Raw genomic sequence first — 56,433 nt, 5'->3', positions numbered from 1 at the left:
CCCGATCGGCATCATGGTGGCGCTGGCCGCGCTCGCCGGCGGCTGCTCGCGCGTCTATGTGTCGGATCTGGTGGCGGAGAAGCTGGACATTGCCGGCCGTTATGACGGCATCATCCCCGTCAATGTTCGCGAGAAGAAGATCGCGGACGTGATCGCCAATGAGACAGAAGGCTGGGGCGTCGACATCGTGTTCGAGGCGTCGGGCTCGCCGCGCGCCTATGAGGGGATCTTCGGCCTGGTGCGGCCGGGCGGCGCGCTTGTGCTGGTTGGCATGCCGGTCGAGCCGGTTCATTTCGACGTGGTCGGCGCGCAGGCCAAGGAAGTTCGCATCGAGACGATCTTCCGCTACGCCAATGTCTTCGATCGGGCGCTGGCGCTGATCGCCTCGGGCAAGGTTGATCTGAAGCCGCTCGTGACCGGCGTCTATCCGTTTGCGGAATCGATTGCCGCCTTCGAGCGCGCCGCCTCTGCCAACCCGAATGACGTCAAGCTGCAGATCCTTATGGAATAGCGCTCAGCGCGAAAGGCGCCGCCGATTGGCGCGCACGCGCTTGCGATAGGATCCGAGAAACGCCGCGGCAACGGATTGGGGGCTGCCATTGCGCATGGCGACGCCAGCGGCCGCCATCCAGGCCTCGCCGATGACGAGCGTCTTCTCCATCACCATCTGCTGGGCTTCAACGGAGGCGGCTGCGTCGCCGCGGCCGATCTTTGTCAGGCGCATAGCAACGACTTCCTGGGCTTCGAACGCCATGCGCGACGTCTCGAAGGCCAGTTGCCACCAATTGAACATGAAAATTCCTTGCGGCGAACCCCCGGCCAAGAATTCGGCCGGGGGAGAACGTTTATAAGGCGGGCAATCAAACCATCCAATAGGGTGGCACGCCGTAATAGTCGTGAACGCTCTTTTCATAGGCGCGGTCCCCCCAGGCGGGATCATCGCCCTCGTCATAGGCAGGCGCGCCTTCGAGCTGCTCCTTCGAAAGGCCGGTGACATAGCCGCCAAGCGAAGTGTCGTATTTCAGCGCGTTCCACGGCAGCGGATGGTACTTCTCGCCGAGGCCGAGAAAGCCGCCGAATGACAGCACGGCATAGGCGACCCGGCCGGAAACCTTGTCGATCATGATATCGTGAATGGTGCCGAGCCGCTCGCCGCTCGGATCGTAGACGGCCGTACCGTCGACCTTGTCGGCGCCAATCAGCGAATTGACGGGCTGGTGGATGGCTTCCATGTCGTCCTCCTTCGATTGCTGGATGAAGGAGAAACGCCTCGGCGAAGCGATCGTTCCGCCCCGTCATTGGCAGCAACACAAAAGAAACCCCGCCGGAGCGGGGTTTCGAAGGCTTGGGAGGAAGTAAGAGGAGAGAGAGAGGAGGATAGAGGGAGAGCTCTCAGTTGCAGCTAGCGGCGTTGCACTGGTCGCCGCCAACGACATCCGGACCCGAGCTGTTGTCGGTGGAGGAACTGTCGCTATTGGATCCGCCGCTCGAGCCGCTCGAGCCGCTCGAACCACTTGAGCCGCCGGAAGAGCCGGCACCGGTGCCGGCGACACTACCGCCAGCTCCCGCACCTGCTCCAGCGCTGCTGCCAGCAGCAGCGCCGGCTGTGGCTGCTGCGCTGATCGCAGATGCCGCCGCGGCCGAAACGCCGGGAGCGCCCGCGACCGCTGCCGCGATCGCCGCCGCCGCAGATGGCGCCGCCGCCGCAACGGCCTGAGCGACCGCCGCTGCCGCCGCCGGATTCGCCGCGGCCGCTGCCGCCGCGATCTTGGCTGCCAAGCCTGGATTTGCGGCTGCGAGTTTCGCTGCCAGCGCCGCCAGCGCCTCAGGATCGTTCGCGACCGCCGCCAGCTGATCGGCAATGTCCTGCGAAATTTCCTGCGCATAGGCTGCGACAGGCGCAAAAGTCATCGGCGCAGCGACCGAAACGCTCAAAGCCAAAGCGAGAAAGAATTTACGTGAAATATTCATAAGGATACCCCGTTCGCGAGCGTCGTGCCGACCGAACCCTAGATTCCTCTGCCCCAAGAATAACAACTGCCAAATGACCCAAAATCATCACAACACATTTTTCCGTATAGCACAATAGATGCTGCACTGCAAAAAAATGAGACGTAAGACGCAGTTCTACAGGCTGGTTACCGTATCGCGACGACGCCAGCTGTAAATTGAATCGACCCGAATTTGCTCGAGGCGACAATGACATATTGTCTTGGTTGTCGAAATCGCCGGCGTTAAGCGGAGATTGTGTCCGCCCGCCGCGCCACGAGATAGATATGCTCGCAGACGAGCGCGGTCTCGCCGGTTTGCTTTGTCACGGTGACCTGCTCGACGACGATCCCATGGCTGGAACGCTTGGGGTGGTCCCGCTTTTCGGTGATCATTGCCTCGACCGTGATCGTGTCGCCGATGAATACGGGCCTGACGAAGCGGACCTTGTCATAGCCATAGGACATGGCGTGCGGGTTGATCGTCGTTGCCGTCATGCCGACGCCGATCGATAGGATCAACGTGCCATGGGCGACACGCTGCTTGAAGTCCTGGGTCGCGCACCATTCGGCGTCCATGTGGTGCGGGAAGAAATCGCCCGTCTGACCGGCATGGATGACGATGTCGGCCTCGGTGATCGTCCGCCCCATCGTCCGGCGGCTGAAGCCGATGGCGTAGTCTTCGAAATATTGCTCGACGATCATGATACGCCCTCTCCGAAAGAAACTCCGCGAACCCTCCCCTTGAGGGAGGGTCAAAAGCGCGGCGCGCTTTTGGGGAGGGGCTAGCTTCGGCAAAGCCGAAGCGTTCTCCGCACATCCTCGTCCGCCACGCTCAAGCGACCCCTCCCCAAATCCGCCAAGGCGGATTTGGCCCTCCCTCAGGGGGAGGGCTGGGCGCTTCCGCGCTCGTTCAGTTCACCCAGCCGCCGTCGATGATGTGCATCTGGCCGGTGGTGTAGGTCGCAGTCGCCAGATAGATGGCGAGGTCGGCGATCTCCTGCGGGGTGCCGATGCGGCCGATCGGCTGGCGGGCGATGAAAGCGGCGCGGGCCGCTTCGTAGTCGCCCTGGGCGCGCAGGCGATCCTGCAGCGAAGGGCTCTCGACCGTGCCGGGGCAGATACCGTTGCAGCGAATGCCCCTGGCGACGAAATCCGCCGCCACTGACTTGGTCAGGCCGACCGTCGCTGCCTTGGTGACGCCATAGGCAAAGCGGTTCGGCACGCCCTTGATCGATCCGGCGACGGAACAGATGTTGACGATTGAGCCGTCGGCCTGCGCCAGCATGCCCGGCAGCACCGCCTTGATCGTGCGCCACATGGACTTGACGTTGAGGTCATAGGCGAAGTCGAGATCGGCTTCCGTTGCCTGCTCGATCGTGCCGGCATGGACAATGCCCGCCGCGTTGAACAGCACGTCAACCGTGCCGATCTCGGCGACGAGAGCGTCGACATCGGCGCCCTTCAGCACATTCAGCAGGCGGGTCGTGATGCCGGGGGCGCCTTCCAGCTCCGCCAGCTTCTCCGCATTGACGTCGGTCGCCCATACGGTGGCACCCTCGGCCGCCGCGCTCTCCGCGATCGCCCGGCCGATACCCTGTGCCGCCGCCGTGACCAGCGCGACCTTGCCTTCGAGCTTCCCGCCCATGAATTCCGTTCCTTCAGTTCGCAATCGTGAATCGCGATCCCTCGACGGTCTGCCGGTCGATCGCGTCGAAATCCCAGGCGATGCCAAGTCCCGGTTCCGCGCTCGGGACCGCATAGCCCTTGTCGATGGTCATGCCCTTCGTGGTCAGGCTGTCCAGTTGCGGGATGTATTCCACCCAGCGCGCATTGGGAACGGCCGAACAGAGCGCGACATGCAGTTCCATGAGGAAATGCGGACAGACGGCGACATTGAAGGTCTCGGCCAGATGCGCGACCTTGAGCCAGGGCGTGATGCCGCCGATGCGCGCGACATCGACCTGCACGACGGAGCAGGCGCGGCGTTGCAGGTAGTCGCGGAAATGCAGCGCGGAATAGAGGCTCTCGCCCACTGCGATCGGGATCGAGGTCGAGGCCGAAAGGCGCACATGGCCGTCGACATCGTCGGCCGTCAACGGCTCCTCGAGCCAGCCGATATCGGCCGCCTCGTAGTGGCGGGCTCGGCGGATGGCCTCGTCGACCGTGAAGGCCTGGTTGGCGTCGGTGAAGATCTCGAAGCCGCCGCCAACCGCCTCGCGCACGGCTATGAGCCGCGCCACATCCTCATGGATCGGCCGTCCGACTTTCATCTTGGCGCCGCCAAAGCCCGATTCCTTTGCGCGCAGCGTGTCGTCGACGATGGCGGAGGTTTCCAGATGCAGCCAGCCACCCTCGGTCGTGTAGAGGCGGATCTTCTCCTGCGCGCCGCCGGCAAGGACATGGATAGGGAGCGAGGCCCTGCGGGCCTTCAAATCCCAAAGTGCGGTATCGATCGCCGCGAGCGCCAGCGAGGTGATCGCACCGACGCTCGTTGCATGTGTCATGAACAGGAGGTCGCGCCAGATCTGCTCGATCATGCCGGCCTCGCGGCCGATCAGAGCCGGGCCGAGCGTCCGCTCGATCAGCGACATGATCGCCGGTCCGCCGGTGCCGATCGTGTAGCTGTAGCCCGTCCCGACGGCGCCGTCGGAATCGGTGATGCGGATGATCGGCGTTTCCTGGCTGACGAAGGACTGGATCGCATCGACCCGTTTCACCTTCGGCTTCAGGTCGACCATCAAGCCTTCGACGCGGACTATTCTTGCCATGAGTGCCTCCCTTCGCCCTGTTGTCCGGGCCTATCCTTTGACGCCGCCGAAGGTCAGTCCGGCGATCAGGTGCTTCTGCACGATGAAGGTCAAGAGCAGCGCCGGCACGATAATGATCACAGCCATGGCGCACATGCCCGTCCAGTCGACCGTGAACTGCGCGGTGAAGTCCATCAGCCCCACCGGCAGCGTCTTCGACGCCGTCGTGCGGGTAAGCTGCGAGGCGAGCGCGAACTCGTTCCACGAGGTCAGGAAGGCGAAGATGCCGGCCGAGGCGACGCCGGATTTCGCCAGCGGGAACTCGATCTTCCAGAAGGCCTGCCAGGGCGAGCAGCCGTCGATCTTGGCCGCTTCCGAGAGTTCCTGCGGGATTTGGCGGAAGAAACCATCGATCAGCCAGATCGTGAACGGGATGTTGAGCGCCAGATAGACCAGGATGACTCCGAAATGGGTGTCGATCAGGCCGATGCGGCTCCAGATGATGAAGACCGGTAGCGACAGCGAGATGCCTGGCACGGTGCGCGACAGCATCAGCGTCAGGAAGGACGCCTTCTTGAAGCGGAAATTGTAGCGCGCGAAGGCATAGCCGCCAGCCATGCCGATCAGCACGGCGAGGATGGTGCTCGTCACCGAGATCACCAGCGAGTTCAGGAAATAGCTCGCGACCGGAATGCCTTGCTGCGTCGCCGATAGGCCGAAGATCGAACGGAAATTGTCGAGCGTCCATTGCTGCGGCAGCCAGACAGGGGGCCGGGCCATCACCTCGACATTGTCGCGGAACGCCGTCATCACCACCCAGAGGCCGGGCAGGCAGATCACCACCATGACGACGAAAACGCCAAGGCGGATCATGAAGCGCTGGAACGAGGTTTCCATCAGGCCATGCTCCCCAGGCTGGCGCGGGCCGATGCCAGCTTCCGGAAGAAATAATAGGTGAAGTAGATGGAGAGCAGGATCGAGGCGTAGGACATGGCGTTGGCGACGCCCATGCGCGCATCCTGGTAGCCGACCCGGGCGATCAGCGTCCAAAGCAGTTCGGTGCGACCGGCGGGCCCGCCATTCGTCATGATCTTGACCATGTCATAGGCGCGCGCGACATCGAGCGAGCGGATCGCCATGGCGATGTAGACGAAGGGCATCAGGAAGGGCAGCGTGATATGGCGGAATACCTGCCATGGATTGCAGCCATCGACCTTTGCCGCCTCGACCGGATCGCGCGGCATCGCCATCAGCCCGGCGAGCAGCAAGATCGCGAAGACCGGCGTCGACATCCACACCTCGGCGACGAGGATGGCGAGGTTCGCCGTCCACGCATTCACCAGCCAGGGGATCGTGACGTCGGTCCAGCCCAGCGACTGGATGGCGTTGTTGATGAGGCCGACATTGTCGTTGAAGATGTATTTGAACTGAAAGCCGACCAGGATCGGCGAGAACATCATCGGGAACATCATGATGGTCCGGATGACGCGCTGTCCGGTGGTGATCTTGTCGATCAGCAGGGCGATGCAAAGGCCGAGCACGAGCTCGAGGTTGAGCGCTACGGTGAGGAACACCAGCGTGCGCCCGAACGCCCACCAGAAGTCCACATCGGAAAAGATGCGTATGTAGTTGCGCAGCCCCACCCACTGCCAGAGCGAGGCCGGCTGGACGAGGCGATAGGCGGTGAAGCTCGTATAGAGCGAGAAGATCAGCGGGATCAGGATGACCGCCGCGATGATCAGGAACGCCGGCAGCAACAGCACGAACGGCGCGGAAAGACGGCTGGTGAAGAAGCGCATCAATGGAGTCCGGTGAGCCACTGGATCAGGGCCGAAAGCGACGCCGCCGTTTCTTCACCTCTTCCTAAGGGAGAGGTCGGCGGCGAAGCCGACGGGGAGAGGGTTTACGGACTATCCGGGGGAGGGCGAAAACCCGCTCCCGGACCTGCGGTCCGACCTCCCCCTTAGGGGGAGGTGAAGGCTGCCTATTTCAGGACGCCGGCATCTTCCATGATCTGCTTGGCCTTCTCGGCCGCCGTGTCGAGCGCGTCCTTCGGCGTCTTCTGGCCGACGATCGCGGCCTGAAGTTCCGGCCAGATCACGTTCGAGACCTCGATCCATTGCGGGACGAGCGGCGGCGTGCGCGCGTCGGCGAGCGACTGCTCCCATGTGGCGAACATGTCAGCCATGTAGGTATTGTTGTCCTTCTTGAACTCATCCACCACATCGGCGAACGCCTTCGTCCGGGTCGGCAGATTGCCGGCGCGCGCTTCCATCATTTCCGACTGGTAGTCGGTCAGGAAAGTAACGAAGGAGACCGCTGCCGGCTTGTTGTCGCAATCCTTCGTCACCGAGAAGGAGTGCGAGCCCGACCAGCCGCCGCGCTTGCCGGCCGTGCCGACCGGAGCGACCGCGAGGCCGATCTTGCCGGCGATCTTCGACGACTTCGGATCATTGAAGAAGGCGGCCCAGCCCGGCCAGTCGAGATCGACGGCGAGCGTGCCGGCGGCCATGGCCTGGCCGATATCGTCCCAGGTGTAGTTCACCGTGCCGGCGGGAACCGCCTTGGCGTTGTAGATGTCGATGAACCATTGCAGCGCGTCGAGGCCGGCCTGCGAGTTGAAGGTCGGGTTCCAGTTGGCATCGAACATGTCGCCGCCATTGGCGCGCACGATCTCCATGAACCGGCCCGTCATGCCCTCGTCCTTGCCGGCGAAGGCGGTGCCGTAGAGGTTCGGCGGATTGGCGAAGAAGATGATCTGCTGCTTGAACTCGTCGAAGGTTTTCGGCGGGGCAAGATCGGTGCCGAACTTCGCCTTGTACTTCGCCTTGTTGTCGGCGTTCTCGTACAATTCCTTCTGGTAGTAGAGGTTCGACACATCGGTGACGCGCGGCAGCTGCACGAGGCGGCCGTCGACCATGGAAGAGGCGAGCGTACCCGGCACGAATTCGGCCAGCGTCGTCTCGGGGATCACTTCCTTCAGGTCGATATAGAGATCGCCATATTGCGGGGCGAATGAGGTGTGGTTCGAGCCGACGCACCAGGTGATCGAGCCGGAAGCGATGTCCTGCTTGATCTCGCGGTCGAGTTCGAAATGGTTCTTGGACGAGACGATCTCGACCTTGGCGCCCGTCGCCTTTTCCCATTCGGCGATGCGCGTATAGAGCTTCTCGTACTGGGTGCCGCCGATGAGCTTCACCTTCAGCGTGTAGCCGGGGAACTTGCCCCAGTCATATTGCGTGTCTTCCGCATGCGCGGGCATGGCGAGCGCGCCCAAGGCGGCGCACGAAAACAGAACGGCCTTGAGGCCGCGAAAAACGGTCATGTGTGATCTCCTCCCGACGGCGCCATCGGATCATCCTCACGATTCCGACCGGCACTTCCTCCACTATTGAATGGAGTATTCGTATATAAGCGAAATTGACGGAACCGAGTCAATGTCTAACTTGGCTCAAAAGAGGCTTGGACCGTGGGCGGAATGGGGACAGGAAATGCTGGACGACGCCAATGACCGCTACCGCGCGCCCGCGCTCGACAAGGGCCTGGACATCCTTGAGCTGCTGGCCTCGACCGATGAGAGCATGACGCAGGCGGAGATCGCCAAGGCGCTCAATCGATCTCCGAACGAGATTTACCGTATGCTCGACCGCCTTGTGCGGCGCTCCTATGTCGCCCGCATCCTGGGTGATCGCTACGAATTGACGCTCCGCCTGTTCTCGCTCGCTCACCAGCATCCGCCGGTGCGAAGGCTGGTGAGCCAGGCGCTGCCGGTGATGCGTGAATTCTGCAAGCGGGCCGAGCAGGCCTGCCATCTCGCGGTCTATGACCGTGGCCGCGTCGTCGTTGTCGGCCAGATGGACGCGCCATCCTATTGGAGCTATTCGATTCGCGTCGGCGCTCGCGTCAGCCTCTACAATACCGGCTCCGGCCATGTCCTTCTCGCCTTCGCGACCTCGCAGGAGCGGGCGATGATGGAGTCGGAGCGCGAGGACCAGGCCGAGGACGCGCACCGTCCCGAGGGACTCGACAGACGGTTGGTCGAAATCCGCCGCCAGGGCTATGAGGTGATGCCGTCGGTCCAGTCGGAGGCGGTCTACAATCTCTCCGCGCCGATCCTCGGCCCCAACGACACGGCGATCGCCGCGCTCACCTGCCCGTTCCTCTCGCGTATCGACCGGCCGAATGTTCCGGGCCGGGATGCGGTACTCGACATCCTGCTGGAGACCGTGCGCGATCTGTCGGCGGCGCTCGGCCGCGGCGGGGACAGCGAGGGTTGAGGCTGCCGCTTGCTCGGCAGTCCATCGTCGTGAATGATATCATCACCCATGAATGAAAACGAGCCGGCCTGAAGCCCGGCAGGGAGGACCGCGTGCGGATCGTCGACACCCATCTCCACCTCGTCTACCAGGAACGCTTTCGCTACCCCTGGCTCGCGGGCGCCCCGTCGCTCAACCGCAACTTTACGCTTGCGGACTACCTTGCCGAAGCGAAGCCGCTCGGTATCGAAGCGATGCTGCATATGGAGGTGGACGTCGCCGAGCCGGATATGGAGGCGGAGACCGCCTTCGTCACGTCGCTGGGCGAGGGCGTTGTCGGCGCCATTGCCGCCTGCCGGCCGGAACACGCCGATTTCCCGGAACTCGCCGAGCGTTATGCGGCCAATCCCAGGGTGAAGGGGCTTCGCCGCATCCTGCACGAATCGCCGGACGAACTCGGTCGCCGTCCGATCTTCCAGGACAACATCCGTCGCCTGGCGCCGCTTGGGCTGACCTTCGACCTCTGCGTGCTGGCGCGGCAGCTTCCGATCGCGGTCGAAATCGCGCGCGCCGCGCCCGATGTCCAGTTCATCCTCGATCATTGCGGCGTGCCCAACGTCAAGGACCAAGCGCTCGATCCCTGGCGCGCCGACATGACCGCGCTCGCCGAACTGCCCAATGTCGCGGCCAAGATCTCCGGCGTCATCGCCTATGGCGATCCGGAGCACTGGAAAGTTGCGGATCTGCGCCCTTTCGTAGAGCACACCATCGAAGCCTTTGGCTGGGATCGCGTCGTCTGGGGGTCTGACTTTCCGGTCTGCACGCTGACGGCCAATCTGACACGCTGGGTCGAGGCGACGCATGAAATCATCGCCGGCGCCAGCGAGCCGGAGAAGGCAAAATTGCTGCACGCCAATGCAGAACGGATCTATAGGCTGGCGGTTTAGCGCCAAAAGGGAGGCAGAAAATGCAGCGAATGGGATTCATCCTCGGCATCAAGCCCGAGGCGATCGCGGAATATAAGCGCCTGCACGCCGCCGTCTGGCCGGGCGTCCTCGAGCGCATCGCGCTCTGCAACATCAAGAACTATTCGATCTATCTCCGCGAACCGGAGAACCTGCTCTTCGCCACTTTCGAATATCACGGCGCGGACTACGCCGCCGACAGCCTGCTGATGGCCGCCGATCCGGTGACGCAGGATTGGTGGAAGATCTGCATGCCGCTGCAGGCCCCGCTCGGAAGTCGAAAAGAGGGCGAGTGGTGGGCGGAGATGGAAGAGGTATTTCATACCGATTGAGGGGGAAGCGACTTTCGGCGCGCACGACTTGATCCCCTCTCCTGCCTTCCGGGAGAGGGCTAGGGTGAGAGACTTTCTCCTTCCCTTCGTCGCCGACACCCCAGCAAGACCCTCACCCCAACCCTCTCCCGCAAACGGGAGAGGGGAGAGCGCAGCGAGACTCTTATGGCCGATTTCGAACCTTCCTCCCTCTCGCAGTCCTGGCCGCGGCCCTCGGCGCCCCGGCCGATCGTCATTATTGGCGCGGGTGGGATCGTCGGCGACGCGCATCTGCCGGCCTATGCGATGGCTGGGTTTCCCGTGGCTGGCATCTATGACCGCGATGTGGTCAAGGCGCGGGCGCTGGCCGAGCGCTGGAGCGTGCCCGCCTTTCGCACGGTCGACGAAACGGTCGCGGTACGCGATGCGGTCTTCGATCTCGCAACGCCGCCCGCCGCCCATCTCGACGTGCTGAAGCGCCTCCCGAAAGGCGCGGCTGTCCTGATCCAGAAGCCGATGGGCCGCGACCTGGCCGAGGCGAGCGCCATTCTGGCGCTGGCCCGCACACGCGGCTTCAAGGCGGCGGTGAACTTCCAGCTCCGCTTCTCGCCGATGATGCTGGCGCTTGCCGATGCGGTCGGTCGCGGGCTGCTCGGGCCGCTGGTCGATGTCGAGGTGCATTTGAACCTCGTGACGCCCTGGCACCTCTTCCCGTTCCTGAAGGGCATGCCGCGCGTCGAGATCGCGGTCCATTCGATCCACTATCTCGACCTGATCCGCGCCTTCCTCGGCAATCCGACCGGAATCCATGCCCGCACGCTCGGCCACCCCTCGACCGATCTGGCGCAGACGCGCACCTCGGCGCTGCTCGATTTCGGCGGCGACCGGCGCTGCACTTTGTCGATCAACCACAATCATGATTTCGGGCGCCGCTTCCAGGATGCGAGCTTCCGTTTCGAGGGCCGCGACGGCGCCGCCCTCGTCAAACTCGGTCTGCTGCTCAACTATCCCAAGGGCGAGCCGGACGAACTCTGGATCACCGCCGACCGCGGCCCCGACGCCAAATGGAAGAGCGTCAAGCTCTCGGGCGGCTGGTTCCCGCATGCCTTTATCGGCGTGATGTCGAACCTCCAGCGTTATGCGACTGGCGAGGACGAGACGCTGGTAACGTCGGTGGAGGATGCCTGGCACACCATGGCGATGGTCGAGGCCGCATTCGAATCGGCGGCGGCGCCGGCGACGGCCGTGAGGACGGCACCTTAGGAGGGCTTGATTTTCTTCACCTCTGCTCGAGGGAGAGGTCGGCGCGAATCGCGGGGGCGGGTTTACGGCCATCTCCGGATGGTTCCCTAAACCCTCTCCCGCCGGCCTTCGGCCGTCGACCTCCCCCTCATGGGGAGGTGAAGGAAAGAGCGTACTTTCTGCGGCACCACACTTTCCCATTGATTTGCCGATGAGTTGTCGATTGATATATGAAGAACAAGAAATGTCGGCATGCGGGAGGAAACCATGACGACTGAGCCGGGCGCGCCGACGGTGGGCGTATCGTCGACGCATCCCAAGGACATGCCGAAGGAACATTCCGACCTGCCGGTCTGGAATGCCGAGAACTGGTTCTATGAGGACTGGCCCGTCGGCCAGAAGATCCGCTCGCTGCGCCGCACTATGGCCGAAGGCGATTCGCATCTCTTCAACCTGCTGGTCACCGACATCCACCCCTATGTGCAGGACCAGATGTTCGCCGCGAGCGAGGGCGTCTTCGGCCGCCGCCTGGTCGCTGGCGCCTTCGTCTTCTCCGCCGGGCTCGGCCTCGTTGCGACCAATTGCGTCAATGCCTTCTCCTATGGCTATGACCGGCTGCGCTTCATCAAGCCGGTCTTCATCGGCGACACGATCTACGCGATCCGCACCAATCTGGAAAAACGGCCGAAATACAAGGCGATGGGCCTCATCCGCGCCTCCTATGAGATCTTCAAGGGCGAGGGCGAGCTGGTGCTCTATTGCGAGCATCTCCAGACGGTCAAATATCGCGACGCCTCGGCCTTTGCCGGCGATACAGAGAAGTAACAGGCCTCACTGATGTCGAATTCCGAAATGCCGCTCAGCGGGCTGGTCGTCGTCGATCTCTCGCAATTTCTGTCAGGGCCCTATTGCGCGTTGCGCCTCATGGATCTCGGTGCGCGCGTCATCAAGGTAGAGCGGCCGGATGGCGGCGATCTCTGCCGACGGCTCTATCTGACCGATACCGAGATCGGCGGCGATTCGACGCTTTTCCACGCGATCAATCGCGGCAAGGAGAGCTTCGCCGTCGACATGAAGAACCCGGCCGAGCTTGAGAGCCTGAAGAAGCTGCTCGCCCGAGCCGACGTCGTCATGCAGAATTTCCGCCCCGGCGTCATCGATCGCCTCGGCCTTGGCTATGAGGCGGTGAAGGCGATCAATCCGGATGTCGTCTATGGCTCGATCACCGGCTATGGCGACGAGGGGCCGTGGGTGTCGCGGCCAGGACAGGACCTCTTGGCGCAGGCTCGCTCTGGCGTCACCTGGCTGAACGGCGACGAGCACCAGGGGCCGGTGCCCTTCGGCCTCGCCATTGCCGACATGCTGGCCGGCGCGGCGCTCTGCCAGGGCGTGCTGGCGGCGCTGGTCCGTCGCGGCATTTCCGGCAAGGGCAGCCATGTCGAGACCAGCCTGATGGAAGCGCTGGTCGATTTCCAGTTCGAGGTGCTCACCACCTATATGAATGACGGCAACCGCCAGCCCCGCCGCTCGGCCTTCCGCAACGCCCATGCCTATCTCTCGGCGCCCTATGGCATCTATCCGACGCAGGACGGCTATCTCGCCATCGCGATGACGCCGATCCCGCGCCTGGCCGACCTTCTCGGCATGCCGGAACTCAGCCCCTGGCGCGACGATCCGAAGAGTTGGTTCACGGCGCGCGACGAGATCAAGCACTTGATCGCGGCGCGTCTCTCGACCCAGACGACCGAGCATTGGCTGTCGATCCTGGAGCCGGCCGACATATGGTGCGCCAAGGTGCTCGACTGGCCGGAACTGCTGGTCAATCCGGGTTTCACCGCCCTCGACATGCTGCAGACGGTGGAGCGCGCCGACAATGTCTCGATCCGCACGACCCGCTCGCCGATCCGCGTCGATGGCATCCGTCCGGTGAGCACGGTCGCCGCGCCGCGCATCGGCGAGAACACCGAGGCCATCCGGGCGGAGTTCGGCCTATGAATGATGGGCTGAAACCACCTCGCCCTTCCCTTGACCTGAAGAGACAGAGCCGATGACCACCCCACCGATCACGCTCAAGGGCATGACCTGGAGCCATCCGCGCGGCTATGACCCGGTCGTCGCCTGCGCCGAAATCTATGCGCGCGAGAAAGGCGTCGCCGTCGAATGGAACAAGCGCTCTCTGCAGGATTTCGAGAGCTTTCCGGTCGACGAACTGGCCAAGGCCTATGACCTCATCGTCATCGACCACCCCCACGTCGGTCAGGTCACCCATGAAGGCTGCCTGGCGCCGCTCGATGTGCCGGGGCGCGAGGATGAGCGTGACGGCCTCATCGCCGGCTCCGTCGGGCCGTCCTATCCGAGCTATTTCTGGCGCGGCAAGCAATGGGCGTTCCCGATCGACGCCGCGAGCCCGGTCATGGCCTATCGGCCGGACCTGATCGCGTCGCCGCCCACGACCTGGGATGAGGTCATCGCGCAGGCCGAGAAGGGCCATGTGCTGCTGCCGTTGCGCCCACCGCATTCGCTGATGGCATTCTTCACCTTCGCCGCCCATCTCGGCACGCCCTGCAACGTACTGGGGCCGGAGCTGATCGGCCGCGACGCTGGCATCCGCGCCTATCAGTGGATGCACAAAATCGCGCGGCTGGTTCCCGACGTCGCCTATGACATCGATCCGATCGAAGTGTTCGAGCGCATGGCGGAGGCGGGCTCGACGCTTGCCCTCGCGCCGCTGCTCTATGGCTATGTCTCCTATGCGACGGACGGCTTCCGCCCGCATCGACTCGCCTTCACCGATATGCCGGTGATCGAGGCGGGTACGGCGCCGCGTGGCTCGGCGCTTGGCGGCACCGGCATCGCCGTCTCGGCGCATTCGAAGCACAAGGACGCGGCGATCGACTTCGCCTATTGGCTGGCAAGCGGCGAGGTCCAGCGCGGTGCCTATGCAGCGAATGGCGGCCAGCCAGGTCATGCCGCGGCGTGGAACGACGACGCCGTCAACGCCCGCACCCACGACTTCTACCGCGGCACGCGCGCGACTCTGGAAGAGGCTTTCGTCCGCCCGCGTCATGACGGCTACATGCCGTTCCAGGAGGAAGCCTCGCAGCGCATCAACCTGGCGCTGAAGTCGGGCGAGGACGGCACTAGCCTCATCGAGGACCTGAACGCCCTGTTCGAGAAGAGCTTCAAGGACGTCTGAGCGAGGCTCTGCCAATCAGGCCGGCTGCGTTTCCTTCAGCCGGCTCAGGAAGTCCAGCAACTCGCCGCCCGTAATTTCGATCGGTCGGTCGTTCATGACCACTAGGTCGGGGCTGGGCACCTCGTCGCAGGCCGCCTCGCGACGGAGGCGCTCGGCCACGGCCACGGCGCTTTCGCGCCCGCGCGCCGTCAGCCGCACGGCCAGCACCTCGGGCGGCGCCGTGACGAGGACCACGGCGACGCGAGGAAAGCGATGCCGCGCCTCGGCGAGCACGCTTCGAGAAAGGTTGCACACTGCGACCGAGCCTGCCTGTACCGCCGCCAGTGTCTCGGCCGGAAGGGCATAACCGAGGCCATGCGCACGCCAGGAGAGCGCGAAGCTCCCGGCCGCGTGGCCCGCCTCGAAACTCGCCGGGTCGATCGTGTCGTGATCCTCGAAGGCGTTGGCGGCGCGCGTCACCAGCCGCCGAACGAAGATGAAATCCGCATCGGCAGCCAGCGCCGTGCGGGCATGGGCGATCAGCGTGTCCTTGCCGGCCCCGCTGGGCCCGACGATGGCGACGAAGGCTCCGGCCATAACGATCTCCTCACGAGACGCGGCGGCCTTGGCGCCAGACATGACGTACAATCGGCGTCGAGCCGGCGAGGTTGACGCGCACGAGATCGGCGCGACGGCCGGGCTCGATGGCGCCGCGGTCGCCAAGGCCGGTTGCCTCGGCTGGCGTCAACGTCACGGTGCGGATCGCGCTCGCAAGGTCGATGTTCGGGACGCGCTGCGGCAGCTCGAAGGCCGACATCAGCAGGCTTGCCGGCACATAGTCGGACGAGAGGATGTCGAGCACGCCCGCGCGAGCCAGTTCCTCGGCGGCGATGTTGCCGGAATGCGAGCCGCCGCGCACGACATTCGGCCCGCCCATCATCACGCCAATGCCGGCGGCATGCAGCGCCGCGGCCGCTTCCAGCGTCGTCGGGAATTCGCCGATCGAAACGCCGTTCGTCACGGCCTCTTCGGCATGGGCGGCGGTCGCGTCGTCATGGCTTGCCAGTACCGCGCCGACGTCGCCGGCGATCTCGATCAGGCGGCCGCGGTTCGGCCGCGCATTCTTCTCGTGCAGTTCGAGCCGCTGGGCGATGAAGAAATCGGCCTCGGCCTCGGTCATTGGCTTGCGCCGCATATAGAAGCGCCGCCACGTCGCCATGTCGGTGAACTGGCGCTGGCCCGGCGTGTGGTCCATCAGCGACATCATGTGGATCGGGAAGCGGTGGGAGAAATCCTCGACCTGCTCGATCACGTCCTCGCAGGCGATCTCGCAGCGCAGATGCGTGCGATGATCGACGCGCAGGTGACCGGAGGCCCTGGCCTCGTCGATCGCTTCGGCGAGTTTGACCAGATCCTCGCCAACGGAGGTCGAATCGGCATCGGAGCCGGCGCGCAGCGAATCGAACACGGTGGTGATGCCGGCCGCCGCGATCTGCGCGTCATAAGCCATGACCGAGGCGAGCGGATGCCAGCGCACATGCGGGCGCGGCGCGAAATGGCTCTCGAGATGGTCGGTATGCAACTCGACCAGGCCGGGAATCAGATGGTCGTCCTCCAGATCGATGCCGCTCTCGGGCGCCTTGCCCTCGCCGATCTCGGCGATCACGCCGTCGGAAACGGCAACCCATCCCGCCGGGACGACTCGGTCGGGCAGGACGAGCGTGGCGTTGGTGAGGACATAGTCGCGCGGGTCGATCATCGAATCAGGTCTTTCCAGTTCAGCGTGTGCCGACGGGACTCTCCCCTTGAACCCTCCCCTTGAGGGAGGGTCAAAACCGCGAAGCGGTTTTGGGGAGGGGTCGCGTCTGCTCTTCTAATCTCACAGCCATGGCGAGACCATGACCCCCTCCCGAAAACGTCGAGGCGTTTTCGGCCTCCCCTCGGGGGAGGCTCAAGGAGAGCGTCACCCTCCCGCGCTCACTACGCCGCCTTTTCCGTGGCGAAGCGCGTCACATCCACGATGCGGTCGGCGACGCGGTCGCGCACATCCTCGTCGTGGAAGATGCCGATAATCGCCGCGCCGGCGCGCTTCTTTTCTTCGATCAGGCGCACCACCACGGCGCGGTTGGCCGCGTCCAGCGAGGCAGTCGGCTCGTCGAGCAGCAGTATCGGCCGTTCGGAGGCAAGGCCGCGTGCAATATTGACGCGCTGCTGCTCGCCGCCGGAAAAGGTGGCCGGCGGCAGCGCCCAGAGGCGTTCGGGAACGTTCAGCAGCGTCAGCAGCCGCTCAGCGCGGGCCCAGGCCTCGCACTCGCCGATCCCGTCCGACATGGCGGCTCCGGCGACGATGTCGAGTGTCGAGACTCGCGGGATGACGCGCAGGAACTGGCTGACATAGCCCATGACCGAGGCGCGCAGCTTCAGGATGCGCCGCGGCTCGGCGCTGGCCACGTCAACCGCTTCCTCGCCGTCGCGAACGAAGATGCGACCGACGTCGCAGCGGTAATTGCCGTAGATCATCTTCAGGATCGATGATTTGCCGGCTCCGGACGGCCCGCCGAGCACGACGCACTCGCCGGGCGATGCCGCGAAGCTGACATTGTCGACGACGCCGATCCGCAGTCCGTCCCGCAGATGCAGCGTGAACGCCTTGGAGACGCCGCCGAGAGTGACGAGGTTGTCGGTCATGATCATGCCGCCAGCACGGAGGAGACGAGAAGCTGCGTATAGGCCTCGCGCGGATCGTCGAGCACCTGGTCGGTGAGGCCGGTCTCGATGACGTGGCCGTGCCGCATCACCATGATGCGGTGGGAGAGCAGCCGTGCCACGGCGAGGTCGTGCGTGACGATGATCACCGCGAGACCGAGTTCGGTGACGAGGCCGCGGATGAGATCGAGCAGACGCGCCTGTACCGAGACGTCGAGGCCGGAAGTCGGCTCGTCCATGAAGACGAGGCGCGGATGGGTCACCAGATTGCGGGCGATCTGCAGGCGCTGGCGCATGCCGCCGGAGAAGCTCTTCGGCAGATCGTCGATGCGGGTCGGATCGATCTCGACGCGGCCGAGCCAGTCCGACGCCGTATCGCGGATCTTGCCATAATGGCGCGCGCCCACCGCCATCAGCCGCTCGCCGACATTGCCGCCGGCCGAGACGCCCATGCGCAGGCCGTCGCGCGCATCCTGCCGCACGAAACCCCAATCGGTCCGCAGCAGGAAGCGCCGCTCGGCCTCCGACAGGTCGAACAGATTGCGGCTGACGCCGTCGCGCATGCTGTAGTGGACACTGCCGGAAGTTGGCGGCAGTTCGGTCGAGAGCAACGAGAGGAGCGTCGACTTGCCCGAACCGGACTCGCCGACCACCGCCAGCACCTCGCCCTCATAGATATCGAACGAGACCTCGGCGCAGCCGATCCTGGGACCATAATGTTTGGTCAGATCGCGGGCAGAGAGAAGGGGGAGATCGTTCTGGGTCATGATGCGCTTTCCTCTACGAAAGGCACGGCAGTTCTTCCCTCTCCCGCCTCGCGGCAGAGGGAGAAGGAAGAGGGAGCCAGCTCCAGCCGGAAGCTGAAGCCGTGCTTCTCAAAGCCCAAGCCTTCATAGAAGGCATGGCCGCGCTCGTTGGCGAGGTTCGAAGACAGCGCCACCTTGTAGGCGCCCTTGGTCTGGGCCAGGGCGCAGGCGGCGTTCATCATGGCGCGGCCGATGCCGCCGCCCTGGCGATCCTCGCGCACCACGACATTCTCGATCATGGCCGTCGGCGTGCCCCAATGGGCAATATTGTCGATGATCATCAGCGCGAAGGTGCCGAGCACCTCCCCGTCCGCTTCCGCGAAATAGATGGCGTAGTCGGGATAGGCGGCGAAGCGGGCGAAGATCGCCTTCGCCGCATCAAGGGAAATCACGTGGCCCTTGTTGAAGCTCGGCTGGGCATAGAGCGCGAGCAGGGCGGGGAGATCGGCCTCGGTGATAGGGCGGAGCACGAGATCCATCATGATCCGCTCCCGTCGACGGAGGATGACGGCGGTGCCCCCTCTCCCGCGCCGCGGGAGAGGGTGAAGGAAGGGGGATCGCCGCTGTTGGTCCCCAGCATCTCGCCGACATGCCCTTGCGCCCGCCGTTCCTCGCAATAGTCGCTGTCCGAGCAGACGAACATCCGCCCGCCTTCATCGTCGAGCACGACCTCGTCGAGATAGACGCCCGTTGCCGCGCAGAGCGCGCAGGGCTTGTCGAAGCGCTGCACCGCGAAGGGATGATCCTCGAAATCGAGGCTGCGGACCCGGGTGTGCGGCGGGACCGCATAGATGCGCTTTTCGCGGCCGGCGCCGAAGAGCTGCAGCGCCTCGCAGAAATCCATCTTGGGATTGTCGAATTTCGGAATCGGCGACGGGTTCATCACATAGCGCCCGGCGATTTCGACCGGATAATCATAGGTTGTCGCGATATGCCCGTGCCGCGAAATGTCCTCATAGAGCTTCACATGCATGAGGCCGTAGTCGGCGAGCGCATGCAGCTTGCGCGTTTCGGTCTCGCGCGGCTCCAGGAAGCGCAGCGGCTCGGGGATCGGCACTTGGTAGACGAGGACCTGACCGCTGGTGAGCTTGTGTTCCGGAATGCGGTGGCGGGTCTGGATGATCGTCGCCTCGGCGGTCTTCGTCGTCGTCTCGACGCCGGCTGTCTTGGCAAAGAACTTGCGGATCGAGACGGCGTTGGTCGTGTCGTCCGAGCCCTGGTCGATCACCTTCAGCACGTCCTGCGGCCCGAGGATCGCTGCCGTCACCTGCACGCCCCCCGTGCCCCAGCCATAGGGCATCGGCATTTCGCGGCTGGCGAAGGGAACCTGATAGCCGGGAATGGCAATCGCCTTCAGGATCGCACGGCGGATCATCCGCTTCGTCTGTTCGTCGAGATAGGCGAAATTGTAGCCGGTGGATCCGGTTGCTGCCGCGCTCATTCCGCCGCCTCCTTCAACTCGCCCTCAGCTTCCTGCCGCCGGCTCGCGTAGTCGGCGCGCATCTGCCGAACGAGGCCGAGTTCAGCCTGGAAATCCACGTAATGCGGCAGCTTCAGATGCTCGACGAAGCCGGTCGCCTGGACATTGTCGCAATGCGACAGCACGAATTCCTCGTCCTGCGCCGGCGCCACGACATCTTCGCCGAATTCGCGGGTGCGCAGGGCCCGGTCAACGAGCGACATCGACATCGCCTTCCGCTCGCTCTGGCCGAAGACGAGGCCATAGCCGCGGGTGAATTGCGGCGGCAGCTCTGCCGAGCCATGGAATTGGTTGACCATCTGGCACTCGGTCACCGCGACCGGCCCGAGCGGCACGGCGAAGCCGAGCTCCTCGGGGACGAACTCGGCCATCACCTCGCCGAACCTTATTTCGCCGACGAAGGGATGGGTGCGGCCATAGCCGCGCTGGGTCGAATAACCGAGCGCCAGCAGGAAGCCCTCGTCGCCGCGCGCCAGCGCCTGCAGGCGAAGATCGCGATCCGCCGGGAAGTCGAGCGGGGCGCGCGTGAGGTCGCCAATTTCGGCATCGTCGTCGCGGCTCTCCTGCTCGATCAGCCCCTCGCCATCCAGAAGGTCGGTCACCCGCGGCGACGGCTCGGGCTGCGTGTGGGCCTCGATCTCGGGCGGTAGCTCAGCGCCGGCCTCGAGCAGGAAGTCGATCAAGCGATGCGTATAGTCGAAGGTCGGGCCCAGCACCTGCCCGCCGGGCAAATCCTTGAAGGTGGCCGAGATACGGCGCTCGATTTCCATGGCAGCCGTATCGAGCGGCTCGGAATAGCCGAAGCGGGGCAGCGTGGTGCGAAACGCCCGCGTCAGGAAGATCGCCTCGATCAAATCGCCGCGCGCCTGCTTGATCGCCAGCGCCGCCAGCTTCGGGTCATAAAGCGAACTCTCCGCCATGACGCGGTCTACGGCGAGCGTGAGCTGCGCCTCGATCTGCGAAGGCGCGATTTCGGGGATCGTCGCCGGCCCGCGCCGCTTCCGGGCGAGGAGCGCATGGGCGTTGTCGATCGCTGCCTCGCCGCCTTTGACCGCGACATACATGTCAGACCTCCCGGACGTGAGTAGTGCGGGGCAGGGCGGCGACGGCATCGGCCGCGACCAGCACCAGATCGACGCCGCAGGGGAAGAGCGAGCGATTATCGGCGAGTTCGCCGGTCAGGCCATCGCGCCAGGGCGATACAGCGACGTGCGCCTCGCCCAATATGCCCGGTCCCGTGAGTTCAAGGCGGACGCCGGTCCCCAGATCCTGAACCGCGGCGAGGATCGTGGTCGACCGGTCGGGATAGTCGTCGCTGCCGAGAGAAAATGTCGCCAAAGGGGGCATGGCGGCGAAATCGGCGACGAGCGCGAAGGCGGAAAGCTGCGGATCGGCGACGATCCGGGCGCCGGTGTGGAAGCGCAGATAGGTGACGACCTCATTGGAGCTGGCCAGCGCCGCGTCGAGCCAGAGCGGCGCCTCGTGATCGGCGAGCGACAGCGCCAATGCAGCAAGACCCGCGGTCAGCGGCGCCGGCGCGGCAAGACGCAGCGACAAGGGCTCGATGGTGCCGGGGCGCGCCAGGGCATTCATAAGGCTGCGGAAATTCGCCTGGCCGTCCAGAGCGGGCTCGGCAAGGCCCGAGGTTGCGATAGCTGCGGACATCAGTCTTCTCCCCGCACCATGGTGAAGAAATCGACCTTCGTCGCAGCGACGCGGCGCGCCTTGGCCAGCGCCTCCGTCTCGACGCGGCGGCGTATCGGGGCAAGAGCCGTCTCGACGGCCTCACGCTCGACACCCTGGCAAAGCGCGTCGAGAATGGCGGAAATCCGAGCTTTCTCTGAGTCCCGTCCGAGCTGATAGGCAAAGCCCGTCCGCCCATCGGAAAGACGAATGGCGGCGCGCGTCACCGTCGCCTCGCCAAGATTGAACGCCCGGCCATCGCCGCCCATCCGCCCGCGCAGCATGACGAGACCGCTCTCGGAGCGGCGTAAATCCTCGGCCGACGGACCCGGACCGATATTGGCGTAGGCTTGTTCCAGCTCCATTTTCGTCGCCGCGACACACAGCGCCATCAGCGCTTGCCGCGCTGCGACAATGGGATCGGGCCGTAGGTCGGGGCTCGGCGATGGACGAGAACGGGTGGATGTCGGCATATCAGGCCTCGGTTGGACCTTTGGATCGCGAAGGGCTTCCCCTTCGAATTGTCTAATGGTATAGACGATTGCATGAAACAGTCCAGTGACGATTTGATGACATTGCCGGTCGAGGTCGGACCGGCCGGCGAAATCTCCCGCGGTGCCGGAATCTCGGCTTGGCGCCAGATCGCCGACGAGATCGCCGCCGATATCGGCACCGGGGCGCTCGCCGCTGGCGCGCAATTGCCGACGGAAACCCAGTTCGCCGCGCGCTTCGCCGTCAATCGCCATACGGTTCGCCGGGCCCTGGCTGAACTAGCGGCCCGGGGCCTCATCCGGGCGACCCAGGGTCGGGGAACCTTCGTCGAGGCGCGGCCGCTGCCCTACCCGATTGGCCGCCGTACGCGTTTCTCCGAGATTGTCTCGCGCGCCGGGCGCGAGGCCGGGGGCAAGCTGCTCCAATCCATCATTCAGCCCGCCGATCCGGCGGTCGCCGCGGCGCTCGGGGTTGCACTCGCGACCCCGGTCATCCGCCTCGATACGCTCCGTTTCGCTGACGAGACGCCGATCTCGACGGGAAGCGGCTATTTTCCGCTGCCGCGCTTCGAACGGCTGAACGACGCTTACCTGGCCTATGGTACGATTACCAAGGCGCTGGAATCGCGAGGTATTTCGGACTACCGCAGGCTCGAGACCCGGATATCCGCCCGCCCCGCCAGCGCCGAAGAGGCGGCGCGGCTGGACCTCTCCCCCGGCCGGATCGTCCTCACCGTCGACAGCACCAATGTCGACATGGACGGCATCCCGATCCAGTTCACCCGCGCCCTCTTCTCCGCCGACCGGACCGAGATCCTGGTAGAAAGCTGAGCCGCGTCAGACGATCTTGGCCTTGCCGATGATCGCCATGCGCAGCCGGGTCGAGATGAAGTCGATCACGGCGACGGTGACGAGGATCATCAGGATCAGGAACGCGACCTGCTTCAGTTCGAGCACGCGGATCAGCTCTGTCAGATAGGCGCCGACGCCGCCAGCTCCGACAATGCCGATGATCGTCGCCGACCGCGTGTTGGATTCGAAATAGTAGAGCACCTGGCTGGCGATCACCGGCAGCACGCCGGGAATGAGGCCGAAGCGGACCTGATGGAGCCTGTTGCCGCCGGAGGCGGTGATGCCTTCGGAAGCCTTGCCGTCGGTCGCTTCGATCGCCTCCGAGAACAGCTTGCCGAACGAGCCGAAGTCCGAGCAGGCGATCGCCAGCACGCCGGCGAATGGCCCGAGCCCGACGACATTGATCCACATCAGCGCCCAGATCAGCGTATCGACCGAACGGATGACGTCGAAGCTCCGCCGCGCCGCGAAATGGACGAAGGGGTTCGGAATGACATTCTTGGCGGCGAGGAACGCTACCGGGAACGCCAGGACTGCGGCGGTCAGCGTGCCAAGAAAGGCGATGCCGAGCGTTTCGCCGAGCGCGATCGAGAAGGCGACGAACCGGCCCTGCGGCTCCGGCGGGACCATCAGCACGGCAAACTGGCCGAGCCGGTGCAATCCGTTCAGGATCCGCGTCAGCGAGAAGCCCAGGACCACCATGGACAGGAAGGCGAGGGCGATCAGGGCCAGGGGAATGCCAATCGCCATCAGCCTCGACTTGGTCGAAACGCGGAAATAGGCGCCGTGCCGGGTTTTGAGACCGGCGATATCGGCCAAGGCAGCTTCGCGCAGGCCTCGGCCGGCCGAGGGGACGGCTCCAAGGCTCATTTCCCGCCCTCCATGCCAATCAGGCGATGGCGCAGCTGCTCGGTGCCGATGTCGATCAGGATGACGGTGGCGATGATCATCAGGAGGATCGCGCTCACATCCGAATAATAGAAATTGCGGATCGCGACGAGGAATTCCTGGCCGATGCCTCCCGCGCCGACGAAGCCCATGACGCCGGCGCCGCGCACATTGATCTCGAAGCGCAGCAGCGAATAGGAGGCGAAGCCGGGCAGAACCTGCGGCAGCACGGCATAGCGCACGGTCTGGATCCACGAGGCACCAGCGGCGGAGAGACCTTCGACCGGCTTCATGTCGATGTTCTCGACAACTTCGGCGAAGAGCTTGCCGAGCGCGCCGGTTGTGTGGATGGCGAGCGCGAAGACGCCGGCCATCGGTCCGAGCCCGAAGGCGATGACGAAGATCAGCGCGAAGACGATGTCGGGAACCGTGCGGCAGAATTCGAGGAACCGGCGCGCGACGATGCGCGTCCAGCGGCTCCGCGCCAGATTGGCCGAAGCAAAAAAGCAGAGACAGAAGGCGACGATCGCGCCCATGAAGGTGCCGAGATAGGCGATCAATATGGTCTGGCCGAGCAGGCCGAGCCATTTCGGGAAGTTCCAGTACCATTCGCGCATGTCGGCGGGGAAATTGCCGAGCGTGAGGACGGGGACGGTCTTGCCGATGAAGCTGCCGAAATTCCCGAGATTGGCGAAAAGCGTCAACGGACGCACATGGGCCAGCTGCGCACTGATCGCGATCAGCAGCAGGACGATGCCAGCGACGATCAGCCCCTTCATGCGCCGGGCCGAAACCGCCTTGTCATAGGCCGCGGCCAGTTGGGCAGCCTGGTGCTCGGGAAGTTTCGCGATCGCCGTGGCCAAGGAGAACTCCGTCTGTGTTAGGCCCGCCATCGCGGCACCGATCGCCGCGATCCGGATACGAGAAGGGCGGCCGGATCGCTCCGGCCGCCCTGATCGACAGAGCCTCGATCAGCTCTTCTTGCGCTGATCGTCGTTGAACTTCACCATCTCGACGACGGGCTCGTAGTCCTTCGCCGTGATCGGCGCGAACTCGATGTCCTTGCCGTCCGAGAGGCCGGCGAAGGCCTTCGGGTCGTTCTTCGGCATGGCGAGGAAGGCCTCGGTGATCTGCTTCTTCAGATCGGCCGGGAGCGAGGCGAGTACCGAGTACGGGCCTTCGGGGAGGAAGTCCGACTTGAAGACGATGCGGAAGTCTTCCTTGGTCATCGGCTTGCCATCGGCATCCTTGAGGACGCCCTTGGTGATCATGCGGGTCAGGTTGGAATCGTCTTCCGAGTTCCAGGAATTGGCCGCGGCGTCGACGGTGCCCTGCGCGAGCGCGAGGACGGCGTTGTCATGGCTGCCGGCGAAGATGGCCTCGGAGAAGAACGTGTCGACGTCCTTGCCATCGCGATGCAGGAAGAAACGAGGCGCATTGTTGCCCGAGGTCGAGTTCGGGTCGACGAGGGCGAGCTTCTTGCCCTTCAGATCGTCGATCGACTTGTTGGGGCCGTTGGCCAGCGTGTAGATCACCGAATAGTAGCCGGTGAGGCCATTGGAGTGACGCGAGACGGCGACCGGCTCGGTGGCGACACCCGTCAGCACGGCGCGGGCATAGGAAGCCGGGCCGTAGAAGGCGATCTGGGCATTGCCGGCGCGCTGCGCCTCGATCACGGCCGCATAGTCGGTCGCGACGGCGAGCTTGACCGGAACGCCGAGCTGCTTGCCGAGATAGTCGGCGAGCGGCTGGTAGCGATCGGTCGTCGTCGAGGCGTTCTCGGCCGGAATCACGGCGATCGTGAGCTCGGGATACTGCGCCTTCCAGTCTTCGGCATGGGCGACGCCGGCGATCGCCAGCGTGGCGAAGGCGGCACCGATCAGGGTACGACGGTTGAACATCGGGTCTCTCCAGGCGTTGACGGCGCCGCTACGGCGCCGATTGGCATGCCCTTCAGGGCATCAGATGGCCACGGCGATAGCTTCGCCGGGTAGTTCTCGGGGGTGTGGTGCGGGCGCGTGGTCGAGCACCTCGCCGGCCTCAAGTCCGTAGAGCTCGCGCGCTACGTCGTCGGTGAGCGCTTCGGGTGCGCCGTCGAAAACGAGCCGGCCGGCCGACATGCCGATCAGCCTGTCGCAATAGCCGCGCGCGAGCTCCAGCGAATGGAGATTGCAGAGGACGGTGATGCCGTAATGCTTGTTGATCCTGAGCAGCGCATCCATCACCACCTTGGTATTGCGCGGATCGAGCGAGGCGATCGGCTCGTCGGCGAGGATCGCGTCCGGTTCCTGAACCAGGGCGCGGGCAATGGCGACGCGCTGCTGCTGGCCGCCGGAAAGGCTGTCGGCACGCTGGGCCGCCAGGCCGGCGATGTCGAATTGTTCCAGCGCGGAAAGCGCGATGGCCCGGTCCTCGTCGGTCCACATCCGCATCAGCGAGCGCGGTGTAGAAACCTTGTTGAGGCGGCCCATCAGTACATTCGTCAGAACGTCCAGACGGCCGACCAGATTGAATTGCTGGAAGATCATCGCGCAGCGGGCGCGCCAGTCGCGCAGCGCCTGGCCCTTCAGCCGAGTCACGTCGATGTCGTCGAAGCGGATGTTCCCGGCGGTCGGGTCGACCAGACGGTTGATCATGCGCAGCAATGTCGATTTGCCCGCGCCGGAACGGCCGATCACGCCGACAAAGCTGCCGGTCGGAATTGTGAGGCTGACGCCGGACACAGCCGCCTTGTTGTTGTAATAGCGATCCACCCCGTCAAGGACGAGCATGCAAGGACCTCCTGATTTTTGGAGATACTGCTCAGTGGATGCAAATCTATTGTGACAGAGTTCTTTGCCTGTGGACGAAGCCATAAGCCGTCGGCATCTTTTGACTTTGTTGGTTCGCCGGCTTTGTCATGGACGCGTCATGGAATTTCTCCACCTTGTCCGCACGCCATCCAAGCCTGCGGAGACTTCGTCATGCGCCTCGGCCCGAGCCCGACTGTCCATCCGACGGCGAGCCTCCGCGACTGTCATCTCGGGCGCTATACCGAGATCGGGGCGCGCACCAAGATCGCCGAGACCACAATGGGCGACTATTCCTACATCTCCGAGGATGGCGACGTGATCTACAGCGCGATCGGCAAGTTCGCGTCGATCGCCGCGCAGGTGCGCCTCAACCCCGGCAACCATCCGCACTGGCGGGCTACCCAATCGCATTTTACCTATCGCGCCTCGTATTATTTCGACGGCGAACCCGACGAGCCGGCGTTCTTCGACTGGCGTCGCTCAAGCCGTGTAACGATCGGCCATGACGTCTGGATCGGCCATGGGGTCGTCGTTTTGGCCGGCGTCTCGATCGGCGATGGCGCGATCATCGGCGCCGGTGCCGTAGTGTCGAAGGATGTCGGACCCTATGAGATCGCCGTTGGCGTCGCGGCGAAGACGGTGAAGCGCCGCTTTCCCGTTTCCGTTGCCGACCGGCTGCAGGCGCTCGCATGGTGGGATTGGGAGCATGAGCGGCTCCGGACCGCTCTGCCGGATTTCCGCGCGCTGCCGATCGAAGCCTTCCTCGAGAAATATGAGAGCTAAGGTCGCTCAGCGCGGTCCAAACAGATCGATGACTTCGAAGGCACGCGTCCGATCATAGCTGTGCAGGCCGCTATTGGAGCGCCAGGGCCGCGCGACCTCGACGATTCGCTGCTGAAAGCCGTCCTCATCCAACTGGTTGATCTCGGCAAAGGCAAGCCGCGCGCCATAGCCACCGGCGCAATCCTGCGCCGGGCGGATGAGCCGGCCGCCGATGTCCAGGATGCGCCCGCCCGGCCGCGACGAGGCGAGATCCACCTGGATCGGATTGCCCGGATGCGGGTGCCACGGTCCGGTGAGGTGTTCGGCCCGGTACAGCGACAGCGCGTCCCAGCTTGAGGTCCAGCGCGCCCTGGAGGCCGCGAAAAGCCACCATTTGCCATCCTTCCGAAGCAGCGTCGCGTCGGCCAGATCGGCGTTGTCGATCAGCACCTGATGCAGCGTCCAGCGATCCGGGAATCGATCGGCGCGGTAGAGTTCGACCGTGCGCCTTCCCGAGGTTTCGGGGATCATCCAGATCGCACCCTCGGCCGCGAAAACGAAGGGATAGGAGAGATGGTCGGGGCCTTCGAGGACCGGCTGCGGCTTCGACATGCTGCCATCGGCCGCGACCTTCGCGACGGAAAGGATGCCCTTCTGCGTCGTATAGGGGAACTCTTCGACGAACAGGAACGTCTCGCCGCTGGCCTCGAACAGGAAGGGGTCGGCATAGAAGCGCTGTCCGTCATCGGACAAGCGTTGGAAGCCGTTCGGTCCAAGGTCTGGCAGGCCGTCGCCTCCGACACGCCGTCGCAGGGCGACATGCCAGTCCGGCGCTTGCCCAAGCTGGCGGGCGAGCTTTGCGCGGATGCGGCCTTCGAGCGAGCGGATGAAGAACGCTGCCGGCGAACCGCGACGGACGGACGGCGCCGGGGAGGGTGGCAAAGCCGGAGGGCGGCCCTTCCGAAGGCGAGTCACCTCCTGGACAAGCATGTCGGCCGCGCGCCCGAACAGCATGTCCAGCGCCGAACCAGCGCGGTTCGGCGTTTCGGTCGCCGGTCGCCAGCGCGACAGGACGGTCGCGGAGCCATCCTCGACGAGTTGCGTCTCGAACAGGGCGTGGCGGCCGGAAAGAACCGCCGCGATCGCACCCGTCTCGAAGGGCAGGGCGTCGCAGAGAAGTTCGAGGACGGGAGGATCTCCAGCCTTGGCGGAGCCGCCGGCCAGATCGACTACGAGATCCGCCGTTCCGGATCCGCGGGCCAGCGGGCGCATCGTGTCGAACGTGACCCTCTCGCTCGCGCGGTCCGCCGGACGCCCCCCGATCCGATCTTCGAGCGCCAGAAGCGTTTCCATGCCGCGCGGCCAGGAGATGCGGCCCGGCGACAAGGTTAGGCAGATCGCCACGCCGGGCAGCACCGCCAGTTCGGCGATCAGATGGTGCTGCCAGAGGCGAAGCGCGTCCGGGTCGAGCCTCACCTCGATCAGCATGGCGTCAGATTTCCGTTCGGTTAGCGCCGGCTTTACGGCTTGGCGTCAGGATGGCCCGTACGACGGCGTGTCCGCCGCCATCGGGGATCGAGCCTATTGGCAAAACGTAAGTATCTCTTCTACACGCGCTCCTTCTCCGGCGGCGGCGCGGAGCCGGTCTGGGCCCTGCTCGCCTCGCTCTTCGCCGAGCGCGGTGACGAGGTCGTGCTCGCCCTCGACGAGCGCGGCGAACCGGCCGTGCCACCTAGCGAGAGACTGCGTGTCGAGATCGTCGGCACCGGCGCAGTCGAGGGCGTGCGCGGCGTTGCCAGGCTTCTACGAGAGATCCAGCCGGACGCGGCGCTCTCTGCCATCGCTGCCAATGCGCTGAAGCTCGCCGCCGCCAACAGGCTGGCGCGAACCGCTACGCCGCTGGTCTTCTCCGTGCACGGTCTGCTGGAGCACAAGACCGGCAAGCTCTCGGCCGCCGCGCTCTACGGCCTGCCGCTTCTGAGCCGCTCGGCGAGCCGGATTGTCTGCGTCTCCGACGGGCTGAAGCGGACCATGATCAAGGATTGGCATGCCGATCCGGCCAAGACCGAGCGCATCTACAATCCCGTTCCCTCGCAAACGCCGGTGGCGAGCCGCGCCGCGCTTGACGCCCGTCCGCCGCATGTGGTCGCTCTCGGCCGCCTCTCCCCCGACAAGGGCTTCGATGTCCTGATCGACGCCTTCGCCAAGGTGAAGACCGAGGGCGCGACGCTCAGCATCGCCGGCAAGGGCGTGGACCGGGATGCGCTTCAGGCCCGGATCAAGGCGCGGGGGCTTTCGGATCGCGTCCGCCTCGTCGGCTTCGTCGTACCCGCCTCGCTCTACGCGGTCGCCCGGCTCTGCGTCATCCCTTCCCGCTCGGAGGCCTTCGGACTGGTCGCCGCGGAGGCCCTGTCCGCTGGTCTGCCGCTGGTGGCGACGGACTGCGATGGGCCGCGGGAGATCCTGGACGCCGGCCGTTATGGCCGCATCGTGCCAGTGGGAGATGTGGATGCCATGGCAGCCGCGATCGACGCGGCGCTCGGCGATCCGGGAGATCCTGCTCCGCGCATAGAAAGGGCCAAGACGTTTTCGGTCGAGGCGGGGTTCAAGGCGTGGTTGGAGCTGCTGGACGAGATCGCCACTGAAAGGGCCTCAGGCTAGCCGTCCGTTGCCAGCGAGCTTGCCGTCGCCGCGGTCGCCGGCCGCGAGGCTGCGATGCCGCTCGAACAGGCGCGGCATCTGCACGGCGGTCGAATAGGGAACGGCCTTCCGGCGGATCATGGCGGGGTCGAGCTGTCCCGCCGCGATGGCTCGAAACAGTGCCAGGAAATGCTCGGTGAGGCGGCTCGCCGTATCGTCGCCCGCCTCGCCACGCTCGATCAGGAAACCGCTTTCGCCATCCACGACAAGTGGATCGAACTGCGGCAGGCGGATGGCGCCCATGGGACGGCCGCTGGAAAGCGTCTCGAGCAGGTAGCAGGGCATGCCTTCGAAGAACGACGTCAATATGCCCGCATGAGCGCCGCGCAGGATGGCCGCGACGCCGGCCGCGTCCTGGAAGCCGTGACGAACCGTGAACGGCTTGATGGCGGCAAATTCCGCATAGCGATGCGGATCGCTGGTGCCGACATAATCGAAAACGAAGCGCCCGCCCAAGGCCGCATGGAGGCGCCGCATGGTCTCGAACATCAGCGGCGGATCCTTAAAGGCGTCGAGCCGACCGGCGAAGGCAATGCGGAAGATGTCCGTGGGCGGAAACGGCGCGGCCTCGAAACGGTCCATGTCGACCGAGACGGTCAACAGCTCCGATTTGCGGACGAAATGCGGCGCAATCCGGCGGAAGCGCTCGATGATATTGCCGTTGACGCAGACGATCCGGCTGGCGAGCGACAGCGCGATGCGCTCGTTCAGGAGGTTTACATACCAGAAGCGGCGGATCAGCGAATCCATCCGGTCTTTGCGGCTGCCCTCGCCATGAACGATCTGCACCACCGGCCGCCCGATCAGCCGGCCGAGCAGGCCGAGTTCGAAGCGCTGCAATTCGGTCGTGGCATTGGGACCCTCGCCGAGGCGGCGGATGGCACGGATATGGCGAAGCGCGCCGAGCGCGAAGCGCAGGGTCACCGACTGGGTCAGCCTCTTGGCGGCGCTGTGGATCTCGGCGTCTGGAACATGGGCGACGGGCAGGAAATCGATCGTCCGCTCGCCCACGGCAAGGCGAATCGGCTTGCCGAGTTCGAGATCGCCGCGCTCATCGATCCCGACCAGAAGCACCGAAAAATCGGCCGGGTGGCGCTCATACATGAGCCTCACATGCGTCTCGATTCCGCCGACCTTGGAGCCGCGCGGATCGATCGGGTGCAGGAGCGTCAGGCGATGGGTCATGCCGGAGCCTGTCTCAGAGGTGGCGGATCGGCGAGGGGGCGTCTTGCTTGCGTCGGCGCTCGACGCGAAGCATGCGGTCGTCGCCGCCGCGCAAGCGATAGCGGAAATAATAGAGCAGCGAGCGCGTGTAGCGTGCCGTCAGCCGGCGAGGCTCCTGCAACACCCGCCACGCCCATTCGAAGCCGGCCCTCTGCCAGAGCGAGGGCGCGCGCCGGTTGGCACCGGCGATGAAATCCAGTGCCGCGCCGACGCAGACGAACATAACATTGGGCGAACGGCAGACGGCCATGTTGGCGAAGAGTTCCTGCTTCGGCGCACCGAGCGCCAGAAAGCAGATCTGCGCGCCGGAGGCTGAGATTCGCTCCGCTGCTTCCCGCGCGGCAGTCCCGGTCGGATCGAAGCCCAGGGGCGGTGATTCCGATCCGGCGATGATGAGATTCGGGCTCTCGGCCAACAGATGCTCGGCGGCCTTGTCGCGAATGAAGTCGCCCGTTCCAAACAGAAACACGGGAACGCCTGCGGCGGCGGCGGCATGGCAAAGCGGTGCCACCAGATCGGCGCCGGTCACGCGCTCGACCGGCTCGCCGAGGTCCTTGGCCATTACCACGACCGGCGCCCCGTCCGCGGAAACATAGGTAGCGCGCTGATAGGCGGCGCGGAAATGCAGATGGTCGCGCAGCTTGACGAGATGATCGAGATTGAGCGTGAAAACGGTGCCGCCCTGGCCGGCCCGGCAATCGGCAATGATCCGGCGCACCAGCTCCTGCTGGTCGCGGATGTTCACGCGGCCCTCCGCCATGCGCACGAGGTCGAGGCGGGCATCGTCATCGTCGAGCGAAAGAATGTCATACATGGCTCGCGCCCTGGTTCGCCTGCCGTCAAACCGCAAACGCACCCTTGGGGCAAGAATAGATTAAAATTGGATCGTTTCGTCGTTAACGATGAGAGCTACAAAAAGAACAGCGAGCGGATTTCGTCTTTAATATCAACGTTCACATGGTTGATGATAGATTAACTAAGTCTCGACAATTGCGATCTGGCGCCGGTGATTTATGTGAACCTTCGATCTATGAGTCGTTGGCCTCTGGTGCTGTGAATTGCTGCCGGGGAGCTGCCGAGGGTAATCCGAATGAAACCGTCCCGCCGTGAGACACTCGCCTTGCTGGCCGGCTCGGCCGCGACCGTGCTTGCCGGACCGGCGCAGGCCCGGGCGGAACCGACGCTCTCCGAAGCGGCGCGTGGCGCAGGGATTGTCTTTGGAACGTCCATCGCCGCCGACACGCTGGCGGATCCGGCGCAGGCGACACTCTACCGGCGCGAGGCCGGGATCTTCACCGTCGACTATGCCCTGAAGTTCGGCGCGTTGCGGCCCGAGGCCGATCAGTTCCTGACCGCCGATGCCGATGCCATCCTCGCCTTTGCGGGCCCCATCCCCGTACGCGGCCATACGCTGGCCTGGAACGAGAGCCGCCCGGATTGGCTGATGGCGCTCTCTACGGCCGAGAAGCGCAAGGCGCTCGACCGACACGTCGACGAGACGGTCGGCTATTACGCCGGAAAGCTGCATTCCTGGGACGTGGTCAATGAGCCGTTCTGGCCGGGCCACGGGCTTCCCGGCGGCTTCCGCGATGGGCCGTGGCTGGAAGCGTTCGGCGAGGGCTATGTCGAGCGCGCCTTCCGCCGCACGGCAGCCGCCGATCCGAATGTGCGCCTCGTCCTGAATGAAGCGATGACCGAGCGCTGGGACGAGACCGGCGCGGCGATACGGGCCGGGCTCCTGAAGCTGGTCGATCGGCTGCAGGATCGCGGCGTGCGGCTCGACGTCGTCGGCCTGCAGGGGCATATGCTGCCGCAATATCCCTATGATGACAACGGGTTCTCCGATTTCGTCGCCGAACTCGCAACGCGGCGGGTCGACATCTACATCACCGAGCTGGACATCGACGATGCGCGCTTCCCCCGTGATGTGGCGGCCCGCGATGCGATGGTTGCCGCGCGCTATCGCGATTTTCTGAGTGCCGTTCTCGTGGTTCCGGCCGTCAAGATGGTGATCACCTGGCAACTCGCCGATTCGGCAAGCTGGTACTATCACGGCGAGCTCGAAGCCCATCCGAGCGCCTCGCGATTGCCGCGCCCGCTCCCCTTCAATGACCATCTGCAGCCGAAGCCGGCGCGCGACGCCATGCTGGCGGCATTCGGCAGCCGGCGGGCCTGATCAGCCTCTCTCGGACAGGCGTCGCGAAAGGCGATCGACCAGCGTCGCGCGGTCGCGGCCGGCGGTCTCGTTCCAGCGCGCCACATTGGCTAGCGCCAGCCGAGCGGCGTCTTTCAGTGCATCAGGTGTCGCGAGGCGAGCGAGGATTGCAGCCGCCGCATCGGCCGGGCGCGCCGGATCGACCAGCAGTCCGGAAGCGCCCAGAACCTCGCGGAACACCGGCATGTCCGTCGCCACGACATCGAGCCCGCCATGCTGGACCTCCAGCAATGTCAGGCCGAGGCCTTCATCCTTCGAGGTCGAGATCATCATATGCGCGCCGGCAATCCGCTCGCGGACCAGGTCCGGCTCGAGATAGCCATGCAGCGTCACGTTCGGCGCCCGCTTCAACGTCTCGATCTCCTCGCCCCAGCCGAAGCGACCGACAATGTCGAGATGTGCCGGGCGACCGGCCGCATTCAATGCCGCCACGATCGCGGCGGCGGCGGCGAGGTCTTTCCGCGGCTCGACGGTTCCGATGGCGATGAGGCGGAGCGTCTCGCTCGCATACGGCGTCGGCCGTTCCGCGGCGAGGTGGGAAATCCCGAAAATGTCGCGGATCTGCGGACGATAGAGCGTAATCTCGGCATCGGGCCGTGCAAAACGCGCGATATCGGCTCGCGTCGTCTCCGAATTGACCAGCAGCCAGGGCAGCCGCTTCAGCGCGAAGGCGAAGGCCGGTGCCATATAGGCGCGGGCGCGCCAGTTCAGATCCTGCGGCCGCGTCAGCAGGAAGCTGTCGTGGACATAGGGGATGACGCGGTCGCCGAAGAGCGTCAGCGGCTGCGACGGCGGAAAGCCGGGACAGAGCGCAAGGGCGCGGCGGTTCGCGAGGAGGCGCATTGGCAGGGTCATGGTCTGCGCGGCGATCATGCCGGCCAGGCCAGCGGCCCGGATCGACTCGACCGGCAAGGGTGCCAGCGCCTCGGCGGAGAAGAGTTCCAGAGTGATCCGCTCCAGCCCGGTCACATGACGGCCGAGGTGGCTTTCGTCGACATAGATCCGCGGCACCGGCATCAGCCGCGCGTCCGGACCGAATCGGCAACGGCGACGGGGACCGCGCGTACGGCGATCATGCCGCGAAGGTTCGGCACCAGGGCCTGCAAATCGTCGAACATGCTCAGAATATCCTCGCGCCCAGCCTCGGCCGCATCGACGACCATCAGCACGTCGTCGGCGAGGGGCGACAGCGCCTGGAACAATTCGGGCGGGCAGGCGGCGCCGAGGTCGATGACGATATGGGCGAAGCCATCGGCGACATCCTCGACCGTCTCGGCAAGGCGCTCGCCATGCGCCGCGATCTTGTGGCGGAGATCGGCGCTGGCGGCCGGCAGGAGAACGACCGACGTTCCGGCGAGCCTTGCGCCGATATTCCCGGTCGGAACGCCGTCGAGCTCGACGTCGAGAACGCCAAGGACATCGGGGCCGATCAACGCTGTTCCCGCATTGATCGCCCCGGCATTGGCATCGACCAGAAGCGTTTCGGCCCCGTCGCGGGCGACCGCTCCGGCGAGGCCTGCGGCGATGGAGGCGATGGCGCCTGGCGCGGCCGTGCCGAACAGCAGCCGCACCACGGGGCCATCCGTCTCCTGCGGCTGGGTCAGGCGGGCGAGAAGGGCATCCATCGCATCGGCGGCGCCTTCGGCGAAGTCGGCCATTCCATCCGCGGCTTCCGCGGGCGTCAAATGCGCGCCGCCGGCCAGCGGCGCCGGCACGGGCAGGATCGCGATGATTTCGGCAGCCGGCAGTGTTTCGGGGGGCGACGGCGAAAGCACCTTCTCGATCCGCTCCGGCGGGATATCAGGTGCTTCGCTGCGGCGCGGCCGGCCGAGATAGAGCGCCAGTGAGATGCCGCAGCCGAGGCCGCCGATCAGGGAGAGAGCGAGGATGACGGATTTCTTCGGCTGGGCGGCGACGAGCGGGACCTGCGCCGGCGAGATGACCCGCACGTCAGGAACCTGCAAATTCTCCTGGAGACCGGTCTCCTGCGCGCGCGACACGAACGCCTTGTAGACGTCGCGCCGGATCGCGGCGTCTCCTTCCAGTTCCCGCAGCTCGACACTCGCCTGGCTGCTGTCATTGACCTGCTGCGTCGCCCTGGCGAGCGCCGTCGCCGTGGCCGCCGCCTGGGACCGCGCCAGATCGGCGTCGATCTTGGCACGGGCGGAGAGATTCTTCAGCTCCTGGACGATCAGCCCGCGCGTGCGCTCGACTTCGGCGTTGAGCGCCGTCATCTTCGGATGACGGCTTCCGAGCGTGTCGGCGAGTTCCGCCTGCTGCTTCTGGACGATGGCGAGTTCCAGCTTCAACCGGCCAAGCACGCCGGAATCGACATTGTCGAGTGCGGCTCCAAAATCATTGCCGCCAGTCCGGGACAGGGCGTCGATCTTGCTCCAGCGCTCTTCGGACTGGTCGGCCTTCAGCCGCGCCGCATTGTTCGCCTCGTTCAACTGGGCCAGCGTCTGCTCGTCCACCGGCTTGCCGTCGATCTGGATGAGGCCGTGCTCCTCGCGATAACGCTGCACGCGCTGGTCCGCCTCGCGGGCCTTCGCCTTCAGGTCGTCGACCTGCCGCAAGATGAGATCGTTCGCCTGCCGCGCCGTGTTCTGTTTCGCTTCCGTCGAGCTCTGGATGAAGGCCTCGGCCACGGCGAGCGAGAGCCGCGCCGCCTTCTGCGCCGAGACGGAGGAGACGATCACATCGACGACATAGGTATCCGCCGTGCGTTCGGCGCGCACATGCTCTGCCAGCGAGCGCACCACCGCGTCGAGATCCGCGGGCTGGCCGGTTCCGCCGAACTCGGGATCGTCGATCAGGTTCTCGTCGAGCACGACATTCTTGAGCGTTGCAAAGGCGGTGACGAGGTCGACCTGCGTCTCGATCCATCCGGCTGGCGTTCCCTGCGACGGGCCGGTCAGGTCGGTTCCCACGATCTGCTTGTCGCGCGGGTCGAGCAGCACGCGCGTCGTGGCGCTGTAGATCTTCGTGGCGACGGCGACATAGGCGAGGCCACCGCCCAGGAAGACGGCGACGACGAGCGCGATAATCCACCAGCGCCGCAGCAGCAGGCCGAAGACGACGCCGAGATCGACCATGTCCGAGGGCGCGTCGGCCGCCATCGGCCCGCCGACCGAAAGCAGTCTCCGATCGAGCGCGCCTGACAGCGTGGCCACCATCTCGTTCCGTTGGGCAAGAGCGTTGCGATTGCGTCGGCCGAACCAGCGGACGACCCATAGCGACTATGGCCCGATTGGCATTAACGATCCCTAAACGATGTTTATCAGCAGCGCGGATCGTATGTTACCACTTATTAACACTTGATTAACCAAGAAAAACGCTAGAGACGTTGTCGATTTCTTTATAGTTAAGTATTTATTTCTGGTAACTATAGATTTTCTACCACCAGAACGACAAGTCGTTCAACATAATCGATACAATTTGATTGAGATTGGCCGGTTTTCTGGTCGGCACCTTCGTGGAGGACTATAGGATTGCGCTGGGGCGATCGAAGGGGTGCTGGAGCGGAAGATCGCAAGAATGGGAAGCGGAAATTCGGCCAGGGCCCGCCATGTGGAAGCTCTGCGTGGCCTCGCCTGCGTGTTGCTCGTCGCCTATCACGTCATCGGCAACGATGTGGATCACGGCATGCATGTTGCGGATTCCAGCGGCTGGCGGCTGTTCACCGAGATATTCATGCATGTCCGCATGCCGCTCTTCTCGTTCATTTCCGGCTATGTGTTCTCCACCGCGATCGACGGCGCTTCGGACTTCTTGGTCGCCTGGCTGCGCAAATTGCGGCGGATCGGCATCCCCTTCATCGTTGTCTCGACCCTCTTCTATGTCAGCCTTGGCTACACGGCGGCTGGGTCCGGCCAGATTCCGCTCTGGAAGATCTACGTCCTTCCCTATGAGCATTATTGGTATCTTCAGGCGACGCTGCTGATCATGACGTTCCTGCTGGCTGTCGCGCTTTTTGCAGGCCCTTACCGCGTTCAGGTTCTGGGCGCGCTGCTACCCGTTTCGGTCTTCGTCTTCCTGCTCGCCCTGACCTTCGATCCGGACATCTTCGCTCTCGGCTCGGCGATTTACCTGATTCCCTATTTTCTGCTCGGCCACCTGATCCGCCTTGTCTCGCTCGACCGCAGCATCGGCGATGATCCGGGACGCAGGACGGCAGCGGTTGTCGGGCTCGGGATCGTCTTTTCCGGGCTGTTCGTCCTCGACATATTGAGCGTCGAGCAGCGCATTGCCGTCGATTTCAGCCGCCAATCGGCAGCCGGCCTCGCGCTCGGCCTTACAGTCTGCCTGCTGCTCTTCTTCGTGAGGATCCGCAGCCGTTGGCTCGAATGGATCGGCGTCTATTCCTATTCGATCTATCTGTTCCACGTCTTCGCCACGGCCGGCCTTCGCCGCATCATCCTGGCTCACTATCCCGATACGCCGCGCGGCGTCTTCTTCTTGCTCGCGCTCGCCGCCGGTATCGGCCTGCCGATCTTGCTGCATCATCTCTTCATCCGCCACCGCGCCACCGCGCTGCTGCTGCTCGGCATCGAGCTGAAAGGTGATGCGGGTCGGGCCGAGCCGCGGCTTAAGATCAAGATGGCCTCGCGATGAGCCTGCGCGCGATTGGAGAACCCGGCTTCAGGGTCGCCCTGCCAACCCTCTCGGATCTGGCGGCCGCCATGACGACGCTGGCTGTGCTCGTGCTGTTCCTCGTTTCGTCCAAGGTCCTGCAATGGATTGGGCTGCCCTATTCGGTCAGCGGCGGCTCGGCGCTGGCCAAGTTCCACCCGGCGACCTTCCTGTCGCTTGCCGCGCTGGCCCTTACCGTGGCGGCCGTCGGGCCGGGTCGTCTCCTCGCCGGCACGGCGATCGGGCGGCCCGGCCTCGTCGCCTTCGCCTTCGCCATCCTGCTGCTCTTCTTCCAGGCCGTCGTCGTCCAGAAGCTGCCCCTGTCGGCGATCGCCGACACCTTCGTCATGCCGCTGGCGCTGTTTATCTCGATCACCGCGCTGTCCGACCGTGCCGGCAGCCGGCTGGCGACGTGGCTGCATGTGATCTTCTTCGCCAATTCGGCCATCGGCTATTTCGAATATGTCACCGGCCTGCGCCTGACGCCCTATTTCCAGGGCACCGAGATCATCACCTATGACTGGCGGGCGACGGCCTTGTTCGGCCACCCGCTCTCCAACGCCCTCATGACGGGCGTCTATCTGCTGGTGCTGTCAGGTCGCGGTGGGCGGCGGTTCGACATCCGCCTGCGCGCCTTCCTGATCGTCTTCAATATCGGGGCGATGGCGGCGTTCGGTGGCCGCGCCGCGACGGTTGTCGTGCTTGGCCTGCTCGCGGCGAGGGCCGCCTTCGCCGGGCTCGGCGCGCTTTCGGGACGGCGCTTTTCGCGTCGTGCCGTGCTCACCATCACGGTCGCGGTGACGCTGGTGGGCACGCTCGGCACGCTCGCCATCCTCGGCGGCTTTCTCGACAGCTTCCTCGATCGCTTCCAGAACGACTATGGCAGCGCCGACACCCGCGTCGCTATGTTCCACGTCTTCGACGGCACAAGCTGGCACGACTATCTCTTCGCGCCCGACCTCAAGCACATCGCCGCCAATCAGCAACGACTCGATCTGGCTATCGCGATCGAGAGCTTCGTAGTCGCCTTCTTCGCCTATTACGGCGCGGTGACCACGATCCTCTTCTTCTTGGGCTTGTTCGCCTTTTCGGCCGAGATCGTACGGGCCGTCGGCATCTCGGCGCTGCTGCCGCTCGGCTATTATTTCGCCGTCTCGTCGACCTCGACCGGCATCGCCAACAAGACGATCGACCTCGCCATGATCACGGCGATGCTGCTGCTCTTCCTTGGGCGGCGCTTCCTGCCATCCGCGCCGGGAGCGCTGCGACCATGCTGATCCGCCAGACGCTGCGCTATTTGCCGGCGCAGGTTCTCTCGCCCGCCTTCCAGCTTCTCTCCATGGTGGTGTGGACCTATTGGTTGCCGCCGCACGAGATGGGTTCCTTCGTCCTCGTCACGGCAACGCAGGAATTCGTCAATTTGCTGACGCTCTCCTGGTTCTCGATCTATGCGCTGCGCTTCATGCCGTTCGAGCGGGGCAAGCGCGAGCGCGCCGATTATCTCCACACCGAGGCGGCGGTGGTCGCGCTGTCGCTGCCGCTGAGCCTCCTCGCCGCTGCCGGTTCGGTCGCGATCTTCGGAGCCGGCACGTTCTCGATCGCCAGCATCGGCATCGTCGGGCTGTTCTTCGCCAGCCGGGGCACGAACGCTCATTATTCGGAGCGTGCGCGGGCGCAGTCCAACATCCTGGCCTATACGGTTCTTCAGGTCGGCGGCCCGGTGCTCGGCTTCGGCCTCGGTCTCCTGCTCTTGGAAACCGTCGCCCCGACGGCCGAAATGCTTCTGCTCGGCTATGGCATCGCGCAGGCGGTCGCCACGTTGATCGCCGCGCCGATGATCGGCGTCTCCATCGTCCCGAAGCGCATCCATGGCGAATTCATTCGCCATGCCGTCAGCTATGGCGGGCCGATCCTGATGCTGTTCGGGCTTGGCTGGGTCGCCGAGAACAATTTCCGCTACATCGTCGAACACATGTCCGGCGCGGCGGCCTTCGGCCTGATGGCGGTGGGCTGGGGTCTCGGCCGGCGCTGCGCCTCGTTTGGCAGCATGCTGGTCGCCGCCGCGGCCTTCCCGATCGCCGCGCGCCTTCTGAACGACGGTCGGCGCAGCGAGGCGATGGCGCAGCTCTCCAGCAATGCGGCGCTGCTGATTGGCGTCCTGGCGCCGACGGTCGCGGGCCTTATGATCGTGGGAGGGGCGGCGACGGATCTTCTGATCGCCGAACCCTACCGGGAGACGACGCGGGCAATTCTCGGCCTTTCGGCGATGGCCGGCGCGTTGCGCTTCCTGCATGTCCACGTCACCGACCAGCTCTTCGTGCTGGAGCGACGGATTGGCTATGCCGCGATCGTCGACGTCGTCGAAATCGCCGCCACGATCGCCTTCACAGTCATCGGACTTGTCTTCCACGGACCGGTCGGCGGCGTCATCGGCAATGCGACCGGTTCGGCGCTGGCGACCCTGGTGAGCCTCGCTCTGGCCCGGCGGATGGACTTCACCCTACCGCTGCTCGACCTCGGTAAGGTGCTGGCCTCGACGGCGGCGATGACCGGCGCCCTCCTGCTGCTGCCGGCCGCGACGACGATTGTCGGGCTGGTGCTGACCATCCTGATCGGCATGGCGGTTTATGCGGCGGCGATCGCACTTGCCTATGCCGGCGAAGTCCGGGCGATCCTCGGCCGCCGACTCGCGGGCCGCGCCGTTTCCGTGTAGCGGGCGCTTCAGGCGGCGCGGCGAAATGCCCGGCGGACGAGGCGGGCAATCGCGGGGTGGCGCTTCACATAGGTCTTGGCGCTGGAATAACCGACCCTGGGCCATGCCCGCCACGACAGCGGTTCCTCGACCATGGCAAGCGGGATGCGGGCGACTTCGAAGCCGCGCTTATAGGCATAGTCGCCGATGGTGAAATCAAAGCTGCGGAAGCCCCGGCGGAACAGCGCCTCCATAGTGCGTTCGATGACGAGTCGGCCGGGCGAACAGTTAGCCCATTCGCCTGTTCCCGTGCTGATCCGCACCATGGCGTAGTGATCGCCCTTCGCAACGCCGATCAGTCCGGCGACGAGTTCATCGCCGGCGGTGAGGGCGGAGAGGAAGGCCGTGCCGTCTTCGATCCCTGCAGCGACGAGGTCGCGGTAGAAAGCCGAGAAGTCCGGCTGGTCGAGGAAATAGGGCTGGCCGAGTTCGCGCATGCGCTCGCCCTGCTGGATCTCCAAGAGACGGTAGAGATGGAGCGCCTCGTCGCGGCTCACGGCGATGGTGAAACGGGCGCGTTCGTCACGCGTGAAGACGCGCCAGAAGCGGCCGAGTTCCTTGCGATTGTGCTTTTCGAGCCCGCGCAGCCAACCTTCCCAATCCGTGTCGATCCGGATGATGTTGCCGAAGAGGTTCGACTCCCTGCCGCCGAGCGCGAGGAGGAGCGGATTGAAAGAGCCGTCGATGGTCAGCGGCAGCTTGTCGGCGCGGAAAAGGTCGGCAGCGGGCAGGGCGGCACGGACCGCGGCCCAGAGGCGTTTCGCCGAAGCCGCATCGCGGGGGGCCGCCGGTCCGAGCAGCGGCGCGTTGTAGTCGGTGATGCCGAGGTCGGCGAATTCGATCCTGCGCAGCCGGCCGGGCAGGCGGATGAGCGGCAGCGCCAACGCCGCGACGCCGGAGGCGTCCGTGGCATGAACGAGCAACGGCTCCGCCCCTTTCGCCGGGGCGACCTCGCCATACCAGCGAGATAGCCAGGCCTCGGTCTGGAACGGAGTTGCCTGATGCAAAGCGAGAAGAGGCCGCCAGAGTTCGGCGGCCTCGCGCCAATCATGGTGCACGGTGATGCGCCATGCGCCTGTTTCAGCCGCCATGGCGGAACCTCCCAAGCGGCCGGATCAGCGGACGACGTAGGCGGGAATGTCGACAATCGGATTGTTCGCGCCGCGGCCGAGGCGGAAGTCGACTGGCAGCATCTTGCGGCGTTCGCGCTTGAACCAGGGGCTGCGCCGCCAGCCGGCCTGCAGCGACGCCTTGGCCCAGAAGGCCGGGCCGTGCAGCGCGCGCCGCTTCGGCACGATGCCGAAATGCTGGCGAAGAATGCCATTGGCCACGGTGAGCATCTGCGAGCGGCGGATTTCGTCGGTCCAGTGCTCGGTCGTCATCGAGATCGACAATTCGCCATGGTTCTCGACGCGGTGCGGTGCGTTCAATTCCCAAGTCAGCATCTCGCCCGGCTTCAGATCGAAGACCAGCGCCTGACGATCGAATTCCGGCTCATAGCGAAGGCCGACTTCCAGCCCGGTCAGCGCGATCTTTTCGAGTTCCGGCTGCGGCAGATAGGGCTCCTCGGCCGGATAGAGATAGACGCGCTTCGATCCGGCGATCTGCCAGAGCGCCTGGCCGGGCAGATCGGCATGATAATGCGCCTTGGCATGCGGCGAGGAGATCAGGATGCCCATCTCATGGCCGAAGGAATCGAAGCCCGGCACGCGCTCGCGCGCCTCGGCATAGATTTCCTGCAGCAGATCGTCGTAACGCCGGTCGACGCTCTTCAATTCGCGCAGCTGCAGCCAGAGCCCGCCAGCTGCGATTTTCTCGATCACTTCGTGGCCGGTCAGATCGCCGACCTCGCCGCGCCGCCAGACCTTCTTCGTCTCACCGACGGAGGAGGTGCGGATCAGCGAATAATGCTCGATCGGATAGCTCTGAATGAGTTCGCCGAGCCCTTCCTTCGAGAAGAGTGGATGTTCGTGCAGATTGTGGCTGATCTTCAGCGGCTCGACGCCCCACCCCTTGCTATGTCCCTCGGTCCAGTCGCGAAAGATCGTCGCCATGCCATCGGCCTCCCAGTCGTCTATCCAATATCTTTGAATATAAATTTAGACAAAAGCGTCCGGTTCGGCCACGCGAATGCCCAAACAAGGTAAATTGCTGAAGATCTGGATAGATAAAATTTTATGCAAATTGGACTGATCGGATAAAAGCGCCGAAGCCCTATTCGGCGTGGCCGTCGGTCAGCAGCGCCGTCCTTCGGCCCGTGGCAGCGATCGAGGCGAAAGTGCCCTCGCGGCCGGGGGCGGGTCCGGCGCTATCGAGCAGCATGCGCCATCCATGGCTCGCCGGTGGCAGCGTGATTTCCGTTAGGTTCTCGCCGCCCTTGAACACGAGGCAGAGCCGCTCGACGCCTCGGCCCTGGCGCGCGGCCAGCACGGCGACGAGCGCATGCCGGTCGCCATCCCACCAGGCGCCGCCCTCCAACGGCCGCCCATCGGCGCCGAACCATTCCACGTCCGGCTCGGTCAGTCCGTCATGGGGCTGGCCCGTGAGCGGCTGGCCATCGCGAAGGGCTGGGTGATTCTTGCGCAGCGAAATGGCTCGCTGCGTGAAGTCGAGCATCGACACATCCGCCTTCGTCCAGTCGAGCCAGGCGAGGGCGCTATCCTGTGCATAGGCGTTGTTGTTGCCCGCTTGGCTGCGCCCGACCTCGTCGCCCATGGAGAGCATCGGCGTTCCGCGTGAGAAGAGGAGGGCGGCGATCAACGCTCGGGCATCGGCGGCGCGGCGCTCCGAAACGGCGGGATCGTCCGTTGGCCCCTCGGTGCCATTGTTCCAGGAATGGTTGGCGTCGGTGCCATCGCGGTTGGATTCGCCATTGGCGAAGTTCGACTTGCGCTCATAGGCGACAAGATCGGCCAGTGTGAAGCCGTCATGGGCGGTGACGAAATTGACGCTCGCCGAAAGCCGCCTCCGCCGCCCGGCAAAGATATCGGCCGAGCCGGCGACGCGCGTCGCGAGATCGCCGACCAGGCCGCCTTCGCCCTTGAAGAAACGACGCACCGTGTCGCGATAATGGTCGTTCCACTCGCCCCAGCGCGCCGGGAAGGCGCCGAGCTGGTAGCCGCCCATGCCGATATCCCAGGGTTCGGCGATCATGACGAGGCTGCGCAGCAGCGGATCCTGATCGATGGCAACGAGGATCGGCGCCGCCGGATCGAAGCCTATGTCGCGGCGCGCGAGCGTGGTGGCGAGGTCGAAGCGGAAGCCATCGAAGCCGGCTGCTGCCCAGACGCGCAGGCTGTCGAGAACGAGGCGGACGATATGCGGGCGGTCCCCGGCCAGGATGTTGCCGCAGCCGGCATCGTTGACGTAATAGCGCCGATCTTCCGGGACGAGGCGGTAATAGCCGGCATTGTCGAGGCCGCGCATTGACACTGTCGGGCCGAGATGATCGCTCTCGCCGGAATGATTGTAGACGACGTCGAGAATCGCCTGGATCCCGGCCTCATGCAGCGCATCGATCGCCGATCGAATCTCGGCGAAACCGCCGGGCGCGAGACGCGGATCGGGCGCGCTATAGGCGATTGGATTGTAGCCCCAGTAATTGCTGAGGCCGAGCGGCGGCAGATGGCGCTCGTCGAGCCAGGCCGCTGCCGGCATGATCTCGACCATGGTGACGCCGAGGGACTTCAGATGACCGATCGAGGCCGGATGGGCCAGCCCGGCGAAGGTGCCGCGGAGGCTCTCGGGTATCGCCGCGTTCAGCTTGGTGAAGCCGCGCACATGGAGTTCGTAGACCACATGCCCGTCCAGACCGAGCGGGTCGCGACGTGGCGGAGGGAGCGGGATGGGCGCCGTGACGATAGCCTTGGGCACGAAGGGCGCGCTGTCGAAATTATCGGCCTCCGACCCGCCATCGCGCCTCCCGTCCAGGAGCGCGGCATGGAAATGGAAGGGACGGTCGAGCGCGAGTGCGCAGGGGTCCACCAGCAGCTTGGCCGGGTTGAAGCGCTGGCCGTCCTCCGGTCGCCACGGTCCATCGGCGCGTAGTCCATAGCGCGCGCCCAGGGCGACGCCTTCGATGTGGCCATGAAATACATCGCCGGTTCGCGCCGGAAGGCGAAGGCGGTGGATCTCGCGGTTGCCGCTCTCGTCGAACAGGCAGAAATCGATCGCCGTCGCATTGGACGACCAGACCGCGACATTGACGCCGCTATCTGTCGGCGTCACGCCGAGTGGTTCCGCAAACCCTTCGGCAACGGACGGCGTCGTCATGCAAGATCCTTTGGGTTCAGCTTCGGCCAGCGACGAGCGAGCGATAGAGCGCGGCATAGGCGGCCGCCGGACGCTGCCAGGAGACATCCGTCTTCATCGCGTTCTTCTGCATCTTCTTCCAGTAGGGCTTGTCGCGCCAGAGATCCGCCATACGGAGCAGGGCGGCGTCATAGCGCTCGCCGGTCACGGGAGCGAACTGGACTCCGGTGCCGATGCCGGCGGCCCTCGCAACATCATTGGCATCGATAATCGTATCGGCGAGGCCGCCGACACGGCCCACCAGCGGGATGGCGCCATAGCGAAGCGCGCAGAGCTGCGTCAGGCCGCAGGGCTCGAAGCGCGAGGGCACCAGGATGACGTCGCTGCCCGCCTGGATCAGATGCGCAAGGCCCTCGTCATAGCCGTGGGCAATGGCGACGCGTCCGGGATTGCCGATCGCGGCCAGGCCGAAGCCCTCCGCAAGGCCCGGATCGCCGGAGCCGAGGACGGCGAGCTGGGCGCCGCTCGACAGCAGCGTGCCGAGCCGGTCGAGAACGAGATCGAGGCCCTTCTGCCAGGTCAGGCGGCTCACGATACCGAATAGCTGGGCATCGGGGTCGACATTGAGGCCGAGCCGCTCCTGCAACGCGCGCTTGTTGAGGGTGCGATCGCCCGGGCGAGCCGCATCGAACGGCGCGGCGATCAGCGGATCGCTTGCCGGATCCCAGACCGTTGTGTCGATACCGTTCAGGATGCCGGAAAGCACCGGGCCCCGCGCCCGCAGTAGTCCGTCGAGACCCATTCCGCCTTCCGCCGTGCAGATTTCGGTAGCATAGGTCGGCGATACGGTGGTGATGCGGTCGGCGAGCTGGATGCCCGCCTTCAGGAAACCGATCGTGCCGAAATATTCGACGCCCTCGACCGAATAGGCATGATCCGGCAGGCCGAGGGCCGGCAGCAGTTCGCGCGGATATTGTCCCTGGAACGCCATGTTGTGGATCGTCACGACGCTCGGCGGATGCGGACGTCCGGAATAGCGCAGATAGGCCGGGGCGAGACTGGTCGGCCAGTCATGGGCGTGGACAATGTCCGGCTTGTAGGACGGAACGAAGCCGAGCCCCAGATCGGCGGCGATGCGCGAGAGCGCCGCGAAGCGGATCGGATTATCCGGCCAGTCGCGGCCATCGCCGCCCATATAGGGGTTGCCTGGCCGGTCATAGAGATGCGGCGCGTCGAGGACGAGAAGGTCCAGACCCGCCGCCTTGCCGCGTAGAAGCCGCGCGTCGCCGCCGAAGAACCAGTGATACACATAAGCGATCTCGGGCTCGACCAGCGCGGCGAGAACTGCCGGATAGCCGGGTACCAGGGTCGTCACCGCGACGCCCTCGGCGGCAAGGGCGCCCGGCAGCGCGCCGACGACATCGGCTAGCCCGCCCGTCTTGACGAAGGGATAGAGCTCCGAGGCGACCGACAGAACCTTGAGATCGGTCATGATTTCAGCGCGTCGATCATCGGCTGTGTGATCAGGCAGATGCCGTTCTCCGTGCGGCGGAAGCGCTGCGCGTCAAGTTCGGGATCCTCGCCGACGACGAGCCCTTCCGGGATCTGCACCCGCGAATCGACCACGACATTCTGCAGCCGCGCGGAGCGGCCGATCTCGGCATAGGGCAGCACGACACTGCTCTCGACATGCGAATAGGAATTGCAGCGAACGCCAGTGAACAGAAGCGCCCGGTTGAGCGAGGCGCCGGAGACGATACAGCCGCCCGAGACCAGCGAGGACAAGGCGTAGCCGCGGCGATGCTCTTCATTGTGGACGAACTTCGCTGGCGGCGTTACCTCGCCATAGGTCCAGATTGGCCAGTCGCGGTCGAAGAGGTCGAGATCCGGCACAACGCTGGTCAAATCGATATTCGCCTCCCAATAGGCGTCGACCGTGCCGACGTCGCGCCAATAGGAGATCGATTCCGCACGCGAGCGCACGCAGGAATTTTCGAAATGATGCGCGACCGCCTTCCCGTGCTTGACGATGTTCGGGATAATGTCCTTGCCGAAATCATGGCTCGAATTCGGATCGTGCGCGTCGCGCTCAAGCTCCGCCATCAGGAACTTGGTGTCGAATACATAGATGCCCATTGAGGCGAGCGCCTTGTCGGGCTTGCCAGGCATCGCCGGCGGATCCTTCGGCTTCTCGACAAAGTCGATGATGCGATCGGTCTCGTCGACGTGCATGACGCCGAAGCCGGTGGCCTCCATGCGCGGCACTTCGAGGCAGCCGATCGTGACGTCGGCGCCCGAATCGACGTGCTGCTGCAGCATCTGCTCGTAGTCCATCTTGTAGATGTGGTCGCCGGCCAGGACGACGAAGTACTTGGAATCATAATCCTTCAGGATATCGAGGTTCTGGTAGACCGCGTCGGCGGTTCCCAGATACCAGAGATCCTCCGAGACGCGCTGGCTCGCTGGGAATATGTCGAAGATCTCGTTGCGCTCGGGACGGAAGAAGTTCCAGCCGCGCTGCAGATGCCGGATGAGGCTGTGCGCCTTATACTGCGTCGCCACGCCGATGCGCCTTATGCCTGAGTTCAGCGCGTTGGAGAGGGCGAAGTCGATGATGCGCGACTTGCCGCCGAAATAGACGGCCGGCTTGGCGCGCCGGTCCGTGAGTTCCATCAGACGGCTTCCTCTGCCGCCGGCCAGAACGAATGCCATGGCATGGCGTGCCAGCGGTGCGTTGCTCGACGGCCTGTCCATCTCTCGTCCCCTCCCGATTTTTCTCTTTTTTCAAGCTAGCTCAAGGTCGCCGCGAATTCAGCCCTCTACGTCAAATTCGAAGAAGACGGTCGCAAGCGGCGGTATGATGATGTCGGCCGATGCCGGCTGGCCATGCGAGGGCAGCGCCCCGGCATGCACTGCGCCGAGATTGCCCATTCCCGATCCGCCATAGGTCGCCGAATCGGTGTTGAGCACCTCGCGCCAACGCCCGGCGAACGGCAGGCCGACCCGATAGCCGAAACGTGGCACCGGGGTGAAATTGCAGACGACGCAGACGGGCGGATCGCCGGCCGCGCCGAAGCGCAGGAAGGCGACCACGGACTGGTCGCCGTCATCAGCGACCACCCAGCGGAAGCCCTCGCTCTCGCAGTCGCGCGCATGGAGCGCGGGTCGCTCGCGATAGGCCCGGTTCAGATCGCGCACCAGATCGCGCACGCCCGAATGGGATGGCGCATCGAGCAGGAACCAATCGAGCGGGGCATCGAAATTCCATTCCCGGCGCTGCGCGAATTCCTGACCCATGAACAGCAGCTTCTTGCCGGGATGTCCCCACATGAAGCCGTAATAGGCCCGAACATTGGCAAATTGCTGCCAATCGTCGCCCGGCATGCGTCCAAGAACCGTTCCCTTGCCATGCACGACCTCGTCGTGGCTGATCGGCAGGACGAAATTCTCGGAGAAGGCGTAGAGCAGGCCGAAGGTCAGCTTGTTGTGGTGGTAGCGGCGATAGACGGGATCGAGCGACATGTAGTCGAGCGTGTCATTCATCCAGCCCATGTTCCACTTGAAGCCGAAGCCGAGGCCATCGGCATAGACGGGCTGGGATACGCCGGGCCAGGACGTCGATTCCTCCGCGATCGTCACGCTGCCGGCGTGTTCGCCATAGGCAAGCTGGTTGACGCTTTGCAGAAAGGCGACGGCGTCATGGTTCTGGTTGGAGCCGTCCGGATTTGGCAGCCATTCGCCGGGTTTGCGGGAATAGTCGAGATAGAGCATCGAGGCGACGGCATCGACGCGCAGCCCGTCGACATGGAAGCGGTCGAGCCAGTAGAGCGCGCTCGCCGACAGGAAGTTCGACACTTCCTTGCGGCCGAAATCATAGATCGCCGTGTTCCAGTCCGGATGGAAGCCGCGGCGCGGATCGGCATATTCGTAAAGCGGCTGGCCGTCGAAATGGGCAAGGCCGTGCGGATCGGTCGGAAAATGCGCCGGCACCCAGTCGAGAAGGACGCCGAGACCCGCCTGATGGGCCCGCTCGACGAATCGGGCAAAGCCGGCGGGATCGCCGTGACGCCGCGTCGGAGAGAACAGCCCGATCGGCTGGTAACCCCAGGAGGCATCGAGCGGATGTTCCGAGATCGGCATCAGCTCGAGATGGGTAAAGCCCATGTCGACCGCATAGGGGATGAGCTGGTCGGCGAGTTCGTCATATGTCAGGAACCGCCATCCCTCGTCCTTGCGCCATGAGGCGAGATGGACCTCGTAGACGGACATCGGCTTGCGGCGCGGGTCGCCCTGGCCACGCTGGGCGATATAGGCCGCGTCATCCCACTCGAAATGGTCGGTCCGCGTCACGACCGAAGCCGTCGACGGGCGCAACTCGCTGCCGAAGCCGAACGGGTCGGCCTTCAGCGGCAGCACGACGCCGTCGGGCGCGACGATCTCATATTTGTACATGACGCCTTCGCCAAGGCCCGGCGCGAAGATCTCCCAAAGGCCGCTGTCGACGCGCTTGCGCATCTGGTGCCGCCGACCATCCCAGTCGTTGAAATCGCCGACGACGGAGACGCGCTGCGCGTCCGGCGCCCAGACGGCGAAATGAACGCCGTCCACCCCGCCATGGGACAGGAGATGGGCACCCAGCTTTTCGTAGAGCTGTTTGTGGGTTCCCTCGACGAGGAGATAATCGTCGAGAGGTCCCAGGACCGATCCGAAGGAATAGGGGTCAGCAAAACGCCACTCGCCTTCGCCATTGGCGGCGTGGAGGCGATAGGCGAATCGCGTCTTCCGACCCGGAATCGGCGCTTCGAAGAGATCCGTTCCCGGCCGGCGTTCCAGCGCGGCCAGTACCGCTCCGTCCTCGGCCTCGACGGAAACCGTCGCGGCATTCGGCACGAAGGCGCGAACGACGATTCGTCCGTCGACTTCGTGCTGCCCCAGAAACGAGAACGGGTCCCCGTGTCGTGCCGCGACCAGATCGCGAACATCTTCCTCAGCCGCCCGCCAGTCTGTCATTGCGCCTCCCAGGCGCGACCCTCATTCCACCGGCGATACGGGCACGTTCCAGATGTCCTTGGCATATTCCGCGATAGTGCGGTCCGAGGAAAACCAGCCGACCCGAGCCGTATTGGTGAGGCTCGCTTTCCACCATGCTGCTCTGTCGAGCCACAACGCGTCAACGTCTCGTTGGGCTGCATAGTAGGAATCGAAATCTGCAGTGACCATGAAATAGTCGTGATGGCGCAGCGCGGTGGTCAGCGCGGCGAAGCGTCCGGGATCTCCGGGCGAGAAAACGCCGCTGTCAATCGCATCCAGAACGTCGGAGAGATTGCGCGAAGCGGCAACGGCGCCGGCCGCGTCGATGCCGATCTTCCGCCGCTCGGCCACTTCGGATGTCGTCAAGCCGAAAATGAAGATGTTCTCGTCGCCGACATGCTCCTTGATCTCGACATTGGCGCCGTCGAGCGTGCCGATGGTGAGCGCGCCGTTGAGCGCCAGCTTCATGTTGCCGGTGCCCGACGCCTCCATGCCGGCCGTCGAGATCTGCTCGGAAAGGTCCGCTGCCGGGATGATGATCTCGGCGAGGCTGACATTGTAGTTGGGCAGGAAGACGACCTTCAGCAAATCGCGCACGGTCGGATCGTTGTTGATGACCTGCGCCACGTCGTTGGCGAGCTTGATGATGAGCTTCGCCTTGTGATAGCTCGCGGCCGCTTTGCCGGCGAATATCTTGACCCGCGGCGCCCATTCTTTGTGCGGCTGGGCCCGCATGGCCTGATAGAGCGCGATCGTCTCCAGCACGTTGAGCAGTTGGCGCTTATATTCGTGGATGCGCTTGATCTGCACGTCGAAGAGCGCGTTCGGATTGACGTGGATGTCCAGCCTGTCGCGAATGACGCGTGCCAGCGTCAGCTTGTTGGCGTGGCGGGCGGCGTCGGCGGCATCGCGAAGCGCGGCGTCGCCGACCAGCGGCTCCAGCTTCGTGAGCGCGGTCGCATCGTCCAGAATCTTGGGTCCGCAGGCATCGACCAGGATCTGGGTCAGGCCCGGATTGGCGCCCTGCAACCAGCGGCGGAAGGTGATGCCGTTGGTCTTGTTGTTGATGCGGCCTGGATAGACCACATCGAGGTCGCGAAAGATCGTCTCCTTGACCAGATCGGAGTGCAGCGCCGACACGCCGTTGATCGAATGCGAACCGATGAAGGCGAGATGGCCCATGCGCACCCGCCGGCCCATGCCCTCGTCGATCAGCGAAACGGAGGCCAGGAATTCATCATTGGCCTCGGGAAGCTTCTTGGCCTTCTCAAGATGAATGGCGTTGATCAGATAGATGATCTGGATCTGGCGCGGCAGCAGCCGTTCCAGCAGCGCGACGGGCCAAGTCTCCAGGGCCTCGGGCAGCAGCGTGTGATTGGTGTAGCCGAGCGTGCGGACCGTCATGTCCCACGCTTCGTCCCAAGGCACATTATGGGTGTCGACCAGGATGCGCATCAGCTCGGCGACGCTGATGGCGGGATGGGTGTCGTTCAGCTGCATGGCGACCTTGTCCGGCAGCGAGCGGATGTCGCCATAGGTGCGCATGTGGCGGAAGATCAAATCCTGCATCGAGGCCGAGACGAAGAAATATTCCTGGCGGAGGCGCAACTCCTGTCCGGCCGGGCTCTCGTCGCTCGGATAGAGGATCTTGGAGATCGTCTCGGCGCGGACCTGTTCGACAAGCGCGCCGATATGATCGCCCGAATTGAAGGCGTCGAGGCGGAGCGGATCGGCGGCGCGAGCCGACCAGAGGCGCAGCGTATTGACGTGACGGCCGCGCCAGCCGGCGATTGGCGTGTCATAGGCCACGGCCTCGATGGTTTCGCTCGGGTGCCAGATGTAGCGGGGCATGCCGTTCGGCTGCATGATCGCCTCGACCGAGCCGCCGAACTGGATGTCGTAGACAACTTCCGGACGCTCGAATTGCCAGGGATTGCCGAAGGATAGCCAGTTCTCGGGATATTCCTGCTGCCAGCCGTTCTTCACGACCTGGCGAAAGAGGCCGTGATCGTAGCGGATGCCGTAGCCATAGGCCGGGATCGACAGCGAAGCCATGGAATCCATGAAGCAGGCCGCCAGGCGTCCGAGGCCGCCGTTGCCGAGCGCGGCGTCGGGCTCCACGGTCTTCAGCTTTTCGAGATCGACGCCAAGCTCGCCGAGCGCCGCGCGGAAAGCGTCGGTCAGTCCGAGATTGTTCATCGTGTCGAACAGCAGGCGGCCGATCAGGAATTCGAGCGAGAGATAGTAGACCCGCTTCAGCCCGTCGGCATAGGTGTGCTTGGAGGATGCGATCCAGGGGTCGACCATGCGGTCGCGAACCGCAAGCGCAGTCGCCACGAACCAGTCGCGGTCGCTGGCGGTTACGGCGTTCTTGCCGACCGCGTAGGTAAGCTTGGCGTTGATCGCCTCGCGCGCGGCAGCGACCTCGGCTTCATGGCCCACGAGGGGGGCGGCGACCGGCTTTGCGACTTCCATCAGGGCTTCTTCCTCTACGACTGCGTTCTGCATGTTAGTACCCCATCCCTCAGGACCCTAGTCCCGGTCGAGCCGGCCGACATATCGTCGCAATCCGCCATCGTTTTGCGCCATGCAACAAGGGTGCCGTTGCAGGAGAGGCAACGGATTGGCCGCTTTTGTTTGCGGTCGCCGACCGCAACCATACCGACCTTCGTGCATTGATCGATCATCCGCGATTTGCGCTGCCGAAGCCCGCAGCGCTCCTTTGTCGCGTTCCAATCCGCCACGTTGATGGTTGCCCGGTCTCGAACCAGCGCAAGGGGGCTGAAGTCGATGAAGATATTGTTCGTGACGAGCGAGTTTGCCGATTTCGCCAAGGCCGGCGGTCTTGCGGACGTCTCGGCGGCGCTGCCGCGGGCGCTGCGCCGCCAGGGCGTCGACGTTCGAATTCTGATGCCGGCTTACCAGAACGTGCTCGACAAGCTGCGCGTCCTTTCGGTCGTCGGCTCGTTGCCGGGCCAGTCGGCTATAGAGCCTTGCCTCATTGGCGAGACGCGGACGGCGGATGGAATTCCTGTCTATCTGATCCTCGCGCCTTCGCTCTACCAGCGCTCCGGAACGCCTTATTCGACGCCGGAGGGCTATGATTGGGGCGACAATGATTTGCGCTTTGCGCGCCTCGGACTGGCCGCGGCCGAAATCGCCAAGGGGGTCGACGGGATTGGCTGGAAGCCAGACATCGTCCACGTCCATGACTGGGCGGCGGCGCTCGCGCCAGCCTATCTTGCCTGGTCCGGATCGAAGGTGCCGTCGATCCTCACGATCCACAATCTGGCCCATCAGGGCATTTTTCCCGCCGACCGGCTCGATGCTCTGGCTATTCCGCACGACGCGTTCCGTACCGACGGGGTGGAGTTTCACAACTACATCTCGTTCATGAAGGCGGGCCTAACCTACGCCCATCATGTGACAACCGTGAGCGCGACCTATGCCGACGAGATAACCGGCGAAGTGCTGGGCTCCGGACTCCAGGGCTTGATGAGCGGTCTCGCGTCGGAAGGACGGCTGACGGGGATCGTCAACGGGCTCGATGACGATTGGGACCCCGCGACCGATCCGCATCTGCCGAAGAACTTCGATGCAGACGATCCGTCCGGCAAGGCCGAAAACAAGGCGTTTGTTGGCCTCTCGCTCTGTCTGGCCCCGTCGGAGGGGCCGCTGTTCGGGATCGTCTCGCGCCTCGTCCACCAGAAGGGCCTGGACCTTGTCGCCGACATTGCCGGCGAACTCGTCGAGCGCGGCGGCCAGATCGCCATCCTCGGCACCGGCGATCCGAATGTTGAGCGCATGCTGCTGGATCTCTCCCGACGCTATCGAGGCGCGATCGGTCTCGTTGCCGGCTTCAGCGATACGATGGCGCATCGCGTCGTTGCGGCCAGCGACTTCTTCCTGATGCCATCTCGATTCGAGCCCTGCGGTCTGACGCAGATGCAGGCGCAGCGCTATGGGGCTCTGCCGATCGCCCATTCCACCGGCGGCCTCGCCGACACGATCGACGATGGCGAGACGGGCTTTCTGTTTCACGAATTTTCGCGGCAAGCCTTCCTGGATTCATGCCGACGCGCCTTCGAGGTCTATGCCGCCCCGGATGAGCTGACGTCGATGCGTTCCACGGCCATGCGCCGCCGCTTCGATTGGGAGGGGCCGGCCCGCGATTATATCCGCCTCTATTCGGAAGTGGCGGGCGTCGACGTTCCGAAGCCGCCGAGCCGAACCGAACCATCCATACCCCCAAGGCTGGCTCTCGCCGGCGAGAGTGAACGGAGAACGGCTGCACGATGACCCGCTTGCGTGAAGGATCCCCGTTTCCGCTCGGTGCAACACCGGACGCGAAAGGCAGCAATTTTGCGATCTTCTCGGACCATGCGGAAGGCGTAACCCTTTGCCTCTTTTCAGCCGACGGCTCCAAGGAGGAAGAGCGTATCGAGCTCGAGGAATGCACCAATGGCGTCTGGCATGGCCATGTTGCGGGCGTGAAGGCCGGCGATCTCTATGGCTACCGCGTCCGGGGTCCGTGGGACCCGGCCCACGGCCATCGCTTCAATGACGCGAAGTTGCTGATCGACCCCTATGCGCGCGAGCTCGTCGGCGAGTTGCAGTGGGACGATGCGCTGTATGGCTATCAGATTGGTGCCGAGGGCGAGGCCGATCTCGTGCGCGACGAGCGCGATAGCGCTGCCTTCCTGCCCAAGGCCCGCATCGTCTCGCCGGAGCCCTATACCCAGACCGCCCGGCCCGTAGTCCCCTGGCCGAAGACCGTGATCTATGAAAGCCATGTGCGTGGCTGGACTATGCGCATGAAGGGCTTGCCGGATGAGATCCGGGGCACCTTCGCTGCCTTCGCGCACCCGGCCGCGATCGACCATCTGCACAAGCTCGGCATCACCACGGTCGAGTTCATGCCGATTCATGCCTTCGTGCAGGATCGACACCTGGGCGAGCGCGGCCTCGCGAATTTCTGGGGCTACAACACGATCGGCTTCTTCGCGCCGGAGAACCGCTACATCGATGGCGGCGGCCTGCCGGAGATCGCGGCGGCGGTCGACGCGCTGCATGATGCAGGGATCGAGGTCATTCTCGATGTCGTCTACAACCACACTGCGGAAGGCAATCATCTCGGCCCGACGCTGTCCTTCAAGGGCATCGACAACCTCTCCTACTATCGTCTCATGCCGGACGATCCGCGCTACTACGACAATTTGACCGGAACCGGCAACGCGCTGGATACCAATCATCCGCGCGTGCTGCAGATGGTGATGGACAGCCTGCGACTCTGGGCCAATGTCTATGGCGTCGACGGCTTCCGGTTCGATCTGGCGCTGACGCTGGGCCGGGAACCGGGTGGGTTCAATCCGCGCCACGCCTTCTTCAACACGATGCTGCAGGATCCTGTGCTGAGCCGGCTGAAGCTCATCGCCGAGCCCTGGGATGTCGGACCTGGCGGCTATCAGCTCGGCAATTTCCCGCCGGGCTTCTCCGAGTGGAACGGTGATTACCGCGATGTGGTGCGCGAATTCTGGCTCGGCGGCGAGGGCTTGCTGCCGGCCTTCGCCTCGCGCTTCGCCGCCTCCAGCGACCTCTTCAATGAAGGTCGGCGCCGGCCCTGGTCGAGCGTCAATTTCGTCACCGCCCATGACGGCTTCACACTCAACGATCTCGTCTCCTACAACGACAAGCACAATGAGGCGAATGGCGAGGACAACCAGGACGGCCACAGCGACAACAAGAGCTGGAACTGCGGCGCCGAAGGGCCGACTGAAGACGAAGGCATCCTGTCTCTGCGCCGGCAACAGAAGCGCAACCTGCTCGCGACCCTGATCCTGTCGCAGGGCGTCCCGATGCTGCTGGCCGGCGACGAGATCGGAAATTCGCAGGGCGGCAACAACAATGCCTATGCGCAGGATAATGAGATCGGCTGGGTAGACTGGAGCGACGAGGATCCCGACCTGACCGTGTTCGTCGCCAAGGTCATTGCCCTGCGTGCCAGCCGAAGCGCCTTCTCGCGGCCGGAATTCCTGACCGGCGCACGCACAGAGCTAGGCCAGCGTGACGTGAACTGGTTCAGCGCTTCCGGCCAGCGCATGAGCGACGAGGAATGGAGCAATCCCCACGTCAAATGCCTGACCGTTCGCCTGGCGCCGGCGAAACGGGGCGAGCCGACCATGCTGGTCATGCTCAACGCGTCGCATGTCGATGTCGATTTCACCGTCCCCGAGCAGGGCGGCGAATGGCGCGGCGTCCTCGACACGGCGGGTCGCGCCGAAGGCGAGACCATTCCGGAAAAGAGCGTCTGGCAAGTTCCGGCGCGTTCGATGGTCGTCTGGGAGCAGGCCGGAAAATGAGGCGGACGGGAGCCCAGGGCTCCCGCGACAAAGCTTGGTCGTGGACCCTCGCCCGCTTCAGGCGAGGGTGCGGCCGCCATTCACGGCGATGGTCTGGCCGGTGATGAAATCAGCGGCCGGAG

The 56,433-nt window shown here is 64.7% G+C and carries 52 protein-coding genes (2 of these 52 running past the window's edge); 17 read left to right on the top strand and 35 right to left on the bottom strand.

Going from position 1 to position 56,433, the window contains the following annotated elements:
* A protein-coding gene (locus tag OSH05_RS06790; RefSeq protein ID WP_104216967.1) for an NAD(P)-dependent alcohol dehydrogenase crosses the window boundary here: on the top strand, positions 1-511 show its end. Its footprint begins 524 nt before the window's first position; 511 of the gene's 1,035 nt are visible here — the last part of the coding sequence; its start codon lies beyond the left edge, outside the window; it ends in the stop codon at positions 509-511.
* A 3-nt stretch (positions 512-514) separates the two neighbouring features.
* On the opposite strand, the gene OSH05_RS06785 is transcribed toward OSH05_RS06790, so the two are convergent.
* The 9 genes from OSH05_RS06785 to OSH05_RS06745 all read right to left on the bottom strand — a co-directional run bounded on the left by OSH05_RS06785 (position 515) and on the right by OSH05_RS06745 (position 8,063).
* The gene (locus tag OSH05_RS06785) at positions 515-793 is read right to left on the bottom strand and encodes a hypothetical protein (RefSeq protein ID WP_104216968.1); all 279 of its coding nucleotides are present in this window, start codon (positions 791-793) and stop codon (positions 515-517) included.
* Positions 794-860: 67 nt separating this feature from the next.
* The gene (locus OSH05_RS06780) at positions 861-1,232 is read right to left on the bottom strand and encodes a PRC-barrel domain-containing protein (RefSeq protein WP_104216969.1); all 372 of its coding nucleotides are present in this window, start codon (positions 1,230-1,232) and stop codon (positions 861-863) included.
* Between the two features lie 160 nt (positions 1,233-1,392).
* A complete protein-coding gene (locus tag OSH05_RS06775; protein WP_133163033.1) occupies positions 1,393-1,911 on the bottom strand; it encodes a hypothetical protein in 519 nt (172 codons plus the stop codon).
* A 323-nt stretch (positions 1,912-2,234) separates the two neighbouring features.
* Entirely contained in the window at positions 2,235-2,693 is a 459-nt protein-coding gene (locus OSH05_RS06770) for a MaoC family dehydratase (protein ID WP_104216971.1), read from the bottom strand.
* Between the two features lie 208 nt (positions 2,694-2,901).
* The gene (locus tag OSH05_RS06765; RefSeq protein WP_104216972.1) at positions 2,902-3,636 is read right to left on the bottom strand and encodes an SDR family oxidoreductase; all 735 of its coding nucleotides are present in this window, start codon (positions 3,634-3,636) and stop codon (positions 2,902-2,904) included.
* 13 nt (positions 3,637-3,649) lie between these two features.
* Positions 3,650-4,759 (bottom strand): mandelate racemase/muconate lactonizing enzyme family protein, encoded by a 1,110-nt coding sequence (locus tag OSH05_RS06760; RefSeq protein ID WP_104216973.1) that lies wholly within the window; start codon positions 4,757-4,759, stop codon positions 3,650-3,652.
* Positions 4,760-4,789: 30 nt separating this feature from the next.
* Positions 4,790-5,635 (bottom strand): carbohydrate ABC transporter permease, encoded by an 846-nt coding sequence (locus OSH05_RS06755; RefSeq protein WP_104216974.1) that lies wholly within the window; start codon positions 5,633-5,635, stop codon positions 4,790-4,792.
* Positions 5,635-6,537, bottom strand: a complete 903-nt coding sequence (locus tag OSH05_RS06750; protein WP_104216975.1) for a carbohydrate ABC transporter permease — start codon at positions 6,535-6,537, stop codon at positions 5,635-5,637. Before OSH05_RS06750 ends, OSH05_RS06755 begins: the two co-directional genes overlap by 1 nt.
* Before the next feature lie 185 nt (positions 6,538-6,722).
* The gene (locus OSH05_RS06745; protein ID WP_104216976.1) at positions 6,723-8,063 is read right to left on the bottom strand and encodes an extracellular solute-binding protein; all 1,341 of its coding nucleotides are present in this window, start codon (positions 8,061-8,063) and stop codon (positions 6,723-6,725) included.
* Positions 8,064-8,229: 166 nt separating this feature from the next.
* Between OSH05_RS06745 and OSH05_RS06740 the strand changes: the two genes are divergently transcribed.
* From OSH05_RS06740 to OSH05_RS06710, 7 genes are all read left to right on the top strand, one after another.
* Positions 8,230-9,015 (top strand): IclR family transcriptional regulator, encoded by a 786-nt coding sequence (locus OSH05_RS06740; protein WP_104216977.1) that lies wholly within the window; start codon positions 8,230-8,232, stop codon positions 9,013-9,015.
* A 92-nt stretch (positions 9,016-9,107) separates the two neighbouring features.
* Positions 9,108-9,941 (top strand): amidohydrolase family protein, encoded by an 834-nt coding sequence (locus OSH05_RS06735; protein ID WP_104216978.1) that lies wholly within the window; start codon positions 9,108-9,110, stop codon positions 9,939-9,941.
* Positions 9,942-9,961: 20 nt separating this feature from the next.
* Complete coding sequence (locus OSH05_RS06730; protein ID WP_104216979.1) at positions 9,962-10,291, top strand: L-rhamnose mutarotase; 330 nt, start codon at positions 9,962-9,964, stop codon at positions 10,289-10,291.
* Positions 10,292-10,456: 165 nt separating this feature from the next.
* Positions 10,457-11,533, top strand: coding sequence for a Gfo/Idh/MocA family protein (locus tag OSH05_RS06725; protein ID WP_104216980.1), 1,077 nt, complete (start codon positions 10,457-10,459; stop codon positions 11,531-11,533).
* A gap of 246 nt (positions 11,534-11,779) precedes the next feature.
* Positions 11,780-12,337 (top strand): MaoC family dehydratase, encoded by a 558-nt coding sequence (locus OSH05_RS06720; RefSeq protein ID WP_104217644.1) that lies wholly within the window; start codon positions 11,780-11,782, stop codon positions 12,335-12,337.
* A 12-nt stretch (positions 12,338-12,349) separates the two neighbouring features.
* The gene (locus tag OSH05_RS06715; RefSeq protein ID WP_165801419.1) at positions 12,350-13,507 is read left to right on the top strand and encodes a CaiB/BaiF CoA transferase family protein; all 1,158 of its coding nucleotides are present in this window, start codon (positions 12,350-12,352) and stop codon (positions 13,505-13,507) included.
* Between the two features lie 52 nt (positions 13,508-13,559).
* A complete protein-coding gene (locus tag OSH05_RS06710; RefSeq protein WP_104216982.1) occupies positions 13,560-14,708 on the top strand; it encodes an extracellular solute-binding protein in 1,149 nt (382 codons plus the stop codon).
* A gap of 15 nt (positions 14,709-14,723) precedes the next feature.
* Here OSH05_RS06710 and phnN read toward each other — a convergent pair whose 3' ends face one another.
* From phnN to phnG, 9 genes are all read right to left on the bottom strand, one after another.
* The gene (gene phnN, locus OSH05_RS06705; protein ID WP_104216983.1) at positions 14,724-15,284 is read right to left on the bottom strand and encodes a phosphonate metabolism protein/1,5-bisphosphokinase (PRPP-forming) PhnN; all 561 of its coding nucleotides are present in this window, start codon (positions 15,282-15,284) and stop codon (positions 14,724-14,726) included.
* 10 nt (positions 15,285-15,294) lie between these two features.
* The gene (locus tag OSH05_RS06700; RefSeq protein ID WP_104216984.1) at positions 15,295-16,446 is read right to left on the bottom strand and encodes an alpha-D-ribose 1-methylphosphonate 5-triphosphate diphosphatase; all 1,152 of its coding nucleotides are present in this window, start codon (positions 16,444-16,446) and stop codon (positions 15,295-15,297) included.
* A 221-nt stretch (positions 16,447-16,667) separates the two neighbouring features.
* A complete protein-coding gene (gene phnL, locus OSH05_RS06695; protein ID WP_104216985.1) occupies positions 16,668-17,375 on the bottom strand; it encodes a phosphonate C-P lyase system protein PhnL in 708 nt (235 codons plus the stop codon).
* A 2-nt stretch (positions 17,376-17,377) separates the two neighbouring features.
* A complete protein-coding gene (phnK, locus tag OSH05_RS06690; protein WP_104216986.1) occupies positions 17,378-18,160 on the bottom strand; it encodes a phosphonate C-P lyase system protein PhnK in 783 nt (260 codons plus the stop codon).
* A complete protein-coding gene (locus OSH05_RS06685; RefSeq protein WP_104216987.1) occupies positions 18,157-18,681 on the bottom strand; it encodes a GNAT family N-acetyltransferase in 525 nt (174 codons plus the stop codon). Before OSH05_RS06685 ends, phnK begins: the two co-directional genes overlap by 4 nt.
* Positions 18,678-19,640 (bottom strand): alpha-D-ribose 1-methylphosphonate 5-phosphate C-P-lyase PhnJ, encoded by a 963-nt coding sequence (locus OSH05_RS06680; protein WP_104216988.1) that lies wholly within the window; start codon positions 19,638-19,640, stop codon positions 18,678-18,680. The genes OSH05_RS06685 and OSH05_RS06680 overlap by 4 nt, the downstream gene beginning before the upstream one ends.
* Positions 19,637-20,743, bottom strand: coding sequence for a carbon-phosphorus lyase complex subunit PhnI (locus OSH05_RS06675; protein WP_104216989.1), 1,107 nt, complete (start codon positions 20,741-20,743; stop codon positions 19,637-19,639). Before OSH05_RS06675 ends, OSH05_RS06680 begins: the two co-directional genes overlap by 4 nt.
* 1 nt (position 20,744) lies before the next feature.
* Positions 20,745-21,344 (bottom strand): phosphonate C-P lyase system protein PhnH, encoded by a 600-nt coding sequence (phnH, locus tag OSH05_RS06670; protein ID WP_104216990.1) that lies wholly within the window; start codon positions 21,342-21,344, stop codon positions 20,745-20,747.
* Entirely contained in the window at positions 21,344-21,835 is a 492-nt protein-coding gene (phnG, locus tag OSH05_RS06665) for a phosphonate C-P lyase system protein PhnG (protein WP_104216991.1), read from the bottom strand. The genes phnH and phnG overlap by 1 nt, the downstream gene beginning before the upstream one ends.
* A gap of 72 nt (positions 21,836-21,907) precedes the next feature.
* Between phnG and phnF the strand changes: the two genes are divergently transcribed.
* Positions 21,908-22,684, top strand: a complete 777-nt coding sequence (gene phnF, locus OSH05_RS06660; RefSeq protein ID WP_266352103.1) for a phosphonate metabolism transcriptional regulator PhnF — start codon at positions 21,908-21,910, stop codon at positions 22,682-22,684.
* 6 nt (positions 22,685-22,690) lie between these two features.
* Here phnF and phnE (OSH05_RS06655) read toward each other — a convergent pair whose 3' ends face one another.
* The 4 genes from phnE (OSH05_RS06655) to phnC form a co-directional block, all read right to left on the bottom strand.
* Entirely contained in the window at positions 22,691-23,575 is an 885-nt protein-coding gene (gene phnE, locus OSH05_RS06655; protein WP_104216993.1) for a phosphonate ABC transporter, permease protein PhnE, read from the bottom strand.
* On the bottom strand, positions 23,572-24,456 hold the full coding sequence (phnE, locus tag OSH05_RS06650) for a phosphonate ABC transporter, permease protein PhnE (RefSeq protein ID WP_104216994.1): 885 nt from the start codon (positions 24,454-24,456) through the stop codon (positions 23,572-23,574). The genes phnE (OSH05_RS06655) and phnE (OSH05_RS06650) overlap by 4 nt, the downstream gene beginning before the upstream one ends.
* A gap of 108 nt (positions 24,457-24,564) precedes the next feature.
* A complete protein-coding gene (gene phnD / locus OSH05_RS06645) occupies positions 24,565-25,494 on the bottom strand; it encodes a phosphonate ABC transporter substrate-binding protein (RefSeq protein WP_104216995.1) in 930 nt (309 codons plus the stop codon).
* Between the two features lie 60 nt (positions 25,495-25,554).
* Complete coding sequence (gene phnC, locus OSH05_RS06640) at positions 25,555-26,364, bottom strand: phosphonate ABC transporter ATP-binding protein (protein ID WP_104216996.1); 810 nt, start codon at positions 26,362-26,364, stop codon at positions 25,555-25,557.
* A gap of 192 nt (positions 26,365-26,556) precedes the next feature.
* Here phnC and OSH05_RS06635 point away from each other — a divergent pair, with 192 nt between their 5' ends.
* Positions 26,557-27,168 carry a DapH/DapD/GlmU-related protein gene (locus OSH05_RS06635; RefSeq protein WP_104216997.1) on the top strand — a complete coding sequence of 204 codons (612 nt, stop codon included), beginning with the start codon at positions 26,557-26,559 and terminating at the stop codon, positions 27,166-27,168.
* Positions 27,169-27,174: 6 nt separating this feature from the next.
* Here the strand turns inward: OSH05_RS06635 and OSH05_RS06630 are convergent, their stop codons facing one another.
* Positions 27,175-28,635 carry a glucosamine inositolphosphorylceramide transferase family protein gene (locus tag OSH05_RS06630; protein WP_104216998.1) on the bottom strand — a complete coding sequence of 487 codons (1,461 nt, stop codon included), beginning with the start codon at positions 28,633-28,635 and terminating at the stop codon, positions 27,175-27,177.
* A 96-nt stretch (positions 28,636-28,731) separates the two neighbouring features.
* Here OSH05_RS06630 and OSH05_RS06625 point away from each other — a divergent pair, with 96 nt between their 5' ends.
* On the top strand, positions 28,732-29,808 hold the full coding sequence (locus OSH05_RS06625; protein WP_165801420.1) for a glycosyltransferase: 1,077 nt from the start codon (positions 28,732-28,734) through the stop codon (positions 29,806-29,808).
* On the opposite strand, the gene OSH05_RS06620 is transcribed toward OSH05_RS06625, so the two are convergent.
* Both OSH05_RS06620 and OSH05_RS06615 read right to left on the bottom strand, forming a co-directional pair.
* Positions 29,800-31,032 carry a glycosyltransferase gene (locus OSH05_RS06620; RefSeq protein WP_104217000.1) on the bottom strand — a complete coding sequence of 411 codons (1,233 nt, stop codon included), beginning with the start codon at positions 31,030-31,032 and terminating at the stop codon, positions 29,800-29,802. The two genes, OSH05_RS06625 and OSH05_RS06620, sit on opposite strands and share 9 nt — an antisense overlap.
* Before the next feature lie 13 nt (positions 31,033-31,045).
* A complete protein-coding gene (locus OSH05_RS06615) occupies positions 31,046-31,885 on the bottom strand; it encodes a WecB/TagA/CpsF family glycosyltransferase (RefSeq protein WP_266352102.1) in 840 nt (279 codons plus the stop codon).
* Between the two features lie 276 nt (positions 31,886-32,161).
* Between OSH05_RS06615 and OSH05_RS06610 the strand changes: the two genes are divergently transcribed.
* Positions 32,162-33,247, top strand: a complete 1,086-nt coding sequence (locus tag OSH05_RS06610; RefSeq protein WP_104217001.1) for an endo-1,4-beta-xylanase — start codon at positions 32,162-32,164, stop codon at positions 33,245-33,247.
* Here OSH05_RS06610 and OSH05_RS06605 read toward each other — a convergent pair whose 3' ends face one another.
* The gene (locus tag OSH05_RS06605; RefSeq protein ID WP_104217002.1) at positions 33,248-34,303 is read right to left on the bottom strand and encodes a glycosyltransferase; all 1,056 of its coding nucleotides are present in this window, start codon (positions 34,301-34,303) and stop codon (positions 33,248-33,250) included.
* The gene (locus OSH05_RS06600; RefSeq protein WP_104217003.1) at positions 34,303-36,462 is read right to left on the bottom strand and encodes a GumC family protein; all 2,160 of its coding nucleotides are present in this window, start codon (positions 36,460-36,462) and stop codon (positions 34,303-34,305) included. Before OSH05_RS06600 ends, OSH05_RS06605 begins: the two co-directional genes overlap by 1 nt.
* A gap of 361 nt (positions 36,463-36,823) precedes the next feature.
* Here OSH05_RS06600 and OSH05_RS06595 point away from each other — a divergent pair, with 361 nt between their 5' ends.
* The 3 genes from OSH05_RS06595 to OSH05_RS06585 are packed head-to-tail and all read left to right on the top strand — an operon-like array spanning position 36,824 to position 40,631.
* Positions 36,824-37,900, top strand: a complete 1,077-nt coding sequence (locus tag OSH05_RS06595; protein ID WP_104217004.1) for an acyltransferase family protein — start codon at positions 36,824-36,826, stop codon at positions 37,898-37,900.
* Positions 37,897-39,195, top strand: a complete 1,299-nt coding sequence (locus OSH05_RS06590) for a VpsF family polysaccharide biosynthesis protein (protein ID WP_104217005.1) — start codon at positions 37,897-37,899, stop codon at positions 39,193-39,195. Before OSH05_RS06595 ends, OSH05_RS06590 begins: the two co-directional genes overlap by 4 nt.
* Positions 39,189-40,631 carry a lipopolysaccharide biosynthesis protein gene (locus OSH05_RS06585; RefSeq protein WP_104217006.1) on the top strand — a complete coding sequence of 481 codons (1,443 nt, stop codon included), beginning with the start codon at positions 39,189-39,191 and terminating at the stop codon, positions 40,629-40,631. The genes OSH05_RS06590 and OSH05_RS06585 overlap by 7 nt, the downstream gene beginning before the upstream one ends.
* Before the next feature lie 8 nt (positions 40,632-40,639).
* Here OSH05_RS06585 and OSH05_RS06580 read toward each other — a convergent pair whose 3' ends face one another.
* The 7 genes from OSH05_RS06580 to OSH05_RS06550 all read right to left on the bottom strand — a co-directional run bounded on the left by OSH05_RS06580 (position 40,640) and on the right by OSH05_RS06550 (position 52,460).
* Complete coding sequence (locus OSH05_RS06580) at positions 40,640-41,761, bottom strand: GNAT family N-acetyltransferase (RefSeq protein ID WP_104217007.1); 1,122 nt, start codon at positions 41,759-41,761, stop codon at positions 40,640-40,642.
* A gap of 24 nt (positions 41,762-41,785) precedes the next feature.
* Positions 41,786-42,724 carry a hypothetical protein gene (locus OSH05_RS06575; protein WP_104217008.1) on the bottom strand — a complete coding sequence of 313 codons (939 nt, stop codon included), beginning with the start codon at positions 42,722-42,724 and terminating at the stop codon, positions 41,786-41,788.
* A 160-nt stretch (positions 42,725-42,884) separates the two neighbouring features.
* The gene (gene glgX / locus OSH05_RS06570) at positions 42,885-44,942 is read right to left on the bottom strand and encodes a glycogen debranching protein GlgX (RefSeq protein WP_104217009.1); all 2,058 of its coding nucleotides are present in this window, start codon (positions 44,940-44,942) and stop codon (positions 42,885-42,887) included.
* 16 nt (positions 44,943-44,958) lie between these two features.
* Positions 44,959-46,413: a glycogen synthase GlgA gene (gene glgA / locus OSH05_RS06565; RefSeq protein ID WP_104217010.1), complete on the bottom strand. Its 1,455-nt coding sequence runs from the start codon at positions 46,411-46,413 to the stop codon at positions 44,959-44,961.
* Positions 46,410-47,675: a glucose-1-phosphate adenylyltransferase gene (gene glgC, locus OSH05_RS06560; protein ID WP_104217011.1), complete on the bottom strand. Its 1,266-nt coding sequence runs from the start codon at positions 47,673-47,675 to the stop codon at positions 46,410-46,412. Before glgC ends, glgA (OSH05_RS06565) begins: the two co-directional genes overlap by 4 nt.
* A gap of 57 nt (positions 47,676-47,732) precedes the next feature.
* The gene (gene glgB / locus OSH05_RS06555) at positions 47,733-49,931 is read right to left on the bottom strand and encodes a 1,4-alpha-glucan branching protein GlgB (protein ID WP_104217012.1); all 2,199 of its coding nucleotides are present in this window, start codon (positions 49,929-49,931) and stop codon (positions 47,733-47,735) included.
* Between the two features lie 21 nt (positions 49,932-49,952).
* Complete coding sequence (locus tag OSH05_RS06550) at positions 49,953-52,460, bottom strand: glycogen/starch/alpha-glucan phosphorylase (protein ID WP_207778675.1); 2,508 nt, start codon at positions 52,458-52,460, stop codon at positions 49,953-49,955.
* Positions 52,461-52,700: 240 nt separating this feature from the next.
* On the opposite strand from OSH05_RS06550, the gene glgA (OSH05_RS06545) reads away from it, so the two are divergent.
* Both glgA (OSH05_RS06545) and glgX (OSH05_RS06540) read left to right on the top strand, forming a co-directional pair.
* Positions 52,701-54,251 (top strand): glycogen synthase GlgA, encoded by a 1,551-nt coding sequence (gene glgA, locus OSH05_RS06545; protein ID WP_104217646.1) that lies wholly within the window; start codon positions 52,701-52,703, stop codon positions 54,249-54,251.
* Entirely contained in the window at positions 54,248-56,311 is a 2,064-nt protein-coding gene (gene glgX / locus OSH05_RS06540) for a glycogen debranching protein GlgX (RefSeq protein ID WP_104217014.1), read from the top strand. Before glgA (OSH05_RS06545) ends, glgX (OSH05_RS06540) begins: the two co-directional genes overlap by 4 nt.
* Before the next feature lie 57 nt (positions 56,312-56,368).
* On the opposite strand, the gene OSH05_RS06535 is transcribed toward glgX (OSH05_RS06540), so the two are convergent.
* Positions 56,369-56,433: the final stretch of an SDR family oxidoreductase gene (locus tag OSH05_RS06535; protein WP_104217015.1), read on the bottom strand. 673 nt of this gene lie beyond the right edge of the window; 65 of the gene's 738 nt are visible here — the last part of the coding sequence; the start codon falls outside the window, past its right edge; it ends in the stop codon at positions 56,369-56,371.

The sequence above is a fragment of the Kaistia algarum genome, from assembly GCF_026343945.1.
Lineage (GTDB): Bacteria > Pseudomonadota > Alphaproteobacteria > Rhizobiales > Kaistiaceae > Kaistia > Kaistia algarum.
The sequence above is the reverse complement of the archived record's forward strand: the minus strand, read 5'-3'. Positions and strand labels throughout refer to the sequence as shown.

Coding starts and splice junctions, on each gene's coding strand:
- OSH05_RS06785 (WP_104216968.1), bottom strand. CDS start 793: ATGTTCAATTGGTGGCAACTGGCCTTCGAGACGTCGCGCATGGCGTTC.
- OSH05_RS06780 (WP_104216969.1), bottom strand. CDS start 1,232: ATGGAAGCCATCCACCAGCCCGTCAATTCGCTGATTGGCGCCGACAAG.
- OSH05_RS06775 (WP_133163033.1), bottom strand. CDS start 1,911: ATGACTTTTGCGCCTGTCGCAGCCTATGCGCAGGAAATTTCGCAGGAC.
- OSH05_RS06770 (WP_104216971.1), bottom strand. CDS start 2,693: ATGATCGTCGAGCAATATTTCGAAGACTACGCCATCGGCTTCAGCCGC.
- OSH05_RS06765 (WP_104216972.1), bottom strand. CDS start 3,636: ATGGGCGGGAAGCTCGAAGGCAAGGTCGCGCTGGTCACGGCGGCGGCA.
- OSH05_RS06760 (WP_104216973.1), bottom strand. CDS start 4,759: ATGGCAAGAATAGTCCGCGTCGAAGGCTTGATGGTCGACCTGAAGCCG.
- OSH05_RS06755 (WP_104216974.1), bottom strand. CDS start 5,635: ATGGAAACCTCGTTCCAGCGCTTCATGATCCGCCTTGGCGTTTTCGTC.
- OSH05_RS06750 (WP_104216975.1), bottom strand. CDS start 6,537: ATGCGCTTCTTCACCAGCCGTCTTTCCGCGCCGTTCGTGCTGTTGCTG.
- OSH05_RS06745 (WP_104216976.1), bottom strand. CDS start 8,063: ATGACCGTTTTTCGCGGCCTCAAGGCCGTTCTGTTTTCGTGCGCCGCC.
- OSH05_RS06740 (WP_104216977.1), top strand. CDS start 8,230: ATGCTGGACGACGCCAATGACCGCTACCGCGCGCCCGCGCTCGACAAG.
- OSH05_RS06730 (WP_104216979.1), top strand. CDS start 9,962: ATGCAGCGAATGGGATTCATCCTCGGCATCAAGCCCGAGGCGATCGCG.
- OSH05_RS06725 (WP_104216980.1), top strand. CDS start 10,457: ATGGCCGATTTCGAACCTTCCTCCCTCTCGCAGTCCTGGCCGCGGCCC.
- OSH05_RS06720 (WP_104217644.1), top strand. CDS start 11,780: ATGACGACTGAGCCGGGCGCGCCGACGGTGGGCGTATCGTCGACGCAT.
- OSH05_RS06715 (WP_165801419.1), top strand. CDS start 12,350: ATGTCGAATTCCGAAATGCCGCTCAGCGGGCTGGTCGTCGTCGATCTC.
- OSH05_RS06710 (WP_104216982.1), top strand. CDS start 13,560: ATGACCACCCCACCGATCACGCTCAAGGGCATGACCTGGAGCCATCCG.
- phnN (WP_104216983.1), bottom strand. CDS start 15,284: ATGGCCGGAGCCTTCGTCGCCATCGTCGGGCCCAGCGGGGCCGGCAAG.
- OSH05_RS06700 (WP_104216984.1), bottom strand. CDS start 16,446: ATGATCGACCCGCGCGACTATGTCCTCACCAACGCCACGCTCGTCCTG.
- phnL (WP_104216985.1), bottom strand. CDS start 17,375: ATGACCGACAACCTCGTCACTCTCGGCGGCGTCTCCAAGGCGTTCACG.
- phnK (WP_104216986.1), bottom strand. CDS start 18,160: ATGACCCAGAACGATCTCCCCCTTCTCTCTGCCCGCGATCTGACCAAA.
- OSH05_RS06685 (WP_104216987.1), bottom strand. CDS start 18,681: ATGATGGATCTCGTGCTCCGCCCTATCACCGAGGCCGATCTCCCCGCC.
- OSH05_RS06680 (WP_104216988.1), bottom strand. CDS start 19,640: ATGAGCGCGGCAGCAACCGGATCCACCGGCTACAATTTCGCCTATCTC.
- OSH05_RS06675 (WP_104216989.1), bottom strand. CDS start 20,743: ATGTATGTCGCGGTCAAAGGCGGCGAGGCAGCGATCGACAACGCCCAT.
- phnH (WP_104216990.1), bottom strand. CDS start 21,344: ATGTCCGCAGCTATCGCAACCTCGGGCCTTGCCGAGCCCGCTCTGGAC.
- phnG (WP_104216991.1), bottom strand. CDS start 21,835: ATGCCGACATCCACCCGTTCTCGTCCATCGCCGAGCCCCGACCTACGG.
- phnF (WP_266352103.1), top strand. CDS start 21,908: ATGAAACAGTCCAGTGACGATTTGATGACATTGCCGGTCGAGGTCGGA.
- phnE (WP_104216993.1), bottom strand. CDS start 23,575: ATGAGCCTTGGAGCCGTCCCCTCGGCCGGCCGAGGCCTGCGCGAAGCT.
- phnD (WP_104216995.1), bottom strand. CDS start 25,494: ATGTTCAACCGTCGTACCCTGATCGGTGCCGCCTTCGCCACGCTGGCG.
- phnC (WP_104216996.1), bottom strand. CDS start 26,364: ATGCTCGTCCTTGACGGGGTGGATCGCTATTACAACAACAAGGCGGCT.
- OSH05_RS06635 (WP_104216997.1), top strand. CDS start 26,557: ATGCGCCTCGGCCCGAGCCCGACTGTCCATCCGACGGCGAGCCTCCGC.
- OSH05_RS06630 (WP_104216998.1), bottom strand. CDS start 28,635: ATGCTGATCGAGGTGAGGCTCGACCCGGACGCGCTTCGCCTCTGGCAG.
- OSH05_RS06620 (WP_104217000.1), bottom strand. CDS start 31,032: ATGACCCATCGCCTGACGCTCCTGCACCCGATCGATCCGCGCGGCTCC.
- OSH05_RS06615 (WP_266352102.1), bottom strand. CDS start 31,885: ATGTATGACATTCTTTCGCTCGACGATGACGATGCCCGCCTCGACCTC.
- OSH05_RS06610 (WP_104217001.1), top strand. CDS start 32,162: ATGAAACCGTCCCGCCGTGAGACACTCGCCTTGCTGGCCGGCTCGGCC.
- OSH05_RS06605 (WP_104217002.1), bottom strand. CDS start 34,303: ATGCCGGTGCCGCGGATCTATGTCGACGAAAGCCACCTCGGCCGTCAT.
- OSH05_RS06600 (WP_104217003.1), bottom strand. CDS start 36,462: ATGGTGGCCACGCTGTCAGGCGCGCTCGATCGGAGACTGCTTTCGGTC.
- OSH05_RS06595 (WP_104217004.1), top strand. CDS start 36,824: ATGGGAAGCGGAAATTCGGCCAGGGCCCGCCATGTGGAAGCTCTGCGT.
- OSH05_RS06590 (WP_104217005.1), top strand. CDS start 37,897: ATGAGCCTGCGCGCGATTGGAGAACCCGGCTTCAGGGTCGCCCTGCCA.
- OSH05_RS06585 (WP_104217006.1), top strand. CDS start 39,189: ATGCTGATCCGCCAGACGCTGCGCTATTTGCCGGCGCAGGTTCTCTCG.
- OSH05_RS06580 (WP_104217007.1), bottom strand. CDS start 41,761: ATGGCGGCTGAAACAGGCGCATGGCGCATCACCGTGCACCATGATTGG.
- OSH05_RS06575 (WP_104217008.1), bottom strand. CDS start 42,724: ATGGCGACGATCTTTCGCGACTGGACCGAGGGACATAGCAAGGGGTGG.
- glgX (WP_104217009.1), bottom strand. CDS start 44,942: ATGACGACGCCGTCCGTTGCCGAAGGGTTTGCGGAACCACTCGGCGTG.
- glgA (WP_104217010.1), bottom strand. CDS start 46,413: ATGACCGATCTCAAGGTTCTGTCGGTCGCCTCGGAGCTCTATCCCTTC.
- glgC (WP_104217011.1), bottom strand. CDS start 47,675: ATGGACAGGCCGTCGAGCAACGCACCGCTGGCACGCCATGCCATGGCA.
- glgB (WP_104217012.1), bottom strand. CDS start 49,931: ATGACAGACTGGCGGGCGGCTGAGGAAGATGTTCGCGATCTGGTCGCG.
- OSH05_RS06550 (WP_207778675.1), bottom strand. CDS start 52,460: ATGCAGAACGCAGTCGTAGAGGAAGAAGCCCTGATGGAAGTCGCAAAG.
- glgA (WP_104217646.1), top strand. CDS start 52,701: ATGGTTGCCCGGTCTCGAACCAGCGCAAGGGGGCTGAAGTCGATGAAG.
- glgX (WP_104217014.1), top strand. CDS start 54,248: ATGACCCGCTTGCGTGAAGGATCCCCGTTTCCGCTCGGTGCAACACCG.